The following is a 57,671-nucleotide window of genomic DNA, read 5'->3' on the forward strand; positions in this document are numbered from 1 at the left end:
GAGCCAAAAAAAGGAAGAAATCTCTTAGTTTACACGATTCAAGCCCTAAGCAAAGTAGGTCTTAGGCAAGGAATAGTCAAACTATCAGGTACTTCAATTGCCTTGCCGACGAGAGTAGCGGAGCGCATAGCAGAAGTCAGAATAGTTCCTAAATGTGATTGTTATGTAATCGAGGTAATTTATGAGAAAACCGAACAGTTCTTAGCTCCTAATGAAAAGATAGCTGCGATAGATTTAGGCATAGATAATTTGATGGCTGTAACTTCAAATCAACCGGACTTTATCCCTTTGTTGATTAATGGCAGACCGTTAAAAAGCCTGAATCAATTTTATAACCAACGTCGGGCTAAGTTACAATCTCTATTAAAAGGCAATCGTCAAAGTTCCCAGAGAATTTGCCGTTTAACTCGTTGCCGTAATCAGAAGATAGATAATTATCTTCATCAGGCTAGTCGTTATTTAGTCAATCTCTTAGTCGAGCAAGAGATAACAACTTTAGTAATTGGGAAAAATGACGGTTGGAAACAAGAAGTGAACTTAGGAAAAGTCAACAATCAAAAATTTGTGACCATCCCTCATGCTCGATTAATTGAGATGATTAGTTATAAATGTCAATTAGAAGGAATCTCTGTGATTCTTCAAGAAGAATCCTATACCTCCGTTGCTAATTTTTTGAATGACGATCCTCTCCCCGTTTATGGACAGATAACTGAAAAGCCAGTGTTTTCAGGAAAAAGAATTAAGCGAGGGTTATATCGTACAGATAAGGGGATTCTGGTTCAATCTGATGTCATGGGTTCCTACAATATTTTACGAAAAGCATTCCCAAATGTGTTTAACCGCTATGGGATAGAGAGGTGCGTAGTTCACCCAAGGAGAATCAATCTCTCGAAGTAAAAGTGAAGGGAATTTCTGAAATGGAATTCAGTCTGTCTATATTTGACTATACTTTTACTAACTATATTTAATTGTGGTGTCTGGAGTAAGTCTCATGCTCAAATATCTGCCTATTAAATTACTACGTTTTTTAGCGATTAGCTGTCTTGTCACGTTAATTTCTCTAGGATTTGACCGTTTACACCCCGTTAAAGCTAATCCCACCCTCATAGCTCAAACTGCTTGGGCCGGGGCCTCCTTTCCCGTGGAAAACTTCCAAACCTATACCTCCGGTTTCGGTTATCGTTTCTCTCCCATGGATGGTAGTCAACAATTTCATGCCGGGTTAGATCTGGCCGCACCCTTGGGCAGTTATATTCGCAATTGGTGGACCGGCAGAATCGTCGAATTATCCGATCATACAGGCTGTGGCACCATGATTAAGATGCAATCCGGTCAATGGACGCATATTTATTGTCATCTCATGGGTTCGGTTCAATCCGATAGCCGTGGTACTTTTTTGATTGACAGGTCAGGGGGAATCGTCCTTACTCTCGGTCAGGATATACCAGCAGGGGCCCGCATGGCTAGAGTGGGAATGACAGGACGCACCACCGGACCACACCTGCACTGGGGACTGATGTACGGCAATCAATACGTTGACCCCGCTTTGGTTTTAAATGCTATGTACGGCTCTAATCCTTCGGGTAATAGTTAATATCTCCTGCAAAAATCAAAAATCTTCCCTGAGTGAGGAGACTCCGAGGCGGTCGAGGAGACAGAGGAGTAGAAAAAAGACAATAGACAAGTATTATATCAATAAAGCCCACAATTCTGACTACTGGCTACTGGCTACTGACTCCTAACTCTCAGGACAATTTGTGATTTTCACAAGAGGTTCAATGAATAACGAGGGACACTGCTAAAATTAAGCTGATCGATTCAGGTATATCTAGATAAAATGCGAATATTAACCCTTGTACCGGGAGGAATTAGCAATCAACTGCTGTTTTTTCCCACTCTAGAAACCCTCCAGCAAACTTACCCCCAAAGCAGCATCGATGTTTTGGTCGAACCTAGAGCAAAGGCTGCCCATCGTCTCTGTCCGCAGGTTAGGGAAGTGCTTTTATTTGACTATCGAGATCAGTACGGATTAGCGGATTATTTAAATATTTTGGGAGTAATTCGGGACCGGGAGTACGAAATCGCCATTAGTCTCACCAATCGTCCTGCTATCAATCTTTTACTCTGGTTAAATGGTGTTCCTAACCGTATAGGCTATGAAAATAATGGCAGCTGGTTCTTATCGCAACAAGTACCCCAGCCAACGGAAGGCTATCTAGCGGATAATTATCACGCACTGGTCAAAGGGTTAAAGATTGCCGCACCCTGTCCACCTTTAAAACTAACCTTGAATCGCGATGATATCGATTGGGCCGAAATGGAGCAGCAACGCCTCAATATCAAGGATAGCGGCTATATTCTCCTCTACGCCGGCGGTAGCGATCTCAGCATCAGCCAAGGACTGGAAACGCTTTATCCCCTGGAGAGTTGGCTAGAAATTATCCAAGGCATTCGCCATCAACAACCGGATTTGCCAATTGTCGCGATCCAGGGAGAACTGGATGAAGCTTGGGTTTTAGCACTCAAAGCCATGGATAATAACTTAAAAGTGTCCAGAACGGCCGATATCGGTAAAATGGCCGCTATGATCGCCGGGGCCAATTTATTGTTAGCTACCGAAAGTGTCCCTTTACAGTTAGCCGTGGCCGTGGGAACCTATACCCTCTCTCTGCTGGTTCCTTCGTTGTCTAAGAGAGTTTTACCGAGCGGGGGAGAGCTGCATCGATATATTGAAGCTAATACGGGAAAAGTCGCCGATATTACTCCCGAAACTGTCCTGAAAAAGATTTGGGGCCGGTAAATAATCGGGTTTCGATCGCTTTTCTCGTGGCTCGAAACCCGAAAAAAATCGGCATCAAGGCTCAATTTTGCGATTGAGATAACTGACTTTTCAAGGATTCTAGGGAGGCCCAACGACCATCGATGGCAGTATTTTCTGGAAGCAGAAAATCGGGTGGTTGACAATTGGCTCCGCAGAGTTGACGGGGGGGCAAAGTTAGACACAACTGCTCGTATAACCACATTTGCGGGTCAAAATCCCCGTTAGGATCGAGGGTTTCCGAGAGGTCTTCGTAGGCTATTTCTCGCTCTAGAGGATAGGAGCTATCGTAGTCTTTATTTTTGTCTAGCCAGATTAATTCAGAAGTGTTTAATTGCAGACGATGATTATATTGTTGTAAACAGCGATCGCAGGTTAAGGTGACGATGGTTTCTGCTTTCACCGATACTTCCAAAAAATTCCCCCCATGTCTAACCAGCAAGGTCCCCCGCACCGGTGTCAAGGTTTCTAGACCGGGGATAAAATTATCGATGATGATCACTCTTTGTCGATCAGGAGATTTGAGGAGGTGGGGGATAAAAATAGTTTCCATAGATAACTCCTGTATCATTTATCGGGTGTCAACTGCGTTAGCGAGTAACGCCACCATAATTGCTCGGTGACAATCTTTCTTTTATTAGTTTATCGCAGCCCCGAGTGTAGGAATTATGAATTATGAATTATGAATTATGAAGTGGGGAGAATAAATAAAAATAATCTCCTGTCTCCTGTCTCGGAGTCTCCTGTCTCCTGTCTCCTGACTCCTGCATTTGACAGGCTGTCTGTTGATCGATCGAGAAAGTTTCCTCAGAATTGGGAGTATATACACAAAGATACTCCTATGTCAACGGTTTTGAAAAATTTTCTTCCTCGCCTCGGTGGATTGGTTATTGTTGCACTGCTCTGCTCGCTTGTGCTGGGGGGATTGCCTCGGCAGGGAAAAGCAGCTCAATCAGTACATTTATCCTATTGGTTGCGATCAGGAATTGAACAACTAGAGGCGGGTAATTATCAGCAAGCTTTGCAGGATTTCAATCAGTCCCTCGAACAGGAAAATAACTTGGCCCTAGCCTACAGTAATCGCTGTTTAACTGAGATTTATTTACAGGATTATCTGCACGCGTGGCAGGACTGCACCCGCTCTTTACAACAGCAATCCGATAATTATCTAGCCTATTTCCATCGGGGTTTAGCTTTTTATCGTTTGGGAGATTATTCACAGGCGCTGACCGATTATAACCAGACTATCCGGTTAAAACCCACCTATTATCAAGCCTACTATAATCGGGGTTTAGTTCAGGCGGCTATGAAAAATTATCCCTTTGCCCTAGCCGATTTTAATCAATCCTTGCGTCAAATTACTAACCAGCAACCCGACACTTTAGCCACTATTTATAATGATCGAGGTTTATCTCATTTAGCCCTCCACAATTTTACCTCAGCCAAGGCGGATTTTAATCAAGCTCTCCGATTAAATAAAAACAACGCCTCAGCCTACTATAATCTAGCTTGTACCGCTCACCAATTAGGTGAATATGACCGCTCGATCGCCAATTTAAATCAGGCGATTGCCATCGATCCTTTTTATGCCGATGCTTATATTAGAAGGGGATTACTGCGGCATCAATTGGGTTATTATCAATCAGCTTTAGCGGATTTAAATCAAGGAGCAAATCACCTCTATCACCAGGGATTGCACCAAAATTATCAGCAAATCCTCGCCCTAATCGAGCAGATTCACCAACAGTTACTTTCCTTACCATCTCCCATTGTTTAAAAGAGCGGTCAATATTAGACCTCTTGCATAATTAATTTTTCAGGGTTCAAAAACGGCAAAAATAAGGATTAAATGGCATAAAATCTGTAAATAGACCATTTAATTGATTAATGCTTATTTTTAATTCTCCTGACTACTGACTACTGGCTACTGACTCCTAACCCTAACAACGATTTTTGATTTCTACAAGAGGTCTATTATAAAGGAAAGCGTTTCATGGCTGTGACGGCGAGACGGGCATTATCTTTAAGGACTTGGGAAACCCGGGGAATTTGGGGAATTTGCCAGAGAACATCGACGGTGCGCCGTAATAATCGCACTAGATCTCCCTCATCGAGGCTAGTATTTTCGCACAATTCCGGCCAGGATGTCCCCTGGGCCCAACGGGAGGCAATCCCCATCAGTTGGGTTTCTAACCAGACAGGAATAGTGATATCGTAGCGAGATTGAGCTTGATAGAGTAAACGGCGAACTTCTCGCAGACCGGGGGAATTTTCTTCTCCTTGTCGCAAAATATCGATAACTTCTGGCACAGGCGGGTAATTGCACCAAGTATCGGGGCGAGGGGGTTCCGTAATCATGGTGCTGATGGCAGCAGCTAGTTGGCTAGGAGTCAATCGGTCCAAATCTCCCGACATCATCGCTAATCCTAACCAGAGTTCATTTTCCCCGCGAATAGTGGCCGCCGCTTCTCCGAGGGGAGTGGGCAAATAACCCTCTAATGCTTGGAATTCTCGCAAAATCTCGATTAGATTCAGAAATTCTTCCCAGTAGTAGGATTTACGCGATTGTTGTTTTTGGTATTTAATCTGGGTCTTGTGTAACTTATCGCGAGCAAGCTCTCGATCGTAGTATAATTTCATCAATCGCCCCGGATTTTTGCGTTTTTGCAGGGGATGAGCAGCAATTTGACTATTGACAATTTCAATTCTTTGTGCCTGTGTTTCCAGTTCCGCCACCGGTGGGATGCCCTGGACTTGTTGGGGGATTAAATCGGCGATCGCCTGAGTATTTTCCTCACCCTTGCGCCACCCCCCTAGGGAAACAGCTTCTAGGGAAGGGGGTATCAGTTCGCCTAATGCCGCAGGAGGGAGAAAACCTCGATCTATCTCGCTAATATCCGCATAGGCGGCTAAATACCAGCGATTATCACTGCCTAAACAAACAAGGGTTCGCACTTGACCGGCTCCGTGCAGGGTATTGACAAAGATAGCGGGGACGGGGACGGGAACCTTAATATGTTTGCCCTTGAGATGGAGGATAGTTCCGACGGGAATATTCGGCAATTTTAGATGTATTTCCTGTCTTTTCTGGGCTTCTGCCTGACTAGCGAGGATTTTATACAGTCTTTCTTCTTCCCGCAGTCTTTCCCGGAGCTTTTCGTAACTGAAGACCTGCTCCCGCTCGATACCGGCTAATTCCATATCCAACTTAGCTAATTCGGTGGTTAAGGCGGTAATCTGTTGTCGTTCGGGGCTTAACTTCAAACGAGCGAGATATTCGGCGAAACTGCGCTCTAAGAGGTCTTTGGCCTCCTCTAGACTGTGTTTTTGCAGGAGATTTAACACCATGCCGTAACTAGGCGCAAAACAGCTTTGTAGGGGTTCCGGTTGAGCGGTGGCCAGAAAAGCCGCTTCTTTTGCCCCTTCAAAGGGCGTTTGTACTGTCACCACATGGCCCACCGCGTCCATTCCCCGGCGACCGGCCCGGCCGGCAATCTGGACAAATTCCGAGGGAGTCAGCATACTATGACCATCATCGGTGCGTTTGGAGAGGGCCGAGATCACAGTGGTGCGGGCGGGCATATTAATCCCGGCCGAGAGGGTGGCGGTGGCAAAAACCACCTTAATTAAACCAGCTTCAAAGAGTTGTTCGACTAATTCTTTCCAGAGGGGTAAAATCCCGGCATGGTGAACACCACAGCCCCGGGTGAGGGGTTCCACTTGGTCGGCCCGCACCAATTGGGAAGCACTAGCCAGGAATTCAAACAGTTGGTTTTTCGTCTCGGAATCGGCGGTTAAGAGGCTGAGGAGTTGATCTTCAGACTGGGGGTTATTAGCGAAAAAAGCCAGTAATTTCTGGTGTAGGGGCGGATTTTCGACGGCAAAGAAGGAAAGGGCGAGTTCTTGCAGATTGGGATTATCTTCCAAGAAGAAAATGAGTAAACGGTAGTAAATGGCTCTAGCTTCTTCTTGATTAACGAGATTAAGGTTTTTTAGCTCTCTAATCGCCTGATCGCAACCTTTACGGCTGAAAATGACGTAAATAGCTGGGAGCATATCCTTGTCCCGCAGAGTGGTGACAATCGAGGCGATGGTGGGACAATCTTCTCGCTTTAAGCGTCGGGGTTTGCCGTGGCCGACTTTTGAGTGTAGTTTCGGGTTAACTTTGCTCTGTTTTGGGTCGAGCAGCGGGAATAATCCCTCTTTATTGGCGAAATAAAAGCGCAGGGGGACGGGGCGAAAATCGGAGTTAATTAGCTCGCAGCTGGAGGTCTGTTTATTGTCGCTGGGTTGACGCAGTTGCCGCACCCAGTTAATCCAGTCGGTGAGTTCTCCGGGGTTGCCGATGGTGGCGGAGAGGGCTACTAATTGGATACTAGGGGGACAGTAGATAATTGATTCTTCCCAAACGGTGCCGCGACCTCGATCACTGATATAGTGACATTCATCGAGAACCAGGGTTTCCACGTTTTCTAGGGAAGTGCCTACCTGACCAATCGGGGTTTGGTACAGCATATTGCGAAAAATTTCTGTAGTCATGACTACAATTAATGCTGAAGGATTGATCACCACATCGCCGGTAATTAATCCCACTTCCGCAAACAGCAGCGGGGAATCCTCATCGCCATCGGTGGGGGTACGACCGAATTTTTCTTGAAAATCCCGGAATTTTTGGTTAGAAAGAGCTTTCAGGGGAGTGGTGTAGAAAACCCGTTTGCCCCTTTCTAGGGCGCGATAGATAGCGTATTCTCCGATTAAAGTTTTGCCGGAACCCGTGGGAGCGCAGACGACCACTGATTTACCGGCAGCAAGAGCAGCGATCGCCGATTGCTGGAAGTCGTCGAGTTTAAAGGGAAAAATGGTTTTGAGATCCAAAGAAGTAGGGTTTAGGGACTCTTTCACGTCAAGTCTAAGAGGAGAAATTTTTTTAATTGTGGCTATTCTGACTGGCTTTTTTTATTCTAGTCGAAAAAGCAGACTTCTAGAAACTAGGGATAAGCTTAACCTTTGGGGGTGATGCCCAATCCCATCATACTTCATCTGTATAAGAAATGCTGTATCACTAATAATTGTCTCTCTATTTTGTCCTTAGCTTGATTAATTATACCTACTGATCATGATTAAATTTCGTCCTCAAGACTGTCTAGTTTTAGTGGTTGATGATGTCAGTAAAAATCTAGAAGTGGCTGTGAAGATTCTTGATTCTGCTGGTTATGAAACTGCTTGCGCTAGTAGTTTTCAACAGGCAATAGAACGAGTAAAAACTGCTAATCCTGACCTAATTCTTCTTGACTTAATAATGCCAAAAAAGCGGGGGCTAGAACTTTGCCGAAGACTAAAAAGCGATAATTTATACGCTCATATACCGATTATTTTTGTAACAGATAGTAAAGAAAAAGAAGATATTATCAATGCTTTTAATTCTGGGGCTGTGGACTATATAAATAAACCCTTTCATAGTTGGGATCTGTTAGCCAGAGTTAAAATTCATTTAGAACTGAAAAAAACTAAAGAGGAACTAAAAAATATTAATTCTCAACTAGAAAAGCTGGTGAGAACTGATATCCTAACTGGGGTAAATAATCGTCGAGAGATTCTCGCCTTGGGCGAGAAAGAATTTCAACGATGTCGTCGTTATCATCGTTATTTTTCGGTTTTAGTCATCGATATAGACCATTTTAAACATATTAACGATACCTTTGGTCATGTCCTGGGAGATAAAACTTTAATTACTATCGCTGGGGCAATTAAAAACTGTCTGCGTCAAGTGGATAGTTTTGGGCGCTTTGGGGGCGAGGAATTTGTCGCTATTCTCCCAGAAACTAATCTTCAAGATGCTGCTGCCACAGCCCAGCGCATTTGTCAAGTAATTAACAAGTTAAATATTGAAATTAATCGACAAAAAGTGCGAGTTACTGCTAGTATTGGTGTGGCAACATTTAGCCCTGAAGATAATAATCTAGAAGCGGTGATCGAGCGGGCTGATCGTGCCATGTTCGCCGCTAAAAATCAAGGTAGGAATCGAGTTAGTTTAGGTAAAACAGTATGAAAAATTTATTATTGATTCTTGGTTTTTTGCTCTTAGGTGTAGCCCCAAGTTTTAGCGCCGATCTCGATACAATTATACGCCGGGGAAAATTAATTGTCGCTGTTAAAAATAATCTCCCTCCCCTCGCTTTCCTTGATTCTCAGGGGAATCTGCAAGGATTGGAAATCGACATCGCTAAACGTCTAGCGTCAGAAATTCTCGGTTCTGACAGTGCTATTATTCTTAAACCCGTGAGTAATCAAGAACGTTTACAGGTGGTTATTGATGATCGGGTGGATTTGGCGATCGCTCGTGTGGCGATTACTCCTGCACGTCAGCGCTTAGTGGATTTTAGCCCCTTTTATTACCTCGATAGCAGCGGTTTTGTGACGAAAAACCCGCAATTGCAGCGTTTAGAAGACTTAGCTAACTCTAGAATCGCCGTACTCAACGGCTCGACGACAATCGCCCTTGTGCGTTCCAATTTACCTAACGCTATCCTGCGCGGGGTTGCTTCCTATCAAGAAGCTTTAAATTTACTGGAAACGGGGGAAATAGACGCTTTTGCGGCTGATAATAGCCTTTTAACTGGTTGGGTGCAGCAATTACCCAATTATCGTCAATTACCGATCGAGTTGGGGGCGATCGCTCTAGGAGTCGTTCTCCCTAAAGGTTTACAGTACCAAAGTCTCCGAGAACGCGTCAATCAAGCGATCGAGCGGCTAGAATCCACCGGTTGGTTAGCAGAACGGCTGAACTATTGGGGTTTACCCCTGAGAATTCGGGAAATGGGAAGATAGGGTGATGGGGTGTGGGGTGTGGGGTGTGGGAATTATGAATTATGAATTATGAATTATGAAGTGGGGAGAAGGGAGTTTTTTGCTGTGAGCAATGAACAGTGAACAGTGAACTGAAAACTCACATCTGATAACTGATCACTGATAACTGATCACTGATCACTGATAACTGATCACTGATAACTGACTAAATCCTGCTATAATCTGATGGAATAAGTATAAAAATATTAATTGCTCGATCGCTAATTATGGAAGATACCCTGCCGCTTATTTACGTTTCTGGATTGCTAATTTTCGTGATTGGTTTAGGAATTTTTGTCATCGTGCAAATCTTTAAAACCCGTCGAGTGGAAGGAACCTTTAACAAGCTACAAAAGAAATTGCAAAAAGAAAAAGGTACAGCTAAAGAATACTATGAATTAGGGAGCCTTTATCTCGATAAAAAACTCTATGTTCAAGCCTTGAGTTTACTACAAAAGGCTTTAAAAATCTCTGAAGAAGAAAGCATCGAACCAGAAAATCAAGCCCTAATCTATAATGCGATCGGTTTTTCCTATTTTGCCCAAGAACAATTGGAATTAGCGATTCGTAACTACAAAGAGGCAATTAAACTTTATCCTCAATACTCGATCGCTCTCAATAATCTTGGCAATGTTTACGAAAAGAAACAAATGGCGAAAAAAGCTCTCGAAACCTACGAAGAAACTCTCAAATTTGATCCTAACAATACCGTGGCGAAAAAGCGCACCGAATCCCTTCGTAAACGCTTCGCTGAATCGAAATAGTTTTGACTACTGATCAAATTCTTTTTAGAGATCGAAGAATCTTCGATCTCTTTCTTTCTTTATTTCAAGCCATAAAACACCACGATTAAAACTGGGGTTAAAATCGTCAAAATTAAATTTAGGGGCGCACCCAAACGGGTAAAATCGAGGAATTTATAGCCGCCGGGGGCATAAACCATGGTGTTAGTTTGATAGCCAATCGGTGTTAGATAACTATTAGAAGCAGCAAAGGTGACAGCATACATAAAAGCCAAAGGATTTAAACCCAAAGTTTTCGCCACTTCCACGGCGACGGGAATCATTAAAACCACGGCGGCGTTATTAGAGAGGATTTCAGTCAAAACTGAGGTAATTAGATAGAAGAAAACTAAGATCCAAAACCCTGAAAGATGTCCGCCGACAGCGACTAAATTATCTGCTAACCATTTAGTCGTTCCTGAGTTATCCATGGCAGTACCCAGGGGAATTAAACCCGCTAATAAAAAGATAATATCCCAACGAATGGAACCATAGACTTCCCCGGGTTTTAGACAGCCAGTAATTACCATTAAAACCACCCCGACTAAACTGGTGACAAGAATCGGTTGAATATCAAAAGCGGCAATAATAATCACCGACAAAGTAATCATTAAAGCAATAATTCCCTTATCCTTTCGCAGGGATTCGATGTCTTTCTCTTCTAAGACTAATAATTCTCGCGTGGTTTGTAAACCCACAAAACTCTGTTTTGGTCCCTGAACTAAGAGCAAATCGCCAAACTTTAAAGGAATTTTACCCAATCTTCCTTGTAGTAATTCCGAACCCCGTCTAATCGCCAGAACTGTTGCATTATAACGCTGACGGAATTTTAGATCTTTTAAAGTTGTCCCAATTAAACGGGAATTAGAGAGAATCAAAACCTCGGCTAATTTTTCCTCACCCGTAGTAATTGCCGATTCAATATCTCCTTTATGAAATTTGAGATCAGCAAAAATTTCTAATCCCCGTTCATCTTTAATTTTTAATAGTTCTTCCCGGCTACTGTGAACGATTAAAATATCGCCAGCATTGAGAACTTTATCGGCTAAAGGTTGGGGTAAATGTACCTTATTTCTGATTAATTCCAACACATCAAAATCAAACTTTCTTTGTAGTCCACTTTGAGATAAAGTTTGACCGATAAGATTAGAACGAGGGGTAACAATGACCTCACTCAGATATACTTTAGAACCGTAATCATCGTCTAAAAATTCCCCCGTGGAAGATTTGCGATCGGGTAGTAATTTCGGGGCAAAAATTGTTAAATAAATCAACCCTGCTAAAAAAGTTACTACTCCCAAAGCAGTGAATTGAAATAAGCTAAATTCCCCATAACCCAGCTTGGCAGAAATACCACTAGCGAGAATGTTAGTAGAAGTTCCCACCACGGTAATCATCCCCGCTAAAACCGTGGCGTAGGAAAGGGGAATTAATAACTTAGAAGGGGAAATTTTTTGTTTTTTACACCAATCTTCAACGATGGGTAAAAAGATCGCCACCACTGCCGTGTTATTAATAAAAGCACTAATCGGCCCCACTAATGCCCCTAGGACAAATACCTGTTGGTGGGGACTTTTGCCCCCCCAAACCAGCAAGCGATCGCGAATCACTTGAATCACTCCCGTGCGGGTAATTCCGGCACTAAGTACAAACATCGCCATCACTGTCACCGTGGCAGAATTACTAAATCCGGCGATACCTTCTTCGGGAGTAACTAAACCCAAAAGAATCAGGACAATCGCCACGCATAAAGCGGTTAAATCTACCGGTAGCCATTCCGCCACGAAAGCGACTAAAGCAACGACTAAAACCGTTAAAGTCAGAATAATTGGTGTTGGCATTGATTTATTTTTTCGTCATGAACCAGCGAATAAATAACTTCTCCAACTCGATCCAAACAAACATTAAGGCACTAAATCCAAAACAGATTAACAATTCCGTGCCACTAATCCATTGAGTGCCGAAGAAGCTTTGTAGAGGAGGAGCATAAATTAAGAACAATTGTAGGATCGTTGTCAAGCCCACGGCGGCAATAATGTAAGGATTAGAGAAGGGATTCATTTGCACAGCTAACTGGGTATGGGAACGCACCGCCAAAGCATGACCCATTTGTGCTAAACAGAGGGTAGTAAATACCATGGTTTTCCAGCGTCCGGGATCTCCTATTTCGGGGGTTGCCTGAGTATATTGGTAAGCCCAGTACATCATAATAATGGTCAGAATGGCAAAGACGATGCCGATGCGAATCATATACCAACCCAACCCGCGAGCAAAAATGCTTTCCCGGGGGCTAAAAGGTGGACGTTTCATCACATTAGGTTCGGCGGGTTCCATTGCCAAAGCAAGAGCCGGTAAACCGTCGGTGACAAGGTTCATCCAGAGGATTTGCAAGGGAGTCAGAGGTACACCCCCCATACCGATTAAAGGAGCCGCAGCAATGGTTAAAACCTCGCCAATATTACTGCCGAGAATATATTTAATAAAGCGCCGAATGTTACTGTAAACCACGCGCCCTTCTTCAGTGGCAGCGACGATGGTGGCAAAATTATCATCCAGCAAAATCATATCGCTGGCTTCTTTGCTGACATCGGTTCCCGTAATCCCCATGGCGATGCCGATATCCGCTTGTTTTAGTGCCGGAGCATCATTGACTCCGTCCCCCGTCATAGCGACGAATTTGCCCCGTTTTTGCAAAGCTTGGACGATTCTCAGCTTATGTTCAGGAGAAACGCGAGCATAGACGCTCACACCATCTACCTCTCCCTCTAGGTCATTCTGAGACATTTTTTCTAATTCTTTCCCCGTGATTACTCGCTCCCCGGCAGCCGCAATGCCCAATTCACTGGCGATCGCCCTGGCGGTTAATTGGTGATCTCCGGTAATCATAATCGGACGAATTCCCGCCTGACGACAGAGGGCAACCGCTTCTTTAACTTCTTTGCGGGGTGCATCGAGCATTCCCACCAATCCCAACCAAACCAGGGATTGTTCCTCACTATCTTCTCTTTCCGCTTCTGGCACTTCTGTCATCGGTTTATAGGAAAAACCTAAGACTCGTAGGCCATTACCCGCCATTTCGTCATTTTGTGCCAAAATACGGCTTCTTTGTTCATCTGTTAGGGGTTGACTTTCTGCCCCAACTTGGATCAGAGAACAACGTTCGAGAATTAATTCCGGTGAGCCTTTGGTAAACATTAAATAGGCAGAATCCCCCAAACCTAACTGAGCATTCTCACAGATTACTGACATTCTCTTTCTTTCGGAAGAAAAGGGAAATTCCCCTAAACGAGGGCTTTTGGGTGCTAATGCTTCCCGATATAGTCCTCCTTTACCCGCTAACGTCAGTAAAGCTCCCTCGGTGGGATCGCCTAAAATTAACCATTCTTGCGCTTGATTCTGCAAAAGTGCGTCATTACACAGCACACAAGCCGTTAAAATTGCCTGTAGTTCGGGATCACTTTCACTAACACCATTAAACTCACCGATGGGCGCGTAACCTTCCCCGGTGACAGTAATGACATGGTGGGAAGTATTAACTTTCTGCACCACCATTTTATTTTGAGTTAAAGTTCCAGTTTTATCGGAGCAAATCGTCGTTACCGAGCCTAAGGTTTCCACTGCCGGCAATTTACGGATCAAAGCTTGCCTTCTTACCATTCTCTGGGTTCCAATTGCCAAAGTCACCGTCACCACTGCCGGTAAACCTTCGGGAACAACGGCCACAGCCATACTGAGGGAAGTTTCGAGAAATGATTCAAAAAACTGCCAACCGAAGCGAATTACGCCCCCAAGCACGACTACAGCCACTAAAGCTAGGGAACCACTCACTAAAACGTTACCTAACTGCGACATTCGCTGCTGTAGAGGTGTGGGTTCACTTTCTACTCCTTGTAACATAGCGGCGATTTTACCGATTTCCGTATCCATTCCCGTCTTGGTAATCGCCACTTTCCCTCGTCCCTGTACTACCTCTGTACCCTGATAGACGAGGTTAATGCGATCGCCTAAAGAGGCATCTTCCGGTAAAACCTTCTGTGCTTGTTTATTCACCGATTCCGCTTCCCCCGTGAGGGCAGCTTCCCGGATTTGCAGGTTTTGTGCTTCTAATAATCTGCCATCGGCGGCAATTTGTACCCCCGCTTCCAGTAACATGATATCCCCGGGGACAAGTTCCTTGGCCGCCACTTCAAAGGTGCTACCATTACGGATAACCCTGACTTTCGGCGAGGATAACTGCTTAAGGGCTGCTAATGCCTTTTCTGCCCGACTTTCCTGTAAATATCCTAAAATACCGTTTAAAATAACAATCGTAAAAATAGCGATCGCATCTTTGGGAAATTCCCCTTTTTTCAGATCCAAAACTGCCGAAACCACCGCCACGGCAATCAGCATCACTAACATAATGTTAGTAAACTGTTCCCAGAGAATCATTAACGGGCTGCGTCCCCCCGTTTCTTTTAGTTCATTTAACCCGAAAATATCTTTTCTTTTAACAATTTCCGCCTCGTTTAAGCCGGTTTCCCCATTGGTTCTCAGTATTTCTAGGGTTTGTTCGCCAGTTAAATTGTGCCAAGCACGATTATTCTCTATCTCCGAGACTTGGGGGGACGTAGTGGGAAAAGTCATAGCGAGCGATTGAAGAGGGTGTACGCGTGAACTAAAAAGGTAAGCGAGTTAAGCTAATTACATATCACAATATCAGTAATCAGTTATCAGTGACCAGTAATCAGTTATCAGTGACCAGTAAGCAGTTATCAAGGAAGTGGGGAGGGGTAATTATGAATTATGAATTATGAATTATGAAGTGGGGTGTGGGCTTCGCCCGTGAGCTTTTGTCGAACGCTGAACTCAGGCCGAGGTCCGAACGGGTGTGGGGAAATGGGGAGAATAAATAAAAATAATCTCCTGTCTCCTACCTTTTGCCTCTTGCCCCCTGCCTTCTCGACAATCTGAAAAAAAATGTAACGAAATGTGAAGTATAATAGCGAATGTGATAAAGACAAGACATTAGAGAGTAGATAGGAAACGATGCGAGTTGCGATCGCTGGTGCGGGACTAGCCGGATTATCTTGTGCGAAATACCTTGTCGATGCGGGACATACGCCCATCGTACTGGAACGTCGCGATGTATTAGGGGGAAAAATTGCCGCTTGGAAAGATGCCGATGGGGACTGGTACGAAACCGGTTTACATATCTTCTTTGGCGCTTATCCCAATATGCTGCAATTATTCAAAGAATTGGGCATAGAAGATCGCCTACAGTGGAAAGAACACTCGATGATCTTCAATCAGCCGGAAAAACCGGGGACTTATTCGCGGTTTGACTTCCCAGATATTCCCGCCCCAATTAACGGTATTGTTGCCATTCTCCGCAATAATGATATGTTAACTTGGGAGGAAAAAATCAAATTTGGACTCGGGTTAATCCCTGCCATTGTTAAAGGTCAAAGTTACGTCGAGGAGATGGATAAATATTCTTGGTCGGAATGGTTAGAGAAACAAAACATCCCCCCTAGGGTAGAAAAAGAAGTGTTTATCGCTATGTCGAAAGCCCTAAACTTTATCGATCCTAACGAGATTTCCGCCACGATTCTACTAACAGCCCTCAACCGCTTTTTACAGGAGAAAAACGGCTCAAAAATGGCCTTTCTCGATGGTTCACCCACGGAAAGACTCTGCCAACCTTTAGTCGATTACATCACCGCTAGAGGTGGCGAAGTGTGCTTAAATGCGCCTTTAAAAGAGATTATCTTAAATGAAAATGGCACAGTTAAAGCCTTCTTAATGCGCGGTTTAGACGGTGCGAAAGATTATCTTTTTGAAGCCGATCTTTATGTGTCTGCGATGCCTGTAGATCCTTTAAAAGTTTTGATGCCTAAGCGTTGGCAAGAAGATAAATTCTTCCAAAAATTAGAAGGATTAGAAGGGGTTCCCGTTATTAATTTACACCTCTGGTTTGATCGCAAACTAACTGACATCGATCATTTATTATTCTCCCGTTCGCCTTTACTCAGTGTTTATGCTGACATGAGCAACACCTGTAAAGAATACGCTAACCCCGATCGCTCGATGTTAGAATTAGTTCTCGCTCCCGCTCAGGATTGGATTAGCAAATCCGATGAAGAAATTATCGCCGCGACGATGAAAGAACTAGAAAAACTCTTTCCTCAACATTTTACTGGCGATAATCCCAGTCAATTGTTAAAATATCATCTGGTGAAAACTCCCCGATCGGTTTATAAAGCCACCCCCGGCCGACAAGCTTATCGACCTTCTCAGAAAACTCCGATCGAGAATTTTTATCTCGCCGGTGACTATACCATGCAAAAATATTTAGGAAGCATGGAAGGAGCGGTTTTATCGGGGAAATTAGCGGCAGCAGTGATCAGCAAAGATCACCCCGCAGCACCGCTAAACCCGAATAAAACCCAATCCACACCAGTGTCCAGCGCTCGTTAATTCTCTGGCTAGGGACTAATGACGAAAATGGCCTTGAGTGAGACAATGCTATATCATTAGCCACAGTTCGCCGTTAATCTAAGTCAATCATTCCGCCCCAGCAGAATGCTCCAATTGCCAAAACCGACCCACCCCACCAAACCCCTCGTCTCCCTTGCGGAGTCCTACGAACTCTGTCGCCGGATTACAGAGAAGTATTCCAAAACGTTTTATCTCGGTACTCTCCTGATGCCGAAAGCAAAACGTCAAGCGATCTGGGCAATTTATGTCTGGTGTCGTCGTACCGATGAACTGGTCGATGGTCCCCAAGCCCGGTTAACTACCCCTGAAACCCTCGATTTATGGGAAAAACAGCTAGAAACAGTCTTTTCTGGGGTTGCCCTTGAGGATGCCGATGTCGCTCTCGTGGATACTCTAGAAAAGTTCCCCATGGATATCCAACCCTTTCGGGATATGATCGCCGGCCAACAGATGGATCTCTATCGCAGTCGTTATCAAACCTTTGATGAACTAAAACTGTACTGCTATCGGGTGGCGGGAACGGTGGGGTTAATGTCCAGCGCGGTGTTAGGATTGGAGGATGGCGATCGCTCGGCTCCTTGGCGACGCAATCAAAGCGTTTATATTCCCCAAGAAGAAGCGATCGATCTCGGTATTGCCAATCAATTAACCAATATTTTGCGGGATGTGGGGGAAGATGTCCATCGTGGCCGGATTTATCTACCTTTAGAGGATTTAGAGCGTTTTAACTACAGCGAAGACGATTTACTCAAAGGGGTTAATGATGACCGTTGGAAGGCGTTAATGCGCTTCCAAATTGAGCGGGCCCGTTATTACTACGATTCCGCCGAAAGGGGGATTCGCGCCCTTAATCCCGATTCCCGTTGGCCGGTTTGGGCGGCTTTACTGCTTTATCAAGGCATTTTAGACGTAATTGAAGCAAATAATTATGATGTCTTCGCCCGTCGTGCCTTCGTGCCTTTACCCAAGAAAATGCTCTATCTACCCGTGGCTTGGCTGCGATCGCAAGCCTTATAAAAATGCGACGGGTTTTGTCGCTTACCGACTCCACCCGTCAAATCTTACCTAGGTTGGGCTTTTTCAGCGTGATTTAGGAGTCACCAACCAGAAAGGTCCAGTTTCCGTGCAGGGAACATCTCGATCGGTGTCGTAAACCACAAGGCCATCTTGCCGATCCAAAACCAAGGCCTCTCCTAGACGGACGCAGGAGATAAACGGGCCAAGATAGCGGACAACAGGCTCATCGCTACAGGCCGGCAACACCCTCTCGTTAAAATACTCCCACCCCACATCCTCGACGCTTTCATAGTAGCGGATGCTGAGATCGTCGATCACTTTCCCCGGAAAGCGGTCTCGGATGGCTGACCAGAGAAATTCTGGCATCGGTCGATCGGGCGATAATAATATTCCAGATTTCATGGCTTTTCCCCCTAAAACTAAAGGAAGCGGGAAACTCTGACAAATGCCTCCCCTATCGTGACTATTCACCCCCGCTCCCCACCCCGCCAATTTTTTACTAGGGATGGAAGCCAGCGCAGGGAGTCCCTTTGTATTTATTGTAACAAATTTCTCCGCAAAGGTTCAGGGCGATACGGTGAGAACAGTTTTTCTTGATTTTTCGTTACAAAGATTGACAAATTTATCCTTTTATTTTGGCGATAATAATAATTACCCGGCGACAAGCCAGAAAAAATAATGGAAACAGGGAAAGACGGACGAGACTGGGACTAACTAACTGGCAATAATGATAGCGAGAAAAGAAGTGGTTTAGTAGTGTCGAATTCTCGTTCCCAATCATTTAGGAGGTAGGAAAGATGACAATTTATGTCACCCGCGAGGGAGATAAACTGGTGGCCGATTCCCCACTGGAATTGGTGGAAAAATTACAACAATGTCAGGGTAGAATGACGGAAACAAGACAGGATTTCATGACTCGGATGGCTGCACAGATGGTAGCCAGCCAAGGCGTTACTGTTCCTATCACCGATCCAGAGAATTTTATCGCCGAGCTAATCCATAACGATTTTCTCAGCGTGGTGGACAGTATTGATGGCTGAAAGTCGGCTGGGGAATTGTCGGCAAAACTTCGCCCCTAGGGTTCCTAACACTCAACCCCACTACCCTAGGTCAAAAAGCAAAATTTCCGAGTCTTCTAGGGATTGAATAGCCAAGGAAGTTTCCTCGCTAATTGCCGCTCCATCCCCCGCTCGTAAATGCACGCCATTTAGGGTTATTTGCCCTCTAGCCACCTGTAACCAGCCATAACGACTGGGAGCTAAGGAATGGGTGAGGGACTGGCCTGGGGGCAAAATTCCCGCGTAGAGATTAACGTCTTGATGGACTTTAACCGCATTACCGGCACCGGTGGGAGAGGCGATTAGTTGTAAGGTATGGGGAGAAAATTCGATCGCTTTTTGTTGATAACTGGGTTCTAGATTTTTTTGGTCGGGAATAATCCAAATTTGCAGAAGATGGAGGGGATTAGTGGCAGAATGATTAAATTCACTGTGTTTTATCCCTGTTCCCGCGCTCATCCGTTGAATTTCACCGTGTCGAATCACGGAACCCGTGCCGAGACTGTCTTGGTGTTCTAGTTCTCCCGCCAAAACATAGGTTAAAATCTCCATATCGTGGTGTCCGTGGGTGTGAAATCCTTTTCCTCCAAGGACTTTGTCCTCGTTGATAACTCTGAGACTCCTAAAATTAATCTGTTGGGGATCATAATATTGGGCAAAAGAAAAAGTATGATAGGTATCTAACCAACCATAGTTAGCGTGGCCTCTTTCCTCCGCTTTGCGTATAGTAATCATCGGTTTTCCTCTTTTTTATCTCTATATTCCGCCAATTCAAAAATGATAAGTAGGCACTTAAAAGTCAGATAGTTACCTTGAGGTAATCATCATGGCAATGTTATTAAATTTTATGGATTTTGACTGGGAGCCATTATTTTGAAACAGCTATGACGACTCCCGAACCTTCAACTGTATTAGGCTTAATCGCCGTAGGTTTAAGCTCAATAGTCGGATTTAAAGGCAAAAAAAAGCCAAAATAAGCCTTTGATCGCTTCTTTTTTACCAAGAAAAAGCCCCCAATTGGGGGCTGAGGAAGAATGTAGTTACTTCTTGGAGTATAGCAAATCATGTCGAGAATTGGCAAATATAGCTCTATTTTTGTTTATTATTGCGGTAAGAACGCCTAACTGTAGCATTTGGGCAGATTACTTCATAAGTTGCAGTTCAGCTTGCTTGATCGAGATTTCAGGTCAAACTTAAGCCAAATCTCGCCAATCTATCCCTAGATCTTGTAACTTCCGAGCCATCTTTTCTGCCACTTCTTCAGGGGTGGGAACAAGTTTACCTTCAGGGGTAAAAAAGCGTAATTGGCTGTCATGAACCCCTAAAAATAATTCTAACTGTTGACTCCATAACCAGCCCTGTTCATTCGCTGCAATTTCTTCATATTTTCCTGCCATCAACTGAAACCCCTTAAATTCTAAACTGGTGGGATCAAACCAAAAATAATTAGGAGTCCGGAAAGTTTCCTGATAAATTTCTTTCTTTAAACCTCTATCAGTTTCTGCCGTTGAATCAGACAAAATCTCGATGATGACATGGGGATATTTCCCCTCTTCTTCCCAGACTACCCAACTTTTACGCGGTTTTCTTGCTACTCCCAAAACCACAAAAAAATCAGGACCTCGAAAATATTCTGATTTTCGTTGATTGGGACTGTAATAAATAGTCAGATTACCAAAAGCATAGAAATCTTGGCGGTCTTTCCATAATAACTCTAGTGATTGGATCAAAAGCATCAATTGACGCAGATGTAACTCTGTTTCCATAGGGGGTTCATCACTCAGTAAATCACTTTTGGGAAAGATAGTTTTCTTTAACTCATCTTCAACAATAACCATGACGACCACTCAATTATTTAATCTTCCCTATTTTAGCTCTTCAGTAGAGCGTTCTACTGTTTCCTATCAACCTAATCGTTTAGCAGGATTACGACGCTTTGCCATAGCGATTACCTTTCTCAATATTTTAGGTCATACCGTCCTCGGATTTGAACAATCTTGGGCGCAACCTCTGGTGGCTTTAGCAACAGGTTACAGCGTAGAATTATTATTAGAAAGCGTTGATGCTGGGGTAAATAGCTTTAAACCCAGATATTTAGGAAGTATCGGTCAGTTTGTCGATTTTCTGCTTTCTGCCCATATTACCTCATTAGCGATCGCTATGTTACTCTATGCTAATGAGCGTTTATTTCCGATTATGTTTGCAGTAGCGGTGGCTATCGGATCTAAAGCAATTTTTCGGTTAAAAGTGGCGGATAAAACCCGTCATTTTCTCAATCCTTCTAATTTTGGTATTAGCGTTACCTTACTCTTATTTCCTTGGATTGGCATCGCGCCCCCCTATCAGTGTCAGTCAATTAGTGATCGAAGCAGCGCGTCAGTTAGACTTATCTCCTCCCCATTCACCGACAGATTATGCCAATGCAACTATTCAGTATCTAGCAGCAGCTTTAGAAGAATTAGGAAAAAATAATCCCCAAATTCCTCAAGAATCAATCCCTATGGGTGTTGATAATTGGGTGCGTGCGTTTACGGGTGAATTAATCGAAAAACCGTTAATTAAATCAGATAAAAAGCAAATAAATCGAGAAAAAGCGGAAAATTGGCATATTATCGCCCATGCTGATCATCCTTTATTACCTAACTTATCTGTTTTACAACCCACCTTAAAGCATGAGCAGGAAAAAGGGATCATTATTTGTTTAAAACCCTATCCTGATGAATCAGAAAATGATTTGCTTTTAAAAGGAGCAAAATTATCTATAAAAGAGAAAAAAAACTTGATTTTGATTCAACAAGGAGGAGGATATGCGTCCTTTGCAAGAACTTTTTATCTAGAAAATCGTCAAATTCCTACCTGTGTCATTGATATTCCTTTTCATCATCCCAATGCAGTTAATATCATTCTCTCAGAAATCACTGCAACCGATAGCTATACAGAAGTTTATTATGATGAAAACGGAAAACGGTTTCTTCGTCAATTAAACTTGTTAGGGTTAGAAAAAGATGCCGATAACCCTAAGCAGAAAAAAGCCCTAAAAAGGCCAAATAAGAGCAAAATCAAGGAGCTTCTTTTGGTGACGGGAGGAGGGAGAGGTATTGCCGCAGAATGTGCCTTATCCTTAGCTAAAGAAAATAAAGCCACCTTAGGGATTTTAGGACGTTCTCAACCTGAAGATAACCGAGAATTAGCCGAAAATTTAGCGAGAATGAAGTCTGCAAACATCCAAGTCCATTATTATTCTTGTGATGTCAGTGATGCTGAGTCAGTTCAGCAAACTATCGCCGAAATTAAGACAAATTTAGGAGAAATTACGGGAATTTTACACGGTGCGGGGGTTAATACACCGAAATTGATTCAACATCTTGAGCCAGAAGATTTCTTGGCAACTTTAGCTCCAAAAGTCAAGGGTTTGCAACATATCTTAACGGAAATTAATCCCGATTCTCTCAACTATTTAATCAGCTTCGGTTCAATTATTGCCGAAACTGGATTGAAAGGAGAAGCAGACTATGGGTTAGCCAATGAATGGTTAGGGAATATTGTAGCGGAATTTAGTCAAAAATACCCTAATTGTCGCTGTTTAAACCTAGAATGGTCGGGTTGGTCCGGTATTGGCATGGGAGAACGTTTAGGAACAGTTGAAAAGCTAAGAAATGAAGGTATTACCCATATTTCTCCCGATATTGGCATTAAATACTTACATTTACTTTTAAATCAATCCCTACCCACTGCCTCTGTCATTATCGCCAGGCGTTTTGGTGAACCGCCGACTTTAAGCTTAAAACCGCAAGAATTATCTTTTTTACGCTTTTTAGAGACAAAGAAAGTTCATTACACGGGAATTGAACTGATTACTGAAGCAGAATTATCCTTAGACAATGATCCTTATTTACAAGATCATGTTTATCAAGGAGAATACATTTTTCCCGGTGTCCTGGGGTTAGAAGCGATCGCGCAAGTGGCCACTGCATTACTCCCCACCTTAGCAAGGAAAGAGGATCAAACCCTTAACAAGGGGGAAAACCAAGATCCCCCTTCCGTCCCCCTTAACAAGGGGGAAACTGGAGGATTAAGGTTTGAATCGGTTAAATTTAACCGTCCGATCGTGGTTTCTGCCGATCAACCCTTAAAGATACAAATTGCTACCTTAATCACCGATTCTGGAAAGGTTAAAGCCGTTATTCGCTGTGCCAATACAGGGTTTAGTATCGATCATTTTGAAGCCATCATCAGCCATTCTTCTGTGGGGGTGCCAGACTGTCGTCCATTGATTCCCCCTGTCCCCCTTAAAGAAGGAAAAAATAACCCTCAAATTAACCCAGATAAGGACTTATATGGTCATTTATTGTTCCATAAAGCAAGATTTCAACGAATTAAAGCGTATTCCCATCTCAAAGCAACCGAATGTATTGCAGAAATTAAGATTGAGCAAAAAACTGCTTGGTTTAGTCGTTATTTACCTCAATCCCTGATTTTAGGCGATGCCGGGGCAAGAGATGCCGTTATCCATGCTTTACAAGCTTGTGTTCCCCATGCCACTATTTTACCCACTGGTATAGAACGCTTAACGGTATATTCTGTCAATTTAGGCGAAAATCAGTTTGTTTCAGCCAAAGAAAGACTGCATCAAAGAGATACCTTTGTCTATGATGTGGAGGTATTGGATGACGATGGCAATCTCTTAGAAGTGTGGCAAGGATTGGAATTAAAGGTGATTAAACACAGAAATCCTCAATATCCCTGGATTCCAGCCCTTTTACCCTGTTATTTAGAACGAAAGATCAAGGAGGTGATGCCTAATGTCGATTTAACTTTAATTCTCGATCGGGATGCAACGGTAGAAAGACGAGTCAGAAGCGATCGCAGTTTAGGGATGTTAACCTCATCCCCTAGTGTAATTCAGCGTCGGGGGGATGGCAAGCCCGAATTAAGCGATAACGAGGCGGTTTCGGTATCTCATGCCGAAGATTTAACCCTTGTGCTTAAGGGTGCGTCAGGATGCGATCTGGAACCGATTATCCCCCACAATGTGCAGATGTGGCGCGATTTATTGGGGGAAAATTCCTTTAATTTAGCGGAGGTAATTAGTCAAGAGAATCATGAGGATTTAAATATTGCAGCGACGCGCATTTGGTCTGCTAAAGAAAGTATTAAGAAAGCGGGTTTGAGTCTCGATATCCCGTTAACTTTATCGTCTTTCTCTCAACAATCAACCCCTTTATCTCCTATTTTGTGGTTATCTTCAGGAAAGGATTTAATTATCACTTTACCTGTTTCTTTCAGAGAAACCAAGACAGATTTCATCTTGGCAATATTTGTCCAAACAGTTCCAGAAAAATCGGACTTACTTCAGACAGAACTATCAAAGTTTTTCTGATAAAAATTATCCAGTTTTACCCTTTTTTAAACCACAGGAGAACCAAATCATGACCACAGTTCGACAAATCCCCAATCGAAGCAATCCTATTCAACCGATTTCAAATATCATCCGTTCTTTCGTTTATGCGATGAATGGACGCTGGCATAAATTGGGGATGAAAATCTTTATGATAGTGACTATTGCCCACATCTCAGAACATATTATTCAAGCTTATCAATTGTGGGGTTTAGGATGGCCGAGACCGGAATGTTTAGGGTTATTAGGACTCTGGAAACCCTGGTTAATGCGCTCGGAATAGCTACACTATGGACACGCTCTTTTTATGTTATTAGGGTTAGCTATTTTTCGGCCTTCTTTTCATGGAAAACCTCGTCTTTGGTGGGATTTGTCCTTAGGATTACAATTCTATCATCATTTTGAACACGCTTTACTCTTAGGACAAGCTGTTATTGGTCAAAACTTATGGGATTCTCGCGTTCCTATTAGTATTGGACAAATTTGGTTTCCTCGGTTAGAACTTCATCTTTTCTATAAGTTAATGGTTCTAATTCCCATGATGATTGCCATGTATTATCATCGTTTTCCACCTATGAATGAGGGGAGATTAGTTTAAATTTCAGCCAAAGTCAAAGAAAATATTGGGAAAATGGGGGTAAATAAGTATTTACCCTATTCTTCTAGTTAATTGTGCTGAAAAGTTGTCTCTAGTTCTTAAAAAAGGCATGATTGCTCTCCTTCTCATATTAATTAAGATAAAGAGTCATTAACTAGCTGTTGAAATTCCTCCAATGAATTAATAGTAATACTGGGGACAAAAAGACTCTCTAAGACAGACACATCCTCAATTTGGTTAATCGTTTCAATCAGGGAATTAGGAATCTTCCCAAAACGACTTTGTAAAGCCAAAATAATATACTTTTGGCTAGTTAATTTAGCTCCTGATTTAGCTCCTTCTTCGAGAGCCATTTCTTCTATGGTGCTTAAAAAAGGCATTTTGTTTTCCTCCTCGTATTGACTGAGTTTTGTTTTAAAGTTAAGTTGAAGTTGCGGGGGTAAGGTCATCATTTTATCAATGAATTTCCCTAGATTGATAATCTCAAACTTGGTTAATCCCCTTTGATATAAACCTCTGACTAAGTTCCACTTCCATTGTTCACGCTCCCTGAGATTATTGGTCGTGGCCTTAGTTTTTAGGTGTGCCATCACTATTATAGCCCAAATATTCTCACTTTGTTCTAAGTCTTCCCATTGATAATCCAATAATTTGACCATTTAAAAATCGACTCTCACTTGACTTCCCCCTAACCCATATTGATAAAAATCAGGTCGCCAAGACCTACTTTCATCCCCTAAAATAGCTAAACTAATAACGGGTTTATGGTACAAGTCAAAGGCTCGATAATTATAAATAAACATTCGTTGAGGGAATTTTAGATCATATTGACTTTGGACTTCAATATGAATTAAAAGCCAGATTTCCTGATTATCTAATAACCAAACTTTCAATAATTTATCAGCATAGCGTTGCTCAGTTTTAGCAGCGACCGTAATTTGTTCTAATTCTTTATCAAGGGAAATAGGGGTTTGATTTCAGTCAATTTCTTGATAAATCTTGGGATAAAAGAAGTTTAAGAACTCTGCCAAATAAGTGCTAATCGCTTCTTTCCATGTTTTGTCGTAATTAGCTGTCACCTCAGCCATACCTTTCCCACCTAATTGCTATATAATAAATAATATCCTAATCTTTCAAAAACAATGGACAATTCTAACCCTACTCCTATCCCCTGCGAAAATAGTGATACTTCTTCCTTAGGACTTTTTGCTATTGGTGGACTGGGATTAACCCAACTTTGCAAGAAACGCCAATCAACTTAACTTAGGGTGGGTTCTGTTCACCCTATTTCCTTAAGGGATGGCTATAATCGAAACATGACCAAACTTGGTAAACTGATCAAAAAATTTCTCTCGAAACTGCCAGAAGTTCACTAATTATATCAACAATTATTGTATAATAAAGGTTATTCTAATAGTGATTGGTGAAAAATTACCTAATTCTTAAAATGACTAACCTAGAAAATATTAAAACTTGCTTAAAAAAGCAAGATTCCTATTTAAAGAAACAGTACCATATTCAAACACTAGGAATCTTTGGCTCTTATGTTAGGGGAGAAGCAACACCAGACAGCGACCTTGATATATTAGTTGAATTTGAATCAGGATATCACTTTGGTTTATTGACCTTTTGTCGCCTAGAAAACTATCTTAGTGATTTGTTAGGCGTTCAAGTTGATTTAGTCATGAAAGATAGTCTTAAACCGAAAATTTGCGAGCAAATTCTCTCAGAGGTTATTTATTTATGATTGAGCGATATAGTGAAGATTATTTAAGAGATATGGAAGAAGCAATTGGTTTAGCGATTGAATTCACAGAGGGAATGGATTTTGATGATTTCTGTCAAGATAAAAAGACGATTTTTGCCGTTACCAGAGCCATTCAAATTATCGGTGAAGCTGTTAAGAAAATTCCCGAGGATATTAGACAACAATATCCTCAAGTTCCTTGGAAAGATATCGCTAAAGAGATAAAGTAACTCATCAATATTTTTCTGTTAAATTAGACGTGGTTTGGGATACTGTTAAGCAAGATTTACCTTTTCTTCATTCATTAGTGACTAAGATGTTGGCAAATAATACAGACTGGAATACAAAGTCAAAATAAAATAATTAATTGACTTTTTGAGCTACTTCTGCTAAACAATCAAAGTGACGACCATATTTAACGATAATCGTCATCGATCCTCGATAATCAATTAACCCTGTCATCACCGCTTTAACTGCACCAATTTCTTGATTAACAAACCGATCCCAATTCTCTCTAGTCGCTGAAAAAATCGGTAAAGATTCGTCCATTTCTTCAATCAGTTCTAAACTAACAATCTGACCCTGATCATCCCATTCTGAACAAACAGAAACTCCCTGATGATCACTAAACCAAAGAATTACTTTTCCCAATTTAGCGAACTTTTTAGCCAAGTTTTCTTGTTCGTTCCATGTCGTTTGATAGGCAGACCACCATTCTTGAGAAAAACGAGTTAACGGTTGATTCATGAGGTATAATCAGAAAATAAAAAACTTGTGTTTAGTTTATCATTATCAGGATAACCTATGATCATCTTAAAATTCCTACTTTATGCCCCTCAGGGTAAGCGCATCTTAACAATCCTTGACAAAATGAACTTTATATGGTTTGCCTACCCAGAGCGCAATTCAGACATATTTGAGTAAAATTTGTCATCGCAGTTGAGTTCATAACTATTCTGATTGACTGGTATGATTGCAAATGTCTAGAGAGCAAGCAGCTGACAAAATTGGTCAATTGTCAATAGCGTTCTTTTAAAACCGTTGTTAATCTCGAAAAAATCGCTAAATAATCATGATGAAAGCCTAGGAATATCATCACATTGTCAGTTTTCAAGAAACCAATTTAGTTGGTAATGTTTATTGTGCCAATTAAGTAGCTAGGCAGAATTAAACTTAAAACAGTGAGTTTCGTATCCTCCTTTTTGAGCGCGAGCTTCGATCCCTTGTTTAACAGCGATCGCTAAATCCTACTCATCGGGAAAAATTTGACCTGCCAGTTCATGAGTTTTTAATTGATGCCATTCAATTTCAATAAGATTCATTTCAGAGGAATATTTGGGCAGTTGAAAGAAAAATAATCCTTGCTGCTGCCACTTATCCCAATATTCTCTGACTTGCTTGCTCCTATGAATGGGATGATTATCTTGAACGATGACGGTAATCTCCCCCGTCTTTTCAAAATGTTGGGCAGCGAGTTGGGCTTGCCATTCGAGAAGCTTAATATAAGTACCTAAGCAAAATTAATTACACATATCTAACCACCTCTTGCCTCTTGCCTCTTGCCTTTTGCCTATCCTAACCAAGAAATTAATTTTGCACGACTACTTAAGGATTTAGTCGATTTATGCCCCCCCTATCGAACCATACCAAGTAACGAAGAACCCAAAATATAAAATCAGAGTAATTCAAGGCTTGTTAACTCTTGATGGTCTGTGTTACCTTGTTCGAGATGGGTTTCCTGACTTCTGATGCACAGAGACTAGGGATTTGGCTCTCCCAGGTTTGGTGGGTAAAATGTATTCTAAGATACATTACTCCTAGCGAGGGGGTGGAACGAACCACAAAGACACAAAGGACACAAAGATCGATCCTATGTAAGTTAAGCTGATCACACAGAACCTAGAAGAGCAGGGATTTTCTTGACAATCTGATCAAACTTTATTAGACTTGTCCGTAAAATTACCTCCAGCAATCCTCAAGAATTGAGGCTGAACAAGCAATGCTTTATCAAAAACTGTTAGATGCTCGTAAACGCTATCGGCAATTTAAGAATTATCTTCACATTTATGATCAATATTGGTCTAGTCAGTTGGCGGAGCATGATATTAATCTTAATTGTGTAGAATATGATGCTAAATCTGGTAAACTTTTTTATAAACCTTTAGGGGTCAGTTTAATCAAAAATAAGCAAGATTTCCTCTTGGGTAGTAAAGTTCTTAACAAAGCTAAAACCTTACAATCACGGACTGATTGTAAATTTTATACCGATGAGCAAGAGGAATTAATTATCGAGATCGATGGACTTAAGTTAATTATCGAGACGGGACAGGATTTAGATATCGCCCATGAAATTTTCCTTTTAGGTATATATAACTTCCTCTATGATCAACCCTGTGTGGTGGTCGATATAGGTATGAATACGGGTTTTGCTAGTCTCTTTTTTGCCAATCGAGCTAATGTGAAAGCTATCTATAGTTACGAACCTTTTAAAGCTACCTACGACCAAGCGTTAAGAAATTTTGCCCTCAATTCCAATCTAGCGGAGAAGATTAAAGCTTTTGATTATGGAGTCGGCGCTCGTGATGAAGTTATTCAAGTCGAATACGATTACAATGTTAAAGGTAGTGTTGGTATTTATGGTATTGACAACCAGTTAAAACCTTTTGCCTCGAAAGAAACCGCTACAGCCGATTTAGTTCTTAAACCTTTCACCGATGTGTTTAAAGGTATTACCTCTGACTATCCCGATATCGATATTGTTGCCAAGATTGATTGTGAAGGTTCCGAATACGAAATCCTCGATTCTTTAGCGGCAACCGGTCAATTAGGACAGATTAAAATTATCATGATGGAATGGCATAAAAAGGGTCCCGATGCTTTAGTCAAACATCTGCAAGATTTCGGTTTTATCATCTTTTCCAGGATGCCTCGCAGTAAAAGTGTCGGCACTTTGTACGCAATTAAACCATAAAGTATGTAAGTGAGGTGATGGGGAAATGGGGAAATGGGGAAATTTCCACTAATACCCCAAAACCCTAACACCTTCTAACTGATAACTGATAACTGATAACTGATAACTGCCTTACTGTGCTTGACAATAGGTATTAAAAGCTTCGCCAGTTTCTTTTTCTAATTGGCCGGCCTTTCTTACCTTTTCCTGTGCTAATTTTGCCCCGTTTTTATTGCGCGTTTCGATAACTTGAATTATTTCACGAGTGGCAGTGGCATAATCTTCGTAAACTTGAGCGAAAGCGATTTTATATTTATCTAGTTCGGGATCCTTCACTGCTAATTTTTTCATATTTTCCGCGGCCTGTTCGATTTTATCGGCGGCTAATAGCCAACTTTTTTGGTCAATTTCTGTCCCTTGACCGTTGGTTAAGGATTTGGTTTCTTGGGCCACTTCGTTGGCAATCCGATAGATTTTTTGACATTGAAACTGTTTACTATCAGCACAACTTGCCAAAAAAGTCAAGCCTATAAATATTAAGATTATTTTGTTATTCATAGCATTGTATTCGAGAGGATTCTAGAGAAGCTTATAGCGGTAAACTATCAGCCTCTAGCAGTTTTTTACTGTTATCGACTGATAGAACTTTTCAATCTGATAATACTAAAGTTTAGCACTCGATCGCCGTTAAGCGTGTCTTTTTTGATGCCAATTCCAGGCGTGTTCAACTATTACCTTGAGATCGGCATATTGGGGATGCCAACCGAGAACCTGTTTAGCTTTATCACTACTGCCGATTAAAATGGGGGCATCACCTGCCCTTCTGGGACTTTCGATGACAGGAATATCTAAACCAGTCACCACTCGCGCTGTTTCAATCACTTCACGCACAGAAAAACCGTTACCATTGCCCAAATTAAACACATTACTTTCGCCCCCATTTAAGAGATATTCTAAGCCTAAAACGTGAGCTTGGGCTAAATCATTGACATGGATATAATCGCGAACAGCAGTGCCATCGGGAGTATCATAATCCGTGCCGAAAACTGACAGGGAATCCCGTTTTTTCAGGGCAGTTAATAAAGCCAAGGGAATTAAATGGGTTTCTGGTTGGTGATCTTCCCCTAATAAACCACTGGGGTCGGCTCCTGAGGCATTAAAATAACGGAAAGCCACCGATTTTAAACCGTAGGCCCGATCAAAATCCCGAAGAATTTGTTCCACCATTTCCTTACTGGCAGCGTAGGGACTGAGGGGATGATGGGGATGATTTTCCGTCATCGGAATTTCTTTCGGCATTCCATAAATGGCACAGGTGGAAGAAAAAACAAATTTCTTCACATCGGCGGCGATCATCGCTTGCAAAAGAGTCAGACTACCACTAACATTATTTTGATAGTAAATAGCCGGTTCTTGCACCGATTCCCCCACGGCAATAAAAGCGGCAAAGTGCATGACGGCGGCAATATCACGACTAGCAAATAAATTATCCAGCAGCGATCGATCCCTAGTATCACCGATAATTAACTCAACTTTTAATATATCCTTAACGATTTCGGCGTGACCATAGGATAAGTTATCGAGTACGATGACGGAATAACCGGCATTTTTAAGCGCTAGAACTGCATGGGAACCAATATAACCCGCACCGCCAGTAACGAGAATGGTAGGTTTAACTTGAGACACGCGATCATACCTATTTGAAATTGACTTGTCTATAACTTTATACCCTAATTTTCCTTTTATTTGACCATCATGTTAAGTCCCCTCGATCTATCTCTTTCCCTTGACAAGGAAACTTATCAATCACAAATTAAAGATTTAATGGAACAACTGCGATCGCTACAGAAGTCCTGTTGGGAATGTAAATTACCCGTGGTGGTGGTTTTGGAAGGTTGGGCGGCGGCAGGCAAGGGAACTTTAGTCAAAAAAATGGTTAACTATATGGATCCTCGCGGTTTTACCGTCCATCCAATTTTAACCCCTTCCCCCCAAGAGGAAAGTTACCCGTTTTTGTGGCGATTTTGGCAAAAACTGCCAGCAAAAGGCAGTATCGGCATTTTTTATCACAGTTGGTACACCCATCTACTAGAGGATCGACTCTTAAATAAATTGCCCTCCTCCCAGATTCCCCTAGTCATGCGCGATATCAACACCTTTGAGCGACAATTATTTGATGATCGGGTGGCGATCGCTAAATTCTGGATTCACCTCAGTCAAAAGGAATTAAAGTCACGCATCAAAGAATACGCCGAAAATGAGCTAGAATCTTGGCGCGTGCGTCCGGAAGATTGGCAACAGGCCAAACGTTATGATGAGTATGCCAGTTTAGCCGAGGAAATGATTACCTACACTAGCACGGGGGCTGCCCCTTGGACATTAGTAGAGGGCAACTGTCAACGCTGGGCCCGGGTAAAAGTTCTCTCCCAATTAGTCGGTACGATCGCTCAAGCCTTGGATCAGCGGCAATTACCGATCGAACCTCCTGCCAATCTACCACCCCAAGCCCAATTACTGCCCACGGAACCCGATTATCTAGGGAGAGTGGACTTAAGTGTCAAATTGGAAAAAGAAGACTATAAAATCCGTTTGCGTCAGGCACAGGTAGAATTAAGAAAACTGCAATTAAAGATTTTTCAGGCAAATATTCCCGTTTTAGTCCTCTTTGAGGGGTGGGATGCCGCCGGCAAGGGAGGGGCGATCAAACGCTTAACCGATACCCTCGATCCTCGCAGTTATCAAGTGATTGCCTTTGCTGCCCCGACGGAGGAAGAACACCGCTATCATTATCTCTGGCGCTTCTGGCGCAAATTGCCCGCAGCCAAAACTATCGGTATATTCGATCGCAGTTGGTATGGACGGATTTTGGTGGAGAGAGTGGAAGGATTCGCTAAAGATATGGACTGGCGACGGGCATATCAAGAAATTAACGAATTTGAGGCCCAATTAACCCATTCAGGCTGTGTTTTAGTCAAATTCTGGTTACATATTAGCCCCGAAGAACAGTTAAATCGCTTCAATGAGCGCCAAAATAACCCCTATCGTCAACATAAACTCACCGATGAAGATTGGCGCAATCGGGAAAAACAGCCCCTCTACCATGTGGCAGTTAATCACATGGTAGCCCGTACTAGCACCCCCGTCGCCCCCTGGACGATTGTGGCGGCCAATGATAAGTATTTCGCCCGCGTTAAAGTCATAGAAACAGTCATTGCCGCTATTGAAACCGGTTTGAAACAACGGGGATAGGGGAGATAGGGGTATGGGGATTTTTTCGATTCCCCTCTCTTAACCCTGATGTGCTGAGAAGCAGAGTCGGGAACTTTATTGAACGTTTTCAATATCCACCAGAGGAGAAACAATCATGAATCTCAATGAGTTGCCAGGGGCCGAGATCATCTTACCCGGACTGAGGGATCTTCACAATGGTGAGTCTAATACCATTGGGGCGTTGCTAGTTGCGATCGCAGCGACGCGCCTAACCGAAGTCGGTTTCGATATCCCTAAAAATCACCTAGCTGCAGAGCCAGAGCTAACCTTGTATGCCTATCTCCAAGAGGAACGGGATGATGCTTATTCTTACTATAATGCTTTGCTGAATCGCCTCAACAGCTTTTGCAATGCACTCGAACTCGGTTATAAAATATGATGACAATTTCCCCCAGTTTAATTTCTCCCGATCTCAGTTTGGCCGATATTCCCCTAGAGGAAACCCTCTCCTTAGGAGTGATGGCTTCTGGTAGTGGTTCCAATTTTGCGGTTTTGGCGGCAGCTATCGCCAAAAAACAGCTAAATGCCCGAATTCCTGTCCTCATCTACAATAATCCCGATGCCAAGGTAAAAGAAAAAGCCGCTGACTACAATATCCCTGCGGTTTTCCTCGATCATCGTCAATTTAACCCCAGAGAAGAACTCGATCGGGCAATAGTAGAAACTTTCCAGGAATACGGCGTAAAATGGGTAATTATGGCCGGCTGGATGCGAATTGTCACCCCGGTTTTACTAGATGCTTTTCCCGATCGCGTGATCAATATCCATCCTAGTTTACTACCCAGTTTTAAGGGTGTGCGTGCCGTGGAACAAGCTTTAGCTGCGGGGGTAAAAGTGACCGGATGTACTGTGCATATCGCTCGCGCGGAGGTAGATAGCGGCCCAATTTTAATGCAAGCGGTGGTTCCCATTCTCCCCGATGATACCGCGACCAGTCTCCACGAACGCATTCAAGTGCAAGAACATCGCATTTTCCCGGTAGCGATCGCTTTAGCGGCGAAATTGGGTCTGTAGAGATAGATTTCTGGACTTCCTTGGCGAGAATACCGGCAAAAAAACGAAAATTCAAAGCAAATCGTTAAATATCACTCCTTCATAAATTTCCTGAAAACTGAGAGCGAAATTGACAGAAGTTAAAGATAAACTGGCATTTTCGCCCTCGTATTCCGTTAATAGCCATTTATTTTCTTCAGTTTTGTTATACTGCATGATATAGGGACGACTTTGACTAATCAGAATATATTCTTGAAATTCCGGCAGCGAACGATAATAAAGAAATTTATCGCCCTGGTCATAATTTTGAGTTGATTTTGAGAGGACTTCTACTATTAATTTGGGATTGGTAACAGTTGTCTTACCAGTTTCATAATAAATCGGTTCCCCCTCAATTAGCATCACATCGGGATAGGTTGCTTGACGATATTGCGCTATCCATAATTTAACATCACCGATAAAAATATTATATTTCTGTCCTTTGAGGGCAAATTTTAAATAAGCGGCAAAATTGAGAGCAATTTTATTATGATCGGTAGTGCCTCCTGTCATCGGTACGATTTCCCCGTCTTGATACTCATTTTTATAGGCTGCCGTTTCCTCTAGTTCTAAATATTCGGCAAAGCTATAGGTACTTTTATCTGTTGCTATGGTCATAATTTATTGATTGACTCCCTCAATTGATTATAGCAATTATTATACTGGTGAGATACAAAAAAGTTACCATAAATTAGCTAGGTTTAGCCGAGCAAAAGATAACAGCTATTTTAATAGGACTCTTGAAAATTTTTAGCCGGCAACTAAACAGGAATTTGATCTCTCCCAAATGTGGGACAATTGACAAAGAACTAAGAATTGTAGAATCCCCCCATCATGACCTCGGAACTATCGAAGCAATACGATCCCAAGATCACAGAAACGAAATGGCAGCAATATTGGGAAAATCAAGAAATATTTACAGCAAACCCCGAAAAAGGCGGCGAAACCTACTGTATAGTTATCCCTCCTCCCAATGTTACCGGTAGTCTCCACATGGGTCACGCTTTCGAGAGTTCCTTGATTGATACACTTGTTCGCTACAAGCGCATGACCGGCAAAAATACCCTCTGGCTGCCCGGGACGGATCACGCTAGTATTGCAGTACAAGCCATACTCGATCGCCAATTAAAAGCCGAAAAAACCGACCGTTATCAACTAGGAAGGGAAAAATTCCTCGAACGCGCTTGGCAATGGAAAGAGGAGTCCGGTAGTACCATTGTTAATCAACTGCGACGCTTGGGGGTATCCGTCGATTGGACGCGGGAACGTTTCACCATGGACGAGGGACTTTCCCATGCTGTCCGTACTGCTTTTATCAAACTCTATGAGGACGGATTAATCTATCGCGGTCAATACTTAGTTAACTGGTGTCCCGAATCCCGGTCGGCCGTTTCCGATTTAGAGGTGGAAAACAAGGATATTGAGGGAAATCTCTGGTATTTTCGCTATCCTCTTAGCGATGGTAGCGGTTATCTTCAAGTAGCCACCACAAGACCCGAAACCATGCTCGGTGATACTGGTGTCGCTGTCAACCCGCAAGACCCCCGTTATCGCCATTTAATCGGCAAAACCGTCACTTTACCGATAATGGGGCGAGAAATCCCGATTATTGCCGATGAATTGGTGGATCCCGAATTCGGTACCGGTTGCGTCAAAGTTACGCCGGCCCACGATCCCAAGGATTTTGAGATGGGTAAACGCCATAATTTAGCCTTTATTAATATCATGAATTTAGACGGCAGTTTAAACGAAAATGCCGGAATATTCGCAGGTCAAGATCGTTTTGTTGCCCGCAAAAATGTTGTTAAAAAACTCGATGAAGACGGTTTTTTAGTTAAGATTGAAGCCTATCGCCATAGCGTCCCCTATAGCGATCGAGGTAAAGTTCCCGTGGAACCCCTTTTATCTACCCAATGGTTCGTTAAAATTGAACCTTTAGCCACAAAAGCTTTAGCCTGTTTAGATCAGGAAAACTCGCCCCGTTTTGTGCCGGAAAGATGGACAAAAGTTTATCGCGATTGGTTAGTTAAACTAAAAGATTGGTGTATTTCTCGACAACTGTGGTGGGGTCATCAAATTCCCGCTTGGTATATTATCAGTGAAACTAACAACGAAATTACTAACCATACTCCCTTCGTCGTTGCCCCAGATGAAACCTCCGCTTTAGCCAAGGCTAAACAAGAGTATGGAGAGGATATAATTATTCAACAAGACCCCGATGTTTTAGATACTTGGTTTTCTTCGGGATTGTGGCCATTTTCGACTATGGGATGGCCAGAAAAAACCCTTGATCTAGACACCTATTATCCCACCACAACCCTCGTCACTGGTTTTGATATTATCTTTTTCTGGGTGGCCAGAATGACGATGATGGCGGGCTATTTTACGCAACAAATGCCCTTTAAAGATGTGTATATTCACGGTTTAGTTAGGGATGAAAACGGCAAAAAGATGTCTAAATCTGCTAATAACGGCATCGATCCCCTAATTTTAATTGATAAATATGGAACCGATGCTTTACGATATACCTTAATTCGAGAAGTGGCAGGAGCAGGACAGGATATCAGTCTGCAATATAACCGTAAAACCGATGAATCGGAATCCGTAGAAGCTGCCCGAAATTTTGCCAATAAAATTTGGAATGCTTCCCGTTTTGTGATGATGAATCTGGAGGGAAAAACCCCAGAAGAATTGGGAGAACCAGCTTTAGAAAATTTAGAATTAGCTGATCGCTGGATTTTATCTCGTTATCATCAAACAGTGCAAAAAACTAGAGATTATCTAGAAAATTATGGCATGGGAGAAGCGGCAAAAGGTCTATACGAATTTATCTGGCGCGATTTCTGTGATTGGTATATCGAGTTAGTGAAAACTCGTTTATGGAAGGATAAAGAATCGGTTTCCTGTGCCACGGCCCGGCAAACTTTGGCTTTTGTCTTGGCAGGGACATTAAAATTATTACATCCCTTTATGCCCCATATTACCGAGGAAATTTGGCATAATTTAACCCAAGAAAATCAGCAGGTTTTGGCTTTAGAAACCTATCCAATAGCTGATAGTTCTCTGATAGATTTAGACTTAGAAAATACTTTTGAGTTATTAATAGAAAGTATTCGGGTGTTGCGTAATTTGCGGGCCGAAGCGGGGATTAAACCGGGAGCAACGATCACGGCAATTTTACAGACAGAAAACAGCCAAGAATTAGCTATTTTGCAACGCGGACAAGTGTACTTAAAAGACTTGGCCAAGATCGAAAACTTAATTTTGACGGCCAAATTAACCGAGGAAGTCAATCAAGCGATCGCCGGCGTTGTCGCTACAGTAGAAATCCTCATCCCCCTGTCCGGATTGGTTGATATATCGGTATTGGCTGGGAAATTAGCGAAAAATTTAGCTAAGGTAGAAGGGGAAATCAAGAGTTTGAGCGATCGCTTGAATAAACCTAGCTTTGTCGAAAAAGCTCCAGAAGCTTTAATCCAAAAAACGAAGCAAGCTTTAGCAGAGTCCGAAAAACAAGCCCAAATTCTCCAAGAACGCTTAAAACGTCTGCATTAAGGGAGGCAGGGTTTATTGTGGGGATTTTCCGAAAAATAGGGCAGTTTTCAGGCTACCCTAACCGGAAAATTAATCCCCAAAATGGGAGATGATTGCATCGGCAAATTCGGAACATTTCAGGGGAGGATTAACGGGAGGTTCCATCAGACGCGCTAAATCGTAGGTAACTTGTCGATTAGCGATCGCTGCTGCGATGCCTTTTTTAATCAAATCGGCTGCTTCTTGCCATCCCATGTATTCCAACATCATCACCCCAGAAAGAATCACCGAACCGGGGTTAATTCGGTCTAAACCGGCGTGTTTAGGGGCTGTGCCGTGGGTTGCCTCAAAAATAGCGCAAGTATCGCCAATATTCGCCCCAGGTCCCATCCCTAAACCACCCACGATCGCCGCTGCCGCATCGGAGAGATAATCACCATTCAGGTTCATGGTAGCGAGGATCGAGTATTCATCGGGACGGGTTTGGATCTGTTGGAAGATACTATCGGCAATGCGATCGTTAACCATAATTTTATCTTTCCACTGCCCATTGCCGTGGGTTTCCCAGATAGCATCGAGAACACTGGTAACTTCTTGACAGATTTTAGCTTTTTTCTCGTCCGTGAGGGCATCATAACCCGGTTCCACCATGCGGGCGTTATCTTCGATGCTCAGATCTGGGTTTTTCTCTTTATTGCTCAGGATCCATGATTCCATCTCGGTAACGCACACATCCCGGAATTCACTTTTAGCTAATTCATAACCCCAATCCCGGAACGCCCCTTCTGTATATTTCATAATGTTACCCTTGTGGACGAGAGTAACTTGATTTTTCGGTTTCGGTAAAGTCAGCGCTCGTTCGATCGCCCGGCGGACTAATCTTTGGGAACCTGTCTTACTAATCGGTTTGATACCGATACCCGCATCGAGGGGAATTTGTTTTTTCCCGTGTTCGGGAGTGGCGGGAATTAGTTCCGTGTTGAGATAATTAATCAGTTTATCGGCGATTTCCGTGCCTTGTTTCCATTCGATGCCGAGATAGATATCCTCGGTATTTTCCCGATAGACGATGACATCGAGTTTTTCCGGGGTTTTATGGGGGGAAGGGGTTCCCGCATAGTAACGACAGGGACGAACACAGGCATAGAGGTCAAAAATTTGCCGCAAAGCCACATTCAGGGAACGAATGCCGCCACCGATGGGAGTGGTCAAGGGACCCTTGATGGCCATACCATATTCTTTGATCGCTGTCAATGTATCTTGGGGTAGATATTGATAGGTCCCGTAGATTTCACAAGCTTCATCGCCAGCATAGACTTTAAACCAATGGATTTTCCTTTGACCAGCGTAGGCTGTGGCGATCGCTGCATCGATAACTTTTTCGGTTGCGGGCCAGATATCGACCCCCGTACCGTCACCACGAATGAAGGGAATGATGGGATCGTCGGGAACTAGAGGTTTTCCGTCAGAAAAAGTAATTGTCGAGCCTGTTGTCGGTGGGGTGATTTTTTCGTAGCTCACAGTCATGGGCTTCCAGAAACAGTATTTATCTATACGTTGGGAGTCTAGCGCTGTCAATATCTATACTCAGGGATTTTGGGTAATTTCTTAAAGATTCCCTCTACCCTATTGATAAGCTAAGACGCATTTAAACCGCTTATTCTTAAATTAGCTGAACCTCCCCCAATCCCTTTACTGTTGCCTTTTGCCTATTGCCCCTTGCCTCGTCTCAACAAGCAATTTAAATTACGAACAGCTTACTACTCACTACTTAGCTTCACCATGAGTGATTATTGTTTACTGATCACTGAAAAATCGCCCCAACCTCCCACTTAAAAAGGGAAAGAGCTATGCTCCTCCCCTTTTTTTAATAATTTATTCAAGACGATTGTAGATGCACACCAATCGGGGCTGAAATTACATTAAGCCTAATTGAGCAAGGATGCCTTTGTGGGTTAAGTATTCCGTAGCTACGCCAATAACGAAACCGAGCATGGCTAAACGACCATTCCAGTTTTCAGCGAAAGCGGTGAAACCGAGTTTGTTTTCTTGCTTATCCATGGTGAATTGCCTTCCTATAATAAAATTGCATTTGATTCAAGTGCTTGATATTAAATGTAACATAACTTCCCAGACTATGCAACATTTCTTTACATAAATTTTATCAATGTTGACCATAAACTTTTATGGGGGCAGGGTCAAGGGTTGGCAATGGCGGCCGAAAAACAAGCCGGATCCTAGTTCTAGGGCTAAATAACCGTTTTCCCATACCTGACCGAAAAAGATTACAATCAAGCGAAAGGTCAAGAATCGATCGCCGTCGAGCGAGGAGTGAATATGCGTGCCTTACTGATTTATCCCGTTTTTCCGCCGACTTTCTGGTCCTATAACAAAATTCTGGAATTAGTTGATCGCAAAGTCTTACTTCCTCCCCTGGGTATGGTGACGGTGGCGGCGATTTTACCCCAGGAATGGGAATTTAAACTGGTTGATCGCAATATTCGGGCGGTAACAGAAGCAGAATGGGACTGGGCCGAAATCGTGATTCTTTCCGGCATGATTGTGCAACGTCAAGATTTAATCGAGCAAATTCACGAAGCCAAACAACGGGGTAAACTGGTGGCCGTGGGTGGTCCCTATCCCACTTCCATCCCCCATGAAGTGGCCGAGGCCGATTTTCTGATTCTCGATGAGGGAGAAATCACCATCCCGATGTTTGTAGAAGCATTGGCAAGAGGAGAAACTAAAGGTGTTTTCCGCACCACAGAAAAACCCGATGTGACAATTACCCCAGTTCCACGCTACGATCTGCTCGATTTTGAAGCTTATGATTCCATGTCAGTGCAGTTTTCGCGGGGATGTCCCTTCCAGTGCGAATTTTGCGATATTATCGTTCTCTACGGTCGTAAACCCCGCACCAAAACCCCCGCACAATTATTAAAAGAATTAGATTATCTCTACGAGTTAGGTTGGCGCCGGGGCGTGTTCATGGTAGATGATAATTTTATCGGTAACAAGCGCAACGTTAAATTACTCCTCAAAGAATTAAAGGTTTGGCAAGAAGAACACCAGTATCCTTTCCGGTTTAACACGGAGGCATCGGTGGATTTAGCCGCCGATCCGGAATTAATGGAAATGATGGTCGATTGTTACTTTGATGCCGTCTTTTTAGGTATTGAAACCCCCGACGAAGAAAGTTTACAATTAACCAAAAAATTCCAAAATACCCGTAGTTCTTTAACCGAGACGGTAGAAAAGATTATTAAAGCCGGATTGCGCCCCATGGCGGGATTTATCATCGGTTTTGATGGCGAGAAAAAAGGAGCAGCCGAGCGCATCATTAATTTTGTCGAAGAAGCGGCCATTCCTACGGCTCTATTTGGAATGTTACAAGCTTTACCGAATACCGCCCTATGGACTCGCTTGGAAAAAGAAGGACGACTACGATTAACGGGGAAACAGGACATTAACCAAAGTACCCTGATGAATTTCGTTCCCACCCGGCCGATCGAAGATATTGCTACAGAATATATTGAAGCCTTCTGGACATTGTACGATCCGGAGGTATTTCTCGATCGCACCTATCGCTGTTTCCTGAAATTAGGCGCACCTAAAGCTAAACCGGCCTTTAAACTGCCTCGCCGGGCCGATCTCTATGCCCTAGCGGTAATTATCTGGCGACAGGGCTTTAAACGTTCCACTCGCTGGAAATTCTGGCAGAATTTATTCGGTATTTTGCGCCATAATCCCGCCAATGCCGAACACTATATCACTGTCTGCGCCCACAACGAGCATTTCCTTGAATACCGTCAGATTGTCCGGGATGAAATTACGGCACAATTAGCCGAATTCCAACGCCAAGAGGCATTAATAGCGGAAAAAACCGCCATAGCTGCCTAATTATTCCGAGGATGGGTTTATTTACCCATCCTTAACCCCATTTATCGATTTTCCAGTTCACAGGCCCCAATACTAACCCATTGACTAGAGCCATCAGACCAGTATTCTTTTTTCCAGATCGGGGCATTATGCTTGAGAGTATCAATAGCATAACGACAGGCTGCGAAAGCTTCCCCCCGATGGGGACAACCCACCGCTACTAAGACGCTAATTTCCCCGATTTTTAGCTTACCAGTGCGATGGTGAATGACAACTCGATTGGTATCGGGCCAAGTTTGCCGAATTTGCCGAGCAATTTGCCGGAAAACTTCGATCGCCATGGGTTCATAGGCCTGATAATCAAGATAAATAACCGGCTTACCGTCGGTTTGCTCCCGTACAGTACCACTCATTAGTACAATAGCCCCATTCGCCCCATCATCGGCTAATTGATATACTTCCTGCAAAGATAAAGGAGCAAAACTGATGCGAAAACTATCTAGCGTCATGGATGCTTTTTTCAGTGTTGCCAAAGGCACGGCGTAGCCGTCCAGTAAACAGTAATCAGTAATCAGTAATCAGTAAATGCTAATCAGTGAAGTGAAAAGACAGCACTGTTAATGCCATTTAATACTCCTCACTTGATACTGCTCACTGAAAACTCAAATCTGATAACTGCTCACTGATAACTGATAACTGATAACTGATTCCAGGCTGACAGCTATATTAATCCACAGCGCGACGAATTTGCAGACAACACCATTCTTGACGTTTCCACAGGGCAGCCACTGTCCAGCCTTGGCGTTCTAAAATATCTGTAACTGCTTGTGCTTGGGTAACAAGGATGCCGCTTAAAATTCCCCAAGTGGTGGGTTTTGCCAGACGGGTGATTTCCGGCATTAAAGCGATAATTGTCTCGGCTAAAATATTACAAACGATGCCATCGACACCATCGGGAATTAATTCTAATAACTCCTCGACACTACCCCGATTAATAGCTAAATTTTCGGGGTTAATCCCGTTGAGATGGCGATTACTGCGCGTCGCACTCACCGCCAGCGGATCTGTATCGACAGCATAAACTTTTTTAGCCCCCAATAAAATCGCCCCGATCGCCAGTATGCCGGAACCACAACCGATATCGGCGATAATTTTATTCTCTGGATGGATACTTAAACGCATTTCTAGGGATTCTAGACATAATTGGGTGGTGGGGTGCGTTCCCGTGCCGAAAGCGGAACCGGGGTCAATTTTAATCACCAATCTCTGGTTATTTTCCGGGGGATTTAACCAGGCAGGACAGATCAAAAAGCGATCGCCGATCTCGCCCAGCTGCCAATGTTGTTTCCAACTGCTAGCCCAGTCTTCCTCGTCGATTAACTGCCAACTGGTGACAGGTTCGGGAAAACCTAAAATCAAAGCATCTTCCTTTAACCAGAGGCTTAGTGCCTCTAAATCGGGCAATTGCGCTTTAATTTCTGGTATATAGGCCTTAATCTCTAAAGAGGATTGTTTTTTAGCAGTGGCCGTTCCCGAACAGCCAAAATCCTCCAGTCTCCAGAAAACCGTTTCTTCGAGACTAGGTTCGCACAAAACCGTAATTTCCCACCAACTATTAGACATATATCAGTTATCAGCTTCTGAAGGCAAGAGGCAACAGGCAAGAGGCAAAAGACAGAATCTGACAATTCTCCTACCTAAAAAGAAGGTTAGAAACTAAGCACATCAAAGCTTTTAGCTTAACCAATTAGGTCTGAGATTCGGACCTTGTGATCAGGGATCAGTTATCAGATTTGAGTTTTCAGTCAACAGTATTAAGTGGCAAGTTCCGAGCTTTCCTTTCACTGATTACTGTTTACTGATTACTGTTTACTGATAACTGATTTAATCTAGAGTTTTACCGTATAAGCATCGCGGATACCGGGGACTTTAGTAATTTCCGAGAGAAGACCTTCCGGTAGAGGATCATCGAGACTCAGGGCCATAACTGCGTCACCGCGAATAATTTTGCGTCCTACCTGCATACTGGCGATATTGACATTAAAACTGCCTAAAAGTGCGCCAATTTTACCGATAATACCTGGCATATCTTGGTGAAGGGTGAAGAGCATATGATTACTCGGTGGCACGTTAATGGGGAACTCATCGAGGTCAGTAATGCGGATTTCTCCCGTACTTAACAGCGCTCCAGTGACGGAATGGGTCCCCATAGAACCATTAGCTTCCAAATGAATCGATCCCGAATAGTCCCGGGTGGAAGCGTCCCGAGTTTCGATTACCCGGATACCGCGTTCCTTAGCTTCGATCGCTGCGTTAACATAGTTTACCCGTTCCCGGAGGGCTTGGGAAAGTAAACCCTTAATTGCCGCTACCACCAGAGGTTGACTGTCTTTAGTGGCCAATTCTCCCTGTAAACGGACATTTAACGAGTCACAGCGACCTCCTGCCAACTGGCTGACGAGATTACCCATAGTTTCCGCTAATTGCAGGTAAGGGCGCAGTTTTTCCATAACATCGGGAGTTAATCCGGGGATATTAACGGCCGAACGCGCTGGCAAACCGAGGAGGACATCGCGAATTTGTTCGGCCACATCAATAGCCACATTAACCTGTGCTTCCGTAGTCGAGGCACCTAGGTGGGGAGTGAGGATGACGTTAGATAATTCTCTTAATCTAGATTCGCCTAAAGGTTCCTGTTCAAATACATCCAAGGCTGCCCCGGCGATTCTACCGGATTCGAGGGCTTCAATTAAAGCCAACTCGTCGATAATGCCGCCTCTGGAACAGTTAATGATGCGGACCGTGGGTTTCATCTTAGCGATGGTTTCCCGACCGATGAGATGCTGGGTTTCGGGAGTTTTCGGGACGTGGAGAGTGATAAAATCGGACTCAGCAAAGAGTAATTCTAGATCCACCAAGGTGCAACCGAGTTGATCGGCTCGTTCTTTGGAAATAAAGGGATCGTAGGCGAGAATTTTCATACCTAAGGATCTGGCAACGGCGGCGACGTGGGAGCCAATTTTACCTAAACCGACGACTCCTAGGTTCTTTTTATAAACTTCTGTGCCGATAAAGCGATTTCTTTCCCATTTATTCGCTTTTACCGACTGATTGGCATCGGGAATATGACGGGAGAGGGATAACATCATGGCCAAGGCGTGTTCGGCAGCGGCGATCGTGTTACCTTCGGGAGAGTTAACGACAATAATACCCTGACGAGTGGCTGCGGGAACATCGATATTATCGACTCCTACCCCCGCACGGCCGATAATTTGCAGTTTGCTGCCCGCTTCGACGATTTCTTTGGTGACGCGGGTACTGGAACGGAGCATCAGCGCGTCGTATTCGGGGATAATTTGAATGATTTCCTCGGCGGATAGTCCTGTTTTCACGTCCACTTGGGCAACCTGTGACAGAATTTCTACTCCTACCGGATCGATCGAATCGGATACCAGAACTTTGGCCATAATCTTTATAACGTGCTTTTTTCAGTCTACGGGCAAATGCTTGACCAATTGGGGTCTAGCCGCAATAGCCCATTTTAGAAGCAAAGGGTGCAGTCTATGGCAAAATTAGCGAAAAGATTTTAGGTTGTCCTTCTCATGGTCGTCAATGGTGTCCATGTCAGCCTCTTGCCCTTGTCGCTGAGATATTGCTAATTTAATCACGGTGGCATCGAGTTTTCCTCTTCTTTTTCTAAGACTTTTTCTAGGGCTGCCATTGCTTCTGTTTGAAAATTTCTAAGTAGCTGGTTATAATTAAATTAAGAATGGATTTTAGGTTCGATCCCCCCTGCCCCCCTTGATAAGGGGTGTGCCGATCCTTCCTTGATAAGGGGGGTTTCTGATAATTTTTAACGCCTACCTACTTATGATATTCACACAGTAGAGAAAAAGCCAAAAACCTCCGTTATACTTAACGGAGGTTTGTCAATTAATTAACAATTTTTGGTTACAATTTCGCCCCACATTCAGGACAGAATTTATTATTCCAACTGTTAACCGCGCCACAACTGGGACAATTGAGCATTTCACAACCCCCGGTGACAATTTTCGGTAAACCAATCATACGCGCATTACTTTGGCCGGGGGCGACCATGGGATAACAATTTTCATCCTTAGTCACGATCGCATTGACTAAAACTGGACCATCATGGGCCAACATTTCGGCAATTTTTGCGGCTAATTCCTCTCGATGGCGAATAGTAATCCCTTTAATGCCGTAAGCTTGGGCTAACAGTTCCACATCCGGCATTCCCGCTTCCATATTGGAATTAGAATAACGTTCCCCATAGAAAGCTTCTTGCCATTGACGTACCATACCCTGCCAACCATTATTAATAATAATCGTCTTGGCATGGATATTAAATTGGGTTAGGGTGGCCAATTCCTGTAGATTCATTTGGAAACTGGAATCACCACTAATACAGATGACCTCCTCATCGGGAATAGCCACCTTTACCCCCATCGCAGCCGGTAAACCGAAACCCATCGTCCCCAATCCCGCGCTAGAAATCCAACGTCGGGGACCATTTTTGAGAAATTGGGCCGCCCACATCTGATGCTGGCCCACATCGGTGGTGTAGTAGGCGTGGGGTGCTTGACGGCCCACCTCAACGATTACTTCTTGGGGGGAAAGTCTCCCTTCTGGTCGAGGTACTTGTAGGGGATAATCTTGCCGCCAGCGCTCGATCTGGGCTAACCAAGCTTGGCTGCGATCGGGATTGGTGGGATAATCAAATTCTCTGGCTTTGTGGAGTATTTGTTCTAAAACTACCCGCACATCCCCGACAATCGGCACGTCAGGGGCGCGATTTTTGCCCACCTCGGCGGGGTCGATGTCCACATGGATTACCTTAGCTTTCGAGGCGAATTCGTCCAATTTTCCGGTTACTCGGTCATCAAAACGAGCGCCGACGGCAATTAATAAATCACACTCGGTCACGGCAAAATTAGCGTAGGCGGTGCCGTGCATTCCTAACATTCCCACCGAGAGGGGATGATGTTCATCAAAAGCACCGATCCCCATTAACGTGGTGGTGACGGGTAACTGAAAACGCTCGGCAAACTCGGCGATTTGGGCGTGGGCATTCGCCGCGATCGCACCTCCGCCAACGTACAGTAAAGGTTTTTCGGCGGTTTCCAAGAGGTGTAAAGCGGCCTCGATTTGACGGCGATTGCCCTTAACCGTGGGACGATAGCCGGTTAGTTTCACATCTCCCGGTTCGACGGGGATATAATCGCAGGGTTCTAAACCGACATCTTTGGGAATATCGACTAAAACCGGCCCCGGTCGTCCTGTACTGGCGATATGGAAGGCCTCAGCGACGATTCTCGCTACTTCCCGGGCATTTCTAGCCACATAGGAATGTTTAACAATCGGGAGAGTAATACCATAAATATCGGTTTCTTGGAAAGCATCGGAACCGATGGCCGCCCGACTCACCTGACCGGTGATAATTACCATCGGGATGGAGTCCATGTGTGCGTTAGCGATGCCTGTCACCAAATTGGTCGCCCCGGGGCCGGAAGTACCGAAACAGACCCCCACTTTGCCGGTGGCCCTAGCGTAGGCATCGGCGGCATGGGCGGCCGCTTGTTCGTGGCGCACTAAAATATGTTGTAATTCTCCCCGCTCTTCAAAGCGGTAGAGTTCGTCATAGATGGGCAGGATCGCACCACCCGGATAACCGAAGATGTGCTTAACACCATGACGTTTGAGACTGTCCATCAAGGCATAAGCCCCAGAACAACGCTGGGGAACCGTTGTTAAAGAGTCATTGGGCTTGGGAAGTGATGAAACCACAGGGCAAACCGTCCAATTTCTAATGAGAGGGATAATTGCAATTCTGTTGCCTAGTATGCAACTTGAAAAATAGCAAAACTGATAACCTTATACTTTTAGTGTATTCCATCTCACCTTTTTGGCCGCAGTTTTTTTTCTTTTTGCATCTTACCCATGCAATATCTGGGGAAGTGGGGTGTGGGGTGTGGGCTTCGGCCGTGAGCTCAGCGTTCGACTGAGCTCAGCGTTCGACTGATCTCACGCCGAAGTCTCACGCCGAAGTCTCACGCCGGGGTCCGAACGGTTTCTGCTTCTTTCCCGAAGGATTTTTCGCACCTGCCTTAACAGATTTACTCTGTTCTGGTCTTATGGTCGCGACCCGGACTGACACCGCAAGCCCTGCGGCCAAAATGTTTTTACTGGCGTTAATATCTCGGTCATGGTGAGTCCCACAGTCTGGACAATCCCACTCTCGAATATTTAACGGCATTTTCTCAGCAATATACCCGCAATTACTGCACCGCGTAGAGCTAGGAAACCATCTATCTATTTCGATGTAATTTCTGCCGTACCAACGGCATTTGTAGGCTAATTGTCGAGTGATTTCTCCCCAACTAACGTCAGATATTGCCTGAGATAATTTCGGGTTTTTTACCATATCCTTGACGGCTAAATTCTCAACCACAATCGTTTGGTTTTCACGAACTAATTGAGTGGTTAGCTTATGTAAATGGTCTTTTCTGCTATCGGTGATTCGAGCCTGAATCTTAGCTACTTTGATTCTTGCTTTTTCCAGATTTTTTGACCCTTTCTGTGTTCGAGAATGAACAATTACCGTCGCCTCATAAACAAGTTGTAGACAACGCCAATCAGCACCAAAACCAAAAGCAGGTGGATTAAGCTGCCGCCAATGTTAATGGAGAATCCTAACAACCAGAGGATGAAAAGTATAACAACGGCAGTCCAAACGAGATCAAACATATTTCCCTCCTTGATTTAGAGAAAAGTGATGAAAATTCAGTCATCGATCCTTAATTGAGTATATCTTGAACCTGATCTTTCACATCTTCTACTGCATTGCGAACTTGGCTTTCGACTTGTTTAGCTTTTCCAGCAACTTGATCTTGGCGGTTGCCAGTAGCTTTACCTATCGCTTCTTGAGCTTTGCCTTCAATGTTCTTTGTGACTGCTTTTGCCCGCCCTTTTAACTTCATCTGGTCTTTTATATCTTCTGCTGCGTTACGAGCCTGACTTTCGACTTGCTTGGCTTTTCCCATCATCTGATCTTTGGGATCGCCTGTCATGTTGCCAATCGCTTCTTGAGCTTTGCCTTCAATATTTTTCGTAACTGCCTTGGCTCGATTCATGCTTGCGATTTGAGTCTGCGATTGGGTGGGTAAAGTTGCAGCCCAACTATTTGTAGTTCCAAAATCAAAAGCTATAGTAATTGCCAGCATTATAGTTAAAATAATGGTGACAAAAAAGCGACGAATCTGTTGAAGTGACATCATTTTAACTCCAAAAAAGAATTTGATGAATCGATGATACATGGATGATGAACAACTACTGTCTAGACCCTTTCGAGAAAGATTTTTCTAGTCTTTGACGGCGTAAGTTTACCGAGGGAGAGATCTTCGATTTCTTTGAGAAGCTAGATATCTGGTAATATTGGGTTTATTTACGCCGCCTTGTCCTAGTGTTTCACCTGTCCCGAAAGAAGCCATTTTTTGAGGAAGAGTTCCGATGAAATCTGGGTTTCAATCATTTGTCTGAATGGCGGTTGCCGTGACAAATGACCTACTAATCAATAATTTTTTTGACTTCATCTTTCACATCTTCGATAGTGTGACGAACTTTTGCTTCTGCCTGTTTTTCCTTGCCCTCTGCTTGAGCTTTGGGATCGCCAGTCAGATCTCCTACTGCTTCTTGAACTTTACCTTCGATATTTTTGGCGGTTGCCTCGGTTCTATCTTTTAAGCTCATGATGCTCTCCTTATTGAATTTGTTGGATTTGAGAACTGCTTACCTAAGTTGAGCTAACAATTCTGCTTCTGGTATTACTGTAACGGGTGGTTGTTTGATTTACTGTATGAATTGATTGAGTCTGTATGAATTGCTTGAATACGACACAAAATGTAACGATACCGTTTCTGCAAGCATAGAAATTACGCATTGACAAAAAGGCTTAAATGTGGGTGGTCTAATTTTGTTAGTCTTAGATACAATTTCTCTCTCGACTCTTGACAAAACCCTCTCCGATTTGATTTCCTGACACAAGGGCATCTCTTATAACAGAACAACTGATGAGAAACATTACGAGGCCAACAACTGCTCAATGTAATCTGGCTATTTACACCCTATTTTTGCTCGGCGAACCTAAATATATAAGCTGTGTTCGTTTGGCTCAAATTCTGGGCAATTTATCTCATGACAGTGTCAATCTTTTATTGTGGCGAGAGAACTATACACCCAAGGATTTGTTGGATGAAGTGGCTCCTCAAATCGAACTTGAAGGAGGAACAATCAGTACAGACGATATGGTAATTGACAAGCCTTATAGTCACCCAGCTAAAGCTGAGTTAATCGATTACTTTTACTGGTGGTAAACACAAAAAAGTAGTCAAAGGTATTAACGTAGTTACCTGATATTATACCGATTGTAAAGGAAGGTCAGTTCCCGTTAATTATTGAATCGTTAATAAACAGGAGGGTCAGACAAAACATGAATATTTCTTAGAAATGTTGGACGAAGTAAAAGCTTGGGGATTGAAACCAGAGACAGTCACAGGAGATAGTTGGTATGCTGCCAAAGAAACCATGAATACTCTTAAAGACAAGGGCTTTCGGGGTTTGTTTGCTCCTCATCGAAAATTTGGGTCTGAAACCCCGTCGTTCTACGACGGCTTTACTGTTAAATATGAGCATCGTTTACGAAATATATGCTAAAATGTGAGGTATGGAAAAAGCCTATTCGTTTCGATTTTACCCCACACCCGAACAAGAGTCGCTATTGCGGCGCACTTTGGGATGTGTAAGATTAGTTTACAACAAAGCTCTCCATCTCAGAACACAAGCTTGGTATGAAAAGCAAGAAAGAGTAGGCTACGCTCAAACTTCTTCAATGCTAACCGACTGGAAAAAGCAAGAAGAATTACACTTTCTCAACGAGGTAAGCTGTGTACCTTTACAACAAGGGTTAAGACACCTACAAACAGCTTTTACTAACTTCTTTGCTGGTTGTACTAAGTATCCTAACTTTAAGAAAAAACATCAGGGAGGAAGTGCCGAATTTACCAAATCAGCCTTTAAATTTAAAGACAAACAAATCTATTTAGCCAAATGCACAGAACCTTTACCTATTCGATGGTCAAGACAAATACCAGAAAGCGGTGAACCAAGTACAGTAACAGTCAGATTACATCCTTCTGGACGTTGGCATATATCAATTAGATTTGATGACCCAACAATTAAGCCATTACCAGTAACAGATAAAGCCATTGGAATTGACTTAGGAATTAGTAGCCTCGTGATTACCAGCGATGGCGATAAAGTATCTAATCCCAAGCACTTTAAAAAGCATTATCGGAGACTGCGAAAAGCGCAAAAAAATCTTTCTAGAAAACAGAAAGGGTCAAAAAATCGGGAAAAAGCAAGAATCAAAGTAGCAAGGATTCACGCTCAAATTACTGATAACAGAAAAGACCATTTACACAAGCTAACCACTCAATTAGTTCGTGAAAACCAAACGATTGTGGTTGAGAATTTAGCCGTCAAGAATATGGTCAAAAACCCGAAATTATCTCAGGCAATATCTGATGTAAGCTGGGGAGAAATCACTCGACAATTAGCCTATAAATGCCGTTGGTACGGCAGAAATTACATCGAAATAGATAGATGGTTTCCTAGTTCTAAGCGGTGTAGTAATTGCGGGTATATTGCTGAGAAAATGCCGTTAAATATTCGAGAGTGGGATTGTCCAGACTGTGGAACACACCATGACCGAGATATTAACGCTAGTAAAAATATTTTGGCCGCAGGGCTTGCGGTGTCAGTCTGTAGAGCGACTATAAGACCAGAACAGAGTAAATCTGTTAAGGCAGGTGCGAAAAATCCTTCGGGAAAGAAGCAGAAACCCAAATCGTGAGGTTTGGGAATCGCCGTCCGTTTTACGGCGGCGAGGATGTCAAGTGAATCGGTTAGTCTCGGTTGAACTAGGAACTAAATAGGGTTGGCGGCAAAAAGTTTGTTGGTGGGGTTAGGAGTCGGTCGTCGGTCGTCAGTAGCCGGTCGTTTCAGGCTTTGTTGCCCTCTTTGTTTTGTACCAATTTATGTACTAAAGAAAGGATAATGCAAGATTTTTGAAGGTCTTAATCCTATTTTCGCAGCATGAACATCGGATTTTAACAGGTCAAAAGCCTTATTTTAAAAGGGTTTTACCATTATTCAGCAAACCCCAGTTAGAATTTCTCCGATTTAAAGCGCAAATTGTTAATTGGTATTCCTGACAAAGGGAGTTATTTACTGAGGTCATCCGCTCTTTTATTGTCAATAATTTAGCATCCAACTTCCTTGACCTCAATAACTTGGAAGCCATAGTCTGAAGTTCAAAGGCATACTACGGAAATTCTGTCAATGCGTAAGTCCTAAAGCAATGATTAGACAAGGGGCTTAAGCCCCTTGTCTTCAAGGTTAGTTACAGTTGCTATCTTCTGTTTACTTCTTTTTAGCTGGAGCTGCTCGCGCAACTTGGGAGCATCTCATTTATGCAAGCCCTAATTATGCTTGTCGCTAAAACTTGCTTCTGGTCAGGCTTTCAAAATAGCTTGACATAAAACTTAATTTAGGAGTTACAAAGGTGAGATGCTCCCCGCAACTTTTGCGGCGTTGTCAGATTAGAATATGAAAGATGCAATGCAATCCTTGCTACCCTTCGACTTGGCTCAGGGCAAGTCAAAGTAATTTCAGTTCCAAGCTGATTCGGAGCATCTTTCAATTTGACAACGCCACTTTTGCTTTAACTTTGACGCTATTGACACCCTTGATTTGTTTTGCCAAGGGGTCAATTTTGTCGAGTTGCTCTTGAGTTTCTACGGTTCCAGAGACGACTACCGCTCCATCTTTAGCAGAAACTGTAAGTTGCCCTTTCGGGATGTTGGCTTCTAGCTTAGAGCGAACTTCACTGGAAAGGTCACTGTTGGCGCGATCCGCATCTCCTCCAGTTAGATTGTTGCGTTGCTCACGAGCGCGAATATCAGAATTGAGTTGATTTCGGCGCACTTGACTAGACGCATCGCTTTGGTTCTTTTGGACTGTTTTAGTATCAGGAACTTGCCCCGTTTCCTCTGTGGAAGAAGGGGCGTTGGTGCTAGTTTTAGCGTTGTTCCCACAAGCCACAGTTCCAATCAGTAGAAGGCTGCTGAGGATTAAAGTTGTGATCTTTTTCATGATGCAAATCCTTTAATAATTTCCGATTTTACAAACGAGAAGCAGGAGGATCGACATAGCCTTCAATTGCTAGGGCATTGTAAATTTCCCACTCGCGAATCCCTCGGCGCTTTAGAATTGTTTCAGCCTGAAGGATGTCAGCATCTGTACCGTCCACGATCAACAGGTAGTCTCCACGAACCACATAATCGTGATAGACTCGTGCCCGATCTTCTGGAATTCCTAGACCAATTAGACCACCTACCAAACCTCCGGTAGCCGTCCCGATTGCACCGCCAGCTAACGTGGTAGCGATCGCAGTTGCAGCCGCCCCTGCCAACATGACGGGGCCCACTCCAGGAATTGCCAATATGCCCAACCCAACCAGCAAGCCTGTCAGTCCTCCGATGGCTCCGCCTGCCGCTGCCCCAGTCTTTGCTCCTTCGTCAATATGAGTTGTTTTTGTTTCGGTAAGCTCTTGAACTCGTGTCTCACCAATCCGGTTGCTCTGCTCCAGTCGTTCAGGCTCTTTGGCAATGATTGATACCTCATTCATGGCAAATCCGTCATCTCGTAATCCATTCAGTGCCTTCTCTGCCTCTTGATAGCTAGAGAAGATTCCCACGGCTCGTTTACGGTTAGTTAAAGTCATTTTTCCCTCCAACGCTATGCGGTAAAAGCTTTGTAAATCCTATAGTATGGCGAACTATAGCGATTGAATTTCCTGATTTAAGTTGACAATTCTGCTCTTGGCATTACTGTAACAGGCGGTTGCTTGATTTACTGTATGAATTGATTGAGTCTGTATGAATTGCTTGAATACGAGACAAAATGTAACGGGCGATGCACGAGTTAAATTCCATCGACTTTACCCGTCAGACGCTCATCAAACTTCTGCTCATAATCGGGGTCTTGAGTTCCGAGGAGTTTGTCCCAGAACGTGAAATATAGACCGTAATGTACGGTGTACTTGCGATGATGAATGGAATGATGGGCAGGACCAATAAACCACCGACCCAACCAATGATGGGGAAATGAGGAGGGCAAGCGATCGATCCCAAGATGATTTAACACTGCCCAGATCGTCATCGTGGTGAGTGCCGCAATTAACGTGATGAAATGCAGGGGAAGGACAAAGACAATGCCGACCAGGAAGAGAGACTGAACGATCGCCTCTAGTGGGTCAAAGGCAAACGAAGTCCACGGGGTAGGATAGCGCGAGCGATGATGCCCCTGGTGTAACCACCGAAAGAGTGACGGGTGGTGAAACAAGCGATGGGTGAAATAGAAATAGGCATCCTGGAGAACCAACACAGCGCCATAACTAACCCCTAAATAACACAGCCCATACTGTTGAGGGTGGCTGTATAAGCGGGTAATGCCCCAACTGTATCCTGTCATGATGAAAGCCGCCGCCAGCGCAAACACCCCCGCCGAAAAAACCGAGAGCGTGATATCTTGTTGAATCGATCGCCAAGAGGGAGACCAATGCCGCAGGTTGTGATTGACAAAGGACTGACTCAAGGGCGAATAGAAGAACAAATAGGTTCCCCCAGCCACGAGAAAGTATCGCGCCAGGATGATCCCAAAGAAAGCGAACCCGTAAAATCCAAATGAGTGGTCTATCAATTCAATCTCCTTGCCATTCCCGATCTTCCAAGTCCTTTTGAGGTAACAGCAACGTGGCTTCAATTTCTTGCCGGATTGCGGCTGTTATTTCGCAGTTACTATTCAAACAATCGATCAGGAGTTGATTGGCCTCATAGTAGCGTTGGAGCAGCTGCTGTTGCTCAGTCGTAAACTGCCAGGGATGATGAATATTGCGATAATTGGCGATCGCACCCCGCAACTGTTCCACCCAGGCAGAATAGTTTTTCTGCCACCAGTGCTGAAGCCGTTCCAGGTTTTGACTCGGAGGTGGCAGTTGGTCTCTCAATTGTTGCAAAGACTTATAAAATCCAGCATCCAGAACCATCACCAGAATGTTGTTGAGTGCCTCGCTACAAGCATTGACGTATGCAAAATCCTGACTGTGGTCGATGGCAAACTCTACCAGCAAGTTCTCCAACGCCGCGTCTAACAACATCCCCTGATCGAGCGTGCTGGCTAAGGCAAAGCGATCTGCCGTATGCGGGCTTTGGGCAAGGGCAAGGTAAAATGCGCGTGCGGTCGCCACTTTGGGTTCGTCTGGGAGCTGCTGGGATTTTTGGCTGGCCCAACTCAAAAACTCTTGCAGATAGGAGTCTTGCGCGACTAAGGCATCAATTTGTTGCTTCATCAACTGCACCAGCGCATCTGCACTTCGCAACATGGCAGCCGTTAACAAGAAGACTTCGCGCCAGTGGGAATCGGTGATGTGACTCACCAACCCTCCCAGTGCTTGTTCCAATGCCTGCAAATTATGGCTGGCAACTATTTTTCGAGCCGTGAAGTATTCTTGAAATGCCAGATAAGAAAATGAAAAAATGCCTCGCGCCCTTTCTGTGAGGATTCCATGCTGTGCCTCGATCGCTTTCAGCATGGCTTCGCTTTCGAGTTGGAGTTCCTCTGCTTCCAGGGTTGCACCTGGCAAATTCCGCAAATAGTCGCCAATGTATTGCTCAATCGTGCGTTGCTCAAAAAAATACTGCCCCTGTTCAAAAGTCACTGCTGCAAGCTGGCTCAACAGCCTCAATTTTTGGGGCAATAAAAACCCCCGGTAAACCTGATCGCGTTCGACTCCTCGAGCTTCATCCCATTTACCCAGGAGCAAATCCAGCCCTTGTTTATAAAACTCAGCCCGCTTGCTCGGAAATTTCCCTTGACCCTGAAACACCCAGCAGGCGAGATGCAGAAACAGAGGTGTCACCACCAGTTGCCGAAATTGCCAGTTTTCCGGCAAGTCCAACTTCTGCATAAACTCAGCCGACTGCTCCTGCCCCGCTTGAGCAGTCGTTTTGCTCAGTGCCACAAACCACTTTTGCGCGAAGGTGCTGATTTGTGCCTGGGTAAAGGGGGCAATTTCTACATCAGTGAAACCTCGAATCTGGAGTTTTTGGGCAGCGGTGCGACAGGTTACTACAAATCGATTGCGATGATACTTTTCTGAGAATTGGCGAATTTCTCTCAGAACTGCTGTAATGTCCTGGTTGAGAACTTCATCCATGCCATCGAGCAACAGCAGGACTCTGCCCGCTTGCAGTAAGGTTTCCAGCACAGACGGGTTGGAAATTTCCGAGGTGAGCAATGCCTGACGGATGTAGTTGAACAGGCTAAATTCACCACTGGGACTGGACTCCTCGGCAAATTCTCTCAATAAGATAAAAATCGGCACTTGATTCGCAGCAAACTCGCCTTGGTTGCACTGAATCGCCAGATGTTGCAAAAAGGTAGTTTTGCCAACCCCCGGCCTGCCCAAAACTCTGAGCTTTGAGTAAGTTTCAACAGCCTGCATTCCGGGTATTTGCTTCTGCTCAACCTCTCCCAAACCGACGCGATCGAATTCAGCAGGACCCAAGTTTTGCCAATCGGCAATCTCCACCCACTGTTGACTGGCAATTTCCGCCAAAATATTGACATCCACATAGATGTCATCAATGTTGACTGGATGGCTGATATCTAGTAACTGCAAGATGCCGCACTGGTTTTGGATGGTGTCCAGGCGTCGCGCTCGCACCTCTTGCACCAGAGCATCAATATTAGTTTTCGCCAGTTCTCCTGGTTCAGGAAATTCTGCGGGCGGAGCGAGGGCAATCTCCCGCCAATCCAAATCCAGAATCGAACAAATTTCCAGGAAAACCTGGCGATCGACGGGTTTTCCTGTGAAAAACCGCCAAATCGGCTGGCGGGTCTTTAAGTTCACTTCCCCTGCTAGATTTTCCTGAGTCCACCCCGTGAGCGCAAAGGCTCGTTTAGCCTGTTTAATTCCCGAAGGGGAGGCCTGGAGCGATCTCTTGACCATACAATCCAATCCTCCCTATCGAGTCAGAATGAGTTCTGGTTGGGACGACCAGAAACTTCTAAGGGATCGTAGCCTAGTTGTTGAGTAATCCGTTCTCTGGCTAAGGCCCGGTACTCCCAAAAATGTTCTCCCGCCGCGCACAGACCTAAATAGAGATTGAGAACTTGGGGCTTTTTTTGCAAAATCGTCCATAATTGCCGCCAAAACTGTCCCCGAATGTCCCCTCGGCGGATACCCTGATGCCAGATTAACTGGGTAATCAGCCGTAACCCCTTACCCACGGGAAATTGCATGGTTTGCTTGTGTTTTGACTGCAAACCCAGACCGAGACATTGTTGGAAACAGCGTCGGAGATAGTGGCTGGGTTCGTACAGCGTCCAGAAGCCTTCGACATACTCTCTGGCAATTTCGGCAATCGGGCGGGTGGGGATAAAATTCATCAAGCTATTCTGATCTCCCGTCGGATGGATGCTGTCACCCTCAACTAAACGCTGTTCTTGCTGGAGACGATGCCAAAGAGCCGTATTCGGCAAAGATTGGAGAATTCCTAACATGGGCTGAGGAATACTGGTTTCTTCCACAAAGGCTTGAATCCTTTCCCCCGCACCAGAGCGCTCTCCATCAAACCCCAAGATAAATCCAGCATAGATTAGCAAACCGGCTGCATTAATCTTGCGACAGGCTTCCACCAGTGGATTGCGAGTATTTTGCAGTTTGCGCGTCACTTGCAGACTATCTTGGTCAGGAGTTTCAATCCCCAGAAAGACAGAATAAAACCCCGCCTCAGCCATCAGGCTTAACAATTCATCATCCTCTGCCAAATTGACCGAGGCTTCAGTAATAAAGGTGAAGGGATAGTCGTGCTGCTTCATCCAGGGAATCAAGTCTCTGAGAAAGCGTTTGACGTTGCGCTGATTGCCAATAAAGTTGTCATCGACGATGAACAACGAACCGCGCCAGCCTAGGTCGTAGAGAGTCTGCAACTCTGCTAAAGTCTGACTCGGCTCTTTAGTACGAGATTTGCGCCCGTAGAGGGAAATAATGTCGCAAAATTCGCAGTTAAAAGGACAGCCGCGAGAGAATTGCACTGCCATCATTAAGTAATCGTCTCGCT

At 43.8% G+C, this 57,671-nt stretch carries 51 protein-coding genes and 3 pseudogenes (2 of these 54 running past the window's edge); 26 read left to right on the plus strand and 28 right to left on the minus strand.

Annotated features, from left to right (window positions below; all coding sequences use genetic code 11):
* The 3 genes from N0824_RS11210 to N0824_RS11220 all read left to right on the plus strand — a co-directional run.
* On the plus strand, positions 1–897 hold the 3' portion of the coding sequence (locus tag N0824_RS11210) for an RNA-guided endonuclease TnpB family protein (protein ID WP_108936826.1). It extends 327 nt beyond the left edge of the window; only the last 897 of its 1,224 coding nucleotides appear in the window; its start codon lies off the left edge, out of view; the stop codon is at positions 895–897.
* Between the two features lie 94 nt (positions 898–991).
* Positions 992–1,594 (plus strand): M23 family metallopeptidase, encoded by a 603-nt coding sequence (locus N0824_RS11215; protein ID WP_108936827.1) that lies wholly within the window; start codon positions 992–994, stop codon positions 1,592–1,594.
* Positions 1,595–1,837: 243 nt separating this feature from the next.
* On the plus strand, positions 1,838–2,800 hold the full coding sequence (locus N0824_RS11220) for a glycosyltransferase family 9 protein (protein ID WP_108936828.1): 963 nt from the start codon (positions 1,838–1,840) through the stop codon (positions 2,798–2,800).
* A 61-nt stretch (positions 2,801–2,861) separates the two neighbouring features.
* Here the strand turns inward: N0824_RS11220 and N0824_RS11225 are convergent, their stop codons facing one another.
* Entirely contained in the window at positions 2,862–3,371 is a 510-nt protein-coding gene (locus tag N0824_RS11225) for a DUF177 domain-containing protein (RefSeq protein WP_046660713.1), read from the minus strand.
* Positions 3,372–3,641: 270 nt separating this feature from the next.
* Between N0824_RS11225 and N0824_RS11230 the strand changes: the two genes are divergently transcribed.
* Positions 3,642–4,595 carry a tetratricopeptide repeat protein gene (locus tag N0824_RS11230; protein WP_108936866.1) on the plus strand — a complete coding sequence of 318 codons (954 nt, stop codon included), beginning with the start codon at positions 3,642–3,644 and terminating at the stop codon, positions 4,593–4,595.
* Between the two features lie 197 nt (positions 4,596–4,792).
* Here N0824_RS11230 and N0824_RS11235 read toward each other — a convergent pair whose 3' ends face one another.
* On the minus strand, positions 4,793–7,720 hold the full coding sequence (locus N0824_RS11235) for an RNA helicase (RefSeq protein WP_108936829.1): 2,928 nt from the start codon (positions 7,718–7,720) through the stop codon (positions 4,793–4,795).
* A 214-nt stretch (positions 7,721–7,934) separates the two neighbouring features.
* On the opposite strand from N0824_RS11235, the gene N0824_RS11240 reads away from it, so the two are divergent.
* From N0824_RS11240 to N0824_RS11250, 3 genes are all read left to right on the plus strand, one after another.
* Positions 7,935–8,867: a diguanylate cyclase gene (locus N0824_RS11240; protein WP_108936830.1), complete on the plus strand. Its 933-nt coding sequence runs from the start codon at positions 7,935–7,937 to the stop codon at positions 8,865–8,867.
* Positions 8,864–9,646, plus strand: coding sequence for a transporter substrate-binding domain-containing protein (locus N0824_RS11245; protein WP_108936831.1), 783 nt, complete (start codon positions 8,864–8,866; stop codon positions 9,644–9,646). The genes N0824_RS11240 and N0824_RS11245 overlap by 4 nt, the downstream gene beginning before the upstream one ends.
* Positions 9,647–9,891: 245 nt before the next feature.
* Positions 9,892–10,428, plus strand: a complete 537-nt coding sequence (locus N0824_RS11250) for a tetratricopeptide repeat protein (RefSeq protein ID WP_002735092.1) — start codon at positions 9,892–9,894, stop codon at positions 10,426–10,428.
* 59 nt (positions 10,429–10,487) lie between these two features.
* Here N0824_RS11250 and N0824_RS11255 read toward each other — a convergent pair whose 3' ends face one another.
* A complete protein-coding gene (locus tag N0824_RS11255; protein WP_108936832.1) occupies positions 10,488–12,287 on the minus strand; it encodes an SLC13 family permease in 1,800 nt (599 codons plus the stop codon).
* 4 nt (positions 12,288–12,291) lie between these two features.
* Positions 12,292–15,072 carry a cation-transporting P-type ATPase gene (locus N0824_RS11260; protein WP_108936833.1) on the minus strand — a complete coding sequence of 927 codons (2,781 nt, stop codon included), beginning with the start codon at positions 15,070–15,072 and terminating at the stop codon, positions 12,292–12,294.
* Between the two features lie 402 nt (positions 15,073–15,474).
* On the opposite strand from N0824_RS11260, the gene pds reads away from it, so the two are divergent.
* Together pds and crtB are read left to right on the plus strand one after the other, a co-directional pair.
* Positions 15,475–16,905: a 15-cis-phytoene desaturase gene (gene pds, locus N0824_RS11265; RefSeq protein WP_108936834.1), complete on the plus strand. Its 1,431-nt coding sequence runs from the start codon at positions 15,475–15,477 to the stop codon at positions 16,903–16,905.
* Between the two features lie 105 nt (positions 16,906–17,010).
* Positions 17,011–17,943: a 15-cis-phytoene synthase CrtB gene (gene crtB / locus N0824_RS11270; protein WP_108936835.1), complete on the plus strand. Its 933-nt coding sequence runs from the start codon at positions 17,011–17,013 to the stop codon at positions 17,941–17,943.
* 63 nt (positions 17,944–18,006) lie between these two features.
* Here crtB and N0824_RS11275 read toward each other — a convergent pair whose 3' ends face one another.
* On the minus strand, positions 18,007–18,483 hold the full coding sequence (locus N0824_RS11275; RefSeq protein ID WP_108936836.1) for a hypothetical protein: 477 nt from the start codon (positions 18,481–18,483) through the stop codon (positions 18,007–18,009).
* Between the two features lie 257 nt (positions 18,484–18,740).
* On the opposite strand from N0824_RS11275, the gene N0824_RS11280 reads away from it, so the two are divergent.
* A complete protein-coding gene (locus N0824_RS11280) occupies positions 18,741–18,983 on the plus strand; it encodes a hypothetical protein (protein WP_002740673.1) in 243 nt (80 codons plus the stop codon).
* A 60-nt stretch (positions 18,984–19,043) separates the two neighbouring features.
* Here N0824_RS11280 and N0824_RS11285 read toward each other — a convergent pair whose 3' ends face one another.
* On the minus strand, positions 19,044–19,736 hold the full coding sequence (locus tag N0824_RS11285; protein WP_108936837.1) for a pirin family protein: 693 nt from the start codon (positions 19,734–19,736) through the stop codon (positions 19,044–19,046).
* A 149-nt stretch (positions 19,737–19,885) separates the two neighbouring features.
* Here N0824_RS11285 and N0824_RS11290 point away from each other — a divergent pair, with 149 nt between their 5' ends.
* Entirely contained in the window at positions 19,886–19,978 is a 93-nt protein-coding gene (locus tag N0824_RS11290; protein WP_233256414.1) for a PEP-CTERM sorting domain-containing protein, read from the plus strand.
* 216 nt (positions 19,979–20,194) lie between these two features.
* Here N0824_RS11290 and N0824_RS11295 read toward each other — a convergent pair whose 3' ends face one another.
* Positions 20,195–20,839: a Uma2 family endonuclease gene (locus tag N0824_RS11295; protein ID WP_108936838.1), complete on the minus strand. Its 645-nt coding sequence runs from the start codon at positions 20,837–20,839 to the stop codon at positions 20,195–20,197.
* Between N0824_RS11295 and N0824_RS11300 the strand changes: the two are divergent.
* The 4 genes and pseudogenes from N0824_RS11300 to N0824_RS21335 all read left to right on the plus strand — a co-directional run.
* A pseudogene (locus N0824_RS11300) lies at positions 20,838–21,347 on the plus strand (enediyne biosynthesis protein UnbU); the annotation flags it as partial. The gene N0824_RS11295 and the pseudogene N0824_RS11300 overlap by 2 nt on opposite strands.
* A gap of 13 nt (positions 21,348–21,360) precedes the next feature.
* On the plus strand, positions 21,361–24,381 hold the full coding sequence (locus N0824_RS11305; RefSeq protein ID WP_233256416.1) for an SDR family NAD(P)-dependent oxidoreductase: 3,021 nt from the start codon (positions 21,361–21,363) through the stop codon (positions 24,379–24,381).
* A 49-nt stretch (positions 24,382–24,430) separates the two neighbouring features.
* Entirely contained in the window at positions 24,431–24,682 is a 252-nt protein-coding gene (locus N0824_RS21330) for a hypothetical protein (RefSeq protein ID WP_233256417.1), read from the plus strand.
* 24 nt (positions 24,683–24,706) lie between these two features.
* A complete protein-coding gene (locus N0824_RS21335) occupies positions 24,707–24,997 on the plus strand; it encodes a hypothetical protein (protein ID WP_233256418.1) in 291 nt (96 codons plus the stop codon).
* A gap of 134 nt (positions 24,998–25,131) precedes the next feature.
* On the opposite strand, the pseudogene N0824_RS11315 reads toward N0824_RS21335, so the two are convergent.
* Positions 25,132–25,962, minus strand: a pseudogene (locus N0824_RS11315) (hypothetical protein).
* A 482-nt stretch (positions 25,963–26,444) separates the two neighbouring features.
* On the opposite strand from N0824_RS11315, the gene N0824_RS11320 reads away from it, so the two are divergent.
* From N0824_RS11320 to N0824_RS21605, 3 genes are read left to right on the plus strand one after another with little or no spacing between them, the layout of a single operon-like run.
* Positions 26,445–26,744 carry a nucleotidyltransferase family protein gene (locus tag N0824_RS11320; protein WP_108936839.1) on the plus strand — a complete coding sequence of 100 codons (300 nt, stop codon included), beginning with the start codon at positions 26,445–26,447 and terminating at the stop codon, positions 26,742–26,744.
* Positions 26,741–26,974, plus strand: a complete 234-nt coding sequence (locus N0824_RS21600; protein WP_255420530.1) for a DUF86 domain-containing protein — start codon at positions 26,741–26,743, stop codon at positions 26,972–26,974. Before N0824_RS11320 ends, N0824_RS21600 begins: the two co-directional genes overlap by 4 nt.
* 29 nt (positions 26,975–27,003) lie before the next feature.
* Positions 27,004–27,102: a hypothetical protein gene (locus N0824_RS21605; RefSeq protein WP_255420531.1), complete on the plus strand. Its 99-nt coding sequence runs from the start codon at positions 27,004–27,006 to the stop codon at positions 27,100–27,102.
* Between the two features lie 5 nt (positions 27,103–27,107).
* On the opposite strand, the gene N0824_RS11330 is transcribed toward N0824_RS21605, so the two are convergent.
* Complete coding sequence (locus N0824_RS11330; protein ID WP_108936840.1) at positions 27,108–27,491, minus strand: hypothetical protein; 384 nt, start codon at positions 27,489–27,491, stop codon at positions 27,108–27,110.
* A gap of 500 nt (positions 27,492–27,991) precedes the next feature.
* Positions 27,992–28,246, minus strand: coding sequence for a transposase (locus tag N0824_RS21915; RefSeq protein WP_108936867.1), 255 nt, complete (start codon positions 28,244–28,246; stop codon positions 27,992–27,994).
* A 497-nt stretch (positions 28,247–28,743) separates the two neighbouring features.
* Here N0824_RS21915 and N0824_RS11355 point away from each other — a divergent pair, with 497 nt between their 5' ends.
* Positions 28,744–29,715, plus strand: coding sequence for an FkbM family methyltransferase (locus N0824_RS11355; RefSeq protein ID WP_108936841.1), 972 nt, complete (start codon positions 28,744–28,746; stop codon positions 29,713–29,715).
* 111 nt (positions 29,716–29,826) lie between these two features.
* Here N0824_RS11355 and N0824_RS11360 read toward each other — a convergent pair whose 3' ends face one another.
* Both N0824_RS11360 and galE read right to left on the minus strand, forming a co-directional pair.
* Positions 29,827–30,252 (minus strand): hypothetical protein, encoded by a 426-nt coding sequence (locus N0824_RS11360; protein WP_108936842.1) that lies wholly within the window; start codon positions 30,250–30,252, stop codon positions 29,827–29,829.
* A gap of 129 nt (positions 30,253–30,381) precedes the next feature.
* Complete coding sequence (galE, locus tag N0824_RS11365; protein WP_108936843.1) at positions 30,382–31,380, minus strand: UDP-glucose 4-epimerase GalE; 999 nt, start codon at positions 31,378–31,380, stop codon at positions 30,382–30,384.
* A gap of 69 nt (positions 31,381–31,449) precedes the next feature.
* Between galE and pap the strand changes: the two genes are divergently transcribed.
* The 3 genes from pap to purN all read left to right on the plus strand — a co-directional run bounded on the left by pap (position 31,450) and on the right by purN (position 33,978).
* The gene (gene pap / locus N0824_RS11370; RefSeq protein WP_108936844.1) at positions 31,450–32,943 is read left to right on the plus strand and encodes a polyphosphate:AMP phosphotransferase; all 1,494 of its coding nucleotides are present in this window, start codon (positions 31,450–31,452) and stop codon (positions 32,941–32,943) included.
* Between the two features lie 115 nt (positions 32,944–33,058).
* On the plus strand, positions 33,059–33,343 hold the full coding sequence (locus tag N0824_RS11375) for a hypothetical protein (protein ID WP_002740123.1): 285 nt from the start codon (positions 33,059–33,061) through the stop codon (positions 33,341–33,343).
* On the plus strand, positions 33,340–33,978 hold the full coding sequence (gene purN / locus N0824_RS11380; RefSeq protein ID WP_108936845.1) for a phosphoribosylglycinamide formyltransferase: 639 nt from the start codon (positions 33,340–33,342) through the stop codon (positions 33,976–33,978). Before N0824_RS11375 ends, purN begins: the two co-directional genes overlap by 4 nt.
* A 51-nt stretch (positions 33,979–34,029) precedes the next feature.
* Here purN and N0824_RS11385 read toward each other — a convergent pair whose 3' ends face one another.
* Complete coding sequence (locus tag N0824_RS11385; RefSeq protein WP_108936846.1) at positions 34,030–34,614, minus strand: Uma2 family endonuclease; 585 nt, start codon at positions 34,612–34,614, stop codon at positions 34,030–34,032.
* A gap of 216 nt (positions 34,615–34,830) precedes the next feature.
* Here N0824_RS11385 and N0824_RS11390 point away from each other — a divergent pair, with 216 nt between their 5' ends.
* The gene (locus N0824_RS11390) at positions 34,831–37,551 is read left to right on the plus strand and encodes a valine--tRNA ligase (protein ID WP_108936847.1); all 2,721 of its coding nucleotides are present in this window, start codon (positions 34,831–34,833) and stop codon (positions 37,549–37,551) included.
* Positions 37,552–37,620: 69 nt separating this feature from the next.
* On the opposite strand, the gene N0824_RS11395 is transcribed toward N0824_RS11390, so the two are convergent.
* Both N0824_RS11395 and N0824_RS11400 read right to left on the minus strand, forming a co-directional pair.
* Complete coding sequence (locus N0824_RS11395) at positions 37,621–39,057, minus strand: NADP-dependent isocitrate dehydrogenase (protein ID WP_108936848.1); 1,437 nt, start codon at positions 39,055–39,057, stop codon at positions 37,621–37,623.
* A 390-nt stretch (positions 39,058–39,447) separates the two neighbouring features.
* A complete protein-coding gene (locus N0824_RS11400; protein WP_002734821.1) occupies positions 39,448–39,591 on the minus strand; it encodes a high light inducible protein in 144 nt (47 codons plus the stop codon).
* Positions 39,592–39,867: 276 nt separating this feature from the next.
* On the opposite strand from N0824_RS11400, the gene N0824_RS11405 reads away from it, so the two are divergent.
* A complete protein-coding gene (locus tag N0824_RS11405) occupies positions 39,868–41,430 on the plus strand; it encodes a B12-binding domain-containing radical SAM protein (RefSeq protein WP_002782705.1) in 1,563 nt (520 codons plus the stop codon).
* 41 nt (positions 41,431–41,471) lie between these two features.
* On the opposite strand, the gene N0824_RS11410 is transcribed toward N0824_RS11405, so the two are convergent.
* The 8 genes and pseudogenes from N0824_RS11410 to N0824_RS11445 all read right to left on the minus strand — a co-directional run bounded on the left by N0824_RS11410 (position 41,472) and on the right by N0824_RS11445 (position 49,176).
* The gene (locus N0824_RS11410; RefSeq protein WP_108936849.1) at positions 41,472–41,918 is read right to left on the minus strand and encodes a molybdenum cofactor biosynthesis protein MoaE; all 447 of its coding nucleotides are present in this window, start codon (positions 41,916–41,918) and stop codon (positions 41,472–41,474) included.
* Positions 41,919–42,135: 217 nt separating this feature from the next.
* The gene (gene prmA, locus N0824_RS11415) at positions 42,136–43,032 is read right to left on the minus strand and encodes a 50S ribosomal protein L11 methyltransferase (RefSeq protein WP_108936850.1); all 897 of its coding nucleotides are present in this window, start codon (positions 43,030–43,032) and stop codon (positions 42,136–42,138) included.
* 266 nt (positions 43,033–43,298) lie between these two features.
* The gene (gene serA, locus N0824_RS11420) at positions 43,299–44,876 is read right to left on the minus strand and encodes a phosphoglycerate dehydrogenase (RefSeq protein ID WP_002784892.1); all 1,578 of its coding nucleotides are present in this window, start codon (positions 44,874–44,876) and stop codon (positions 43,299–43,301) included.
* A 484-nt stretch (positions 44,877–45,360) separates the two neighbouring features.
* A complete protein-coding gene (gene ilvB, locus N0824_RS11425; protein WP_108936851.1) occupies positions 45,361–47,214 on the minus strand; it encodes a biosynthetic-type acetolactate synthase large subunit in 1,854 nt (617 codons plus the stop codon).
* A 250-nt stretch (positions 47,215–47,464) separates the two neighbouring features.
* A pseudogene (locus tag N0824_RS11430) lies at positions 47,465–48,016 on the minus strand (RNA-guided endonuclease TnpB family protein); the annotation flags it as partial.
* Between the two features lie 8 nt (positions 48,017–48,024).
* Positions 48,025–48,174, minus strand: a complete 150-nt coding sequence (locus tag N0824_RS11435) for a lmo0937 family membrane protein (protein WP_016515029.1) — start codon at positions 48,172–48,174, stop codon at positions 48,025–48,027.
* A 50-nt stretch (positions 48,175–48,224) separates the two neighbouring features.
* Positions 48,225–48,701 (minus strand): CsbD family protein, encoded by a 477-nt coding sequence (locus tag N0824_RS11440; protein ID WP_043999468.1) that lies wholly within the window; start codon positions 48,699–48,701, stop codon positions 48,225–48,227.
* A 292-nt stretch (positions 48,702–48,993) separates the two neighbouring features.
* Complete coding sequence (locus N0824_RS11445; protein WP_002752242.1) at positions 48,994–49,176, minus strand: CsbD family protein; 183 nt, start codon at positions 49,174–49,176, stop codon at positions 48,994–48,996.
* A gap of 320 nt (positions 49,177–49,496) precedes the next feature.
* Here N0824_RS11445 and N0824_RS21005 point away from each other — a divergent pair, with 320 nt between their 5' ends.
* Positions 49,497–49,799 carry a hypothetical protein gene (locus tag N0824_RS21005; RefSeq protein WP_199224906.1) on the plus strand — a complete coding sequence of 101 codons (303 nt, stop codon included), beginning with the start codon at positions 49,497–49,499 and terminating at the stop codon, positions 49,797–49,799.
* 350 nt (positions 49,800–50,149) lie between these two features.
* The gene (locus tag N0824_RS11455; protein WP_108936852.1) at positions 50,150–51,337 is read left to right on the plus strand and encodes an RNA-guided endonuclease TnpB family protein; all 1,188 of its coding nucleotides are present in this window, start codon (positions 50,150–50,152) and stop codon (positions 51,335–51,337) included.
* An 845-nt stretch (positions 51,338–52,182) separates the two neighbouring features.
* Here the strand turns inward: N0824_RS11455 and N0824_RS11460 are convergent.
* The 5 genes from N0824_RS11460 to N0824_RS11480 form a co-directional block, all read right to left on the minus strand.
* Positions 52,183–52,638 (minus strand): BON domain-containing protein, encoded by a 456-nt coding sequence (locus N0824_RS11460; RefSeq protein ID WP_002783596.1) that lies wholly within the window; start codon positions 52,636–52,638, stop codon positions 52,183–52,185.
* Between the two features lie 28 nt (positions 52,639–52,666).
* Positions 52,667–53,269 carry a general stress protein gene (locus N0824_RS11465; protein WP_002752246.1) on the minus strand — a complete coding sequence of 201 codons (603 nt, stop codon included), beginning with the start codon at positions 53,267–53,269 and terminating at the stop codon, positions 52,667–52,669.
* A gap of 200 nt (positions 53,270–53,469) precedes the next feature.
* A complete protein-coding gene (locus tag N0824_RS11470) occupies positions 53,470–54,246 on the minus strand; it encodes a sterol desaturase family protein (protein WP_108936853.1) in 777 nt (258 codons plus the stop codon).
* A gap of 1 nt (position 54,247) precedes the next feature.
* Positions 54,248–56,557, minus strand: a complete 2,310-nt coding sequence (locus N0824_RS11475; protein WP_108936854.1) for an NACHT domain-containing NTPase — start codon at positions 56,555–56,557, stop codon at positions 54,248–54,250.
* A gap of 23 nt (positions 56,558–56,580) precedes the next feature.
* A protein-coding gene (locus N0824_RS11480; RefSeq protein ID WP_108936855.1) for a B12-binding domain-containing radical SAM protein crosses the window boundary here: on the minus strand, positions 56,581–57,671 show its 3' portion. The gene runs 484 nt beyond the window's last position; 1,091 of the gene's 1,575 nt are visible here — the last part of the coding sequence; the start codon falls outside the window, past its right edge; its stop codon occupies positions 56,581–56,583.

It is taken from the genome of Microcystis sp. 0824 (assembly GCF_003112475.1).
In the GTDB taxonomy this organism is placed as follows: Bacteria; Cyanobacteriota; Cyanobacteriia; order Cyanobacteriales; family Microcystaceae; genus Microcystis; species Microcystis aeruginosa_C.

Coding starts and splice junctions, on each gene's coding strand:
- N0824_RS11215 (WP_108936827.1), top strand. CDS start 992: ATGCTCAAATATCTGCCTATTAAATTACTACGTTTTTTAGCGATTAGC.
- N0824_RS11220 (WP_108936828.1), top strand. CDS start 1,838: ATGCGAATATTAACCCTTGTACCGGGAGGAATTAGCAATCAACTGCTG.
- N0824_RS11225 (WP_046660713.1), bottom strand. CDS start 3,371: ATGGAAACTATTTTTATCCCCCACCTCCTCAAATCTCCTGATCGACAA.
- N0824_RS11240 (WP_108936830.1), top strand. CDS start 7,935: ATGATTAAATTTCGTCCTCAAGACTGTCTAGTTTTAGTGGTTGATGAT.
- N0824_RS11245 (WP_108936831.1), top strand. CDS start 8,864: ATGAAAAATTTATTATTGATTCTTGGTTTTTTGCTCTTAGGTGTAGCC.
- N0824_RS11250 (WP_002735092.1), top strand. CDS start 9,892: ATGGAAGATACCCTGCCGCTTATTTACGTTTCTGGATTGCTAATTTTC.
- N0824_RS11255 (WP_108936832.1), bottom strand. CDS start 12,287: ATGCCAACACCAATTATTCTGACTTTAACGGTTTTAGTCGTTGCTTTA.
- N0824_RS11260 (WP_108936833.1), bottom strand. CDS start 15,072: ATGACTTTTCCCACTACGTCCCCCCAAGTCTCGGAGATAGAGAATAAT.
- pds (WP_108936834.1), top strand. CDS start 15,475: ATGCGAGTTGCGATCGCTGGTGCGGGACTAGCCGGATTATCTTGTGCG.
- crtB (WP_108936835.1), top strand. CDS start 17,011: ATGCTCCAATTGCCAAAACCGACCCACCCCACCAAACCCCTCGTCTCC.
- N0824_RS11280 (WP_002740673.1), top strand. CDS start 18,741: ATGACAATTTATGTCACCCGCGAGGGAGATAAACTGGTGGCCGATTCC.
- N0824_RS11285 (WP_108936837.1), bottom strand. CDS start 19,736: ATGATTACTATACGCAAAGCGGAGGAAAGAGGCCACGCTAACTATGGT.
- N0824_RS11290 (WP_233256414.1), top strand. CDS start 19,886: ATGACGACTCCCGAACCTTCAACTGTATTAGGCTTAATCGCCGTAGGT.
- N0824_RS11295 (WP_108936838.1), bottom strand. CDS start 20,839: ATGGTTATTGTTGAAGATGAGTTAAAGAAAACTATCTTTCCCAAAAGT.
- N0824_RS21330 (WP_233256417.1), top strand. CDS start 24,431: ATGACCACAGTTCGACAAATCCCCAATCGAAGCAATCCTATTCAACCG.
- N0824_RS21335 (WP_233256418.1), top strand. CDS start 24,707: ATGTTATTAGGGTTAGCTATTTTTCGGCCTTCTTTTCATGGAAAACCT.
- N0824_RS11320 (WP_108936839.1), top strand. CDS start 26,445: ATGACTAACCTAGAAAATATTAAAACTTGCTTAAAAAAGCAAGATTCC.
- N0824_RS21600 (WP_255420530.1), top strand. CDS start 26,741: ATGATTGAGCGATATAGTGAAGATTATTTAAGAGATATGGAAGAAGCA.
- N0824_RS11330 (WP_108936840.1), bottom strand. CDS start 27,491: ATGAATCAACCGTTAACTCGTTTTTCTCAAGAATGGTGGTCTGCCTAT.
- N0824_RS11355 (WP_108936841.1), top strand. CDS start 28,744: ATGCTTTATCAAAAACTGTTAGATGCTCGTAAACGCTATCGGCAATTT.
- N0824_RS11360 (WP_108936842.1), bottom strand. CDS start 30,252: ATGAATAACAAAATAATCTTAATATTTATAGGCTTGACTTTTTTGGCA.
- pap (WP_108936844.1), top strand. CDS start 31,450: ATGTTAAGTCCCCTCGATCTATCTCTTTCCCTTGACAAGGAAACTTAT.
- N0824_RS11375 (WP_002740123.1), top strand. CDS start 33,059: ATGAATCTCAATGAGTTGCCAGGGGCCGAGATCATCTTACCCGGACTG.
- purN (WP_108936845.1), top strand. CDS start 33,340: ATGATGACAATTTCCCCCAGTTTAATTTCTCCCGATCTCAGTTTGGCC.
- N0824_RS11385 (WP_108936846.1), bottom strand. CDS start 34,614: ATGACCATAGCAACAGATAAAAGTACCTATAGCTTTGCCGAATATTTA.
- N0824_RS11390 (WP_108936847.1), top strand. CDS start 34,831: ATGACCTCGGAACTATCGAAGCAATACGATCCCAAGATCACAGAAACG.
- N0824_RS11395 (WP_108936848.1), bottom strand. CDS start 39,057: ATGACTGTGAGCTACGAAAAAATCACCCCACCGACAACAGGCTCGACA.
- N0824_RS11400 (WP_002734821.1), bottom strand. CDS start 39,591: ATGGATAAGCAAGAAAACAAACTCGGTTTCACCGCTTTCGCTGAAAAC.
- N0824_RS11405 (WP_002782705.1), top strand. CDS start 39,868: ATGCGTGCCTTACTGATTTATCCCGTTTTTCCGCCGACTTTCTGGTCC.
- N0824_RS11410 (WP_108936849.1), bottom strand. CDS start 41,918: ATGACGCTAGATAGTTTTCGCATCAGTTTTGCTCCTTTATCTTTGCAG.
- prmA (WP_108936850.1), bottom strand. CDS start 43,032: ATGTCTAATAGTTGGTGGGAAATTACGGTTTTGTGCGAACCTAGTCTC.
- serA (WP_002784892.1), bottom strand. CDS start 44,876: ATGGCCAAAGTTCTGGTATCCGATTCGATCGATCCGGTAGGAGTAGAA.
- N0824_RS11435 (WP_016515029.1), bottom strand. CDS start 48,174: ATGTTTGATCTCGTTTGGACTGCCGTTGTTATACTTTTCATCCTCTGG.
- N0824_RS11440 (WP_043999468.1), bottom strand. CDS start 48,701: ATGTCACTTCAACAGATTCGTCGCTTTTTTGTCACCATTATTTTAACT.
- N0824_RS11445 (WP_002752242.1), bottom strand. CDS start 49,176: ATGAGCTTAAAAGATAGAACCGAGGCAACCGCCAAAAATATCGAAGGT.
- N0824_RS21005 (WP_199224906.1), top strand. CDS start 49,497: ATGAGAAACATTACGAGGCCAACAACTGCTCAATGTAATCTGGCTATT.
- N0824_RS11455 (WP_108936852.1), top strand. CDS start 50,150: ATGGAAAAAGCCTATTCGTTTCGATTTTACCCCACACCCGAACAAGAG.
- N0824_RS11460 (WP_002783596.1), bottom strand. CDS start 52,638: ATGAAAAAGATCACAACTTTAATCCTCAGCAGCCTTCTACTGATTGGA.
- N0824_RS11465 (WP_002752246.1), bottom strand. CDS start 53,269: ATGACTTTAACTAACCGTAAACGAGCCGTGGGAATCTTCTCTAGCTAT.
- N0824_RS11475 (WP_108936854.1), bottom strand. CDS start 56,557: ATGGTCAAGAGATCGCTCCAGGCCTCCCCTTCGGGAATTAAACAGGCT.